Genomic DNA, 57,671 nt, shown 5'->3' on the forward strand with positions numbered 1-57,671 from the left:
GACAGTCCAGTTTGGCACCTCGATGTCGGCTCATCCTATCCTGGGGCTGTATAAGGTCCCAAGGGTCCGGCTGTTCGCCGGTTAAAAGGGTACGCGAGCTGGGTTCAGAACGTCGTGAGACAGTAAACTTTTGACCGTTGCTGTCTTTAAATCTGGCTAATTGCTGGAAACTCTGAGCATGCCATATTACTACTTGACGATTAGTCTCTATATGTTACTATATCGCTTGGAGTGAAAATATATGGACGCAGACAATCAGCAGGAAAGGCCAAGAGAGATAACATCATATATCTCAGGTTTTGTCGACGGAGAAGGTTGCTTTTCAATAACCATTCAAAAAAGCAACAATGTGAAATTAGGAATTCAGGTAATTCCGGAATTCCATGTTTCGCAGCACCAAAACAGGACTGAAGTTCTTAAGGTAATTAAGGAAAAATTAGGCTGTGGATATATTAAGCCTAATGATCCTGGTAATCCAAAAGATCAGACTTCAGTTTATGTGGTGCGTAATATTAATGATCTCCGCGATAAAGTCATACCATTCTTTAAGAAATCTCCGCTCATTTCAATTAAGCAAAAAGATTTCGAGAAATTCACTCGAGTCGTTAGTTTAATGAGGGAAGGCGGGCATTTAAGAAAGAATAGTTTGATTACGATATTAGAAATTGCTTATTCAATGAATTTCAGCGGTAAATATCGTAAACAAAAATTAGTAGATATAATTTCTCACTTGGAATCTTCAGAGACTGTACGCCGGAAGTCCTGTTCGCAAGAATAAGGATTAAGATACAGTCCGAACTGTATAGCGATATACAGAGGTTATCAGAAATGTTAACCCCTTTGTTCAATCGAACAAAGAGTAACAGTTTTGTCGGTCTCTATCTGATGTGGGCGTTAGGATATTTGAAGGGGAGTTCTCTTCAGTACGAGAGGACCTAGAGAAACAGACCTATGGTTTTCCGGTTGTCCTGCCAAGGGCAAAGGCCGGGTAGCTATGTCTGGAAGGGATAAGCGCTGAAAGCATCTAAGTGCCAAGCCCCCCCCAAGACTAAGTATCCCTGAGTCGCAAGACTCTGTAGGCTGGTCGTAGACTACGACCTTGATAGGCGTAAAGTGTAAGACTCGTAAGAGTTTCAGCTAATACGTACTAATCAGCCAATCGGCTTGTCCTTAATTTTTTTTCCGCTTGGGTTATTTGGATAAGTAGTTTTTATGCTCACTAAAATCTGTGTGTAGTTGTTGATGTTTTTTGTTATAAGCTTGGAGTGCCTTTATCGAGGGGGAAACACCCGTTCCCATTCCGAATACGGCCGTTAAGCCCCTCAGAGCCGATGGTAGTGTAGTCGTAAGGCTATGTGAGAGTAGGTCGGTGCTCCTTTAAATAAAAAAAGAGCCAACTATTAATTTAGTTGGCTCTTTTTTTATTTGTCTCGAGCATCGACCTACTCTCACAAAGGGGTGCGGGGGAAAATTTCCCCCGCGCTTGGGGGAGAACAGCGTCTGTTCAATAATTGCGTATAAGCGTTAGGAGGGGGCTTGCCCCCTCCTAAGGAGCGACGAGCTATTTGTAGCGAGGAGCGACTGAGAGTAGGTCGGTGGTGCTTCCCATTACAATCTTTCTTAAAAAATTTTTGTTAGATTATTAAACCCGCTACGTCTATTGTATCAGAAGGCTAAACCTTCATTCGTCCCCCTTGTAGCATAAATGGACAATGCTCCTTTCTGACTCAGAGGACGACGCGGGTTCGAATCCCGCCAAGGGGGTAACGAATAGGGGTGCGGTTAGGTCAGAGAGGCTAACCGCGCCCGTTTTTTTATTGACAATTTATATTTAATTAGTTATACTTTTAATGAGTCAGAGAGGTAGCATTTGTGCTACGAGGAAGGCGTTGAGAAATCAACGCCTTTTTTGTTTGCTATATACTTAAAGGTTTATATAAAAAAGAACAAGAGTCGGGGTTCACTGTCCAACTGCACAGCCCCAGCTCTTGCGTGGAAGGGCGGTTAATCATATACACCTTTATTATACCCGCTTTCCAATTAAAGTATGCACTATGGAATTTTATTTACAAGGGGAGGGGACGCGGCCTGCCGAGGCGCGTTTTGGCAGGGACGTGCGATTTTTCCCAGCGTGAAAAATCGCACTCGATCCTCGGCCTCGCTCTGCCGGGACATTGATTGTGGGCAACCTTGCCCGCTCGGTCTCCGGACGCCCCGCCAAAACGCGCCTCGTCAGTCCGCTCTTTAGTACTATGTTCGGATCGCTTTTAAAGAAAAACTCTTTATTTCTCAAGAATAAAGAGGTATATTTAAGGTAAAATTCATCAGTAATAATTAAGTAATGTGTCATCAGAATTCCGGAGAAATCATGCAATATTTCACAATTATAAGTGGGATAGCAAGTATTCTAGGATTTATTTTGTCTGTTGCAAATATTTTTCCCGCCCAAGCTAGGGTTAGAAATTATATAACGATATTTATAATAGGAAGTTTTATAGGAGGTATCAAAAATATTAGTATTAATTTTTCAGAGAACCCAGTAAGTTCGGGGATACTTCTTTTCTTCATAATGTGCTTAGTAGGTTTGTTTTTTGTTTTATTGGCTGCTCTTTTTAGAAGATAAGGAAAAACGATCTAAATGTTTTGGAGTAGTTGGAAGCGGATTTGGAGTTTTAGTATTTATTGGAATGATTATCCTTTTCGGTATAGGTCTAAGTAAAGTGCCACCCAACGAAGACGTATCCCTAGATGAATTATTAACTATATCTGATATTAATGTAAATAAGGGAAATTTTGATAGAGCAATATTACAGCTTGACTTATTTGCAAGGCGTTGTTCATCTGATGATCCGCGAAAAGAAGCAGCGCTTAAGAAAATAACTGAGCTTAAAAAGCAACAATCCAATAGCATTAGATCAGCGTTGCCTTAATCAAATTTTGAAATGGTGACGTCCCGAAGGGGGGCACGCCTTGGATCCTAAGCTTTAAAAGAGCTTGGGATTTTTGGGTTGTTGAGATATAATTAGTAAAATGGAAAAAAATAAAACTTTTTACCTATCTTTATTTCTCTTAAGTTTCGCTGCAATTTTTATTTCTGGCTGTGTATACTTTACTCATCTTGATGAAGTCAGGTTTATGAAGAATTTAGAAGCCAACCAGAAAGCAATGAAGGCTGAATTGGATAAACAGGAGAATTTATATAACAAGTTAAAAACCGATATTGATAATGGCCGTTTGAATGAGCTAACAGAAAAATCTAAGATTTTGAAGATTTATGGAGAGCCGGTTTTATGCAGGCCGCCTCTAAAACAGGATGGCATCAGAGAAACCTGTATTTACCGTAATCCTACGGGAGGGTTAATCCTGCTCAATTTTGATACTCAGGATAAACTAATTTCTTGGCAGATTCAAAACCCTTAAATAGAAAACCAAGTAAGTCCTGAAAAGAGACAATCTGAAGAATAAAATAAAAGGTGGTTTAGATGTTTTCTCTTGAGAGTATCGGCAAGATGCTTGTGTTTTTTGGTGTCGTTACGATCTTGTTAGGATTACTTTTTATGTTAGCTGGGAAAATTCCCTACTTGGGAAAGCTTCCTGGAGATATTGTCATTCATACAAAGAAGTTTCATTTCTATTTTCCGCTGGCTACCTCTTTAATTATCAGCTTGTTGCTTACTATTATTATAAATATATTTTTTAAACATCGATCTTGAGGTATAATATGTAAGGAAAGATACCCCGCGCTAATTAGCACCTGGCCCTAATAGGAATTGGGCCAGTGTTCGCCTGTGGCGAAGAATTGCGCGGGTGTTGTCTAGGTAGACAAACAAGGAGGTACAAAATGATTCCATGGGGATTGTTTGGTCAGCTCGTGTTGTTGATAATCATTTTTGCTTTTGCTAAGTCGATTGTTAAATGCATCCATGATAATTTTTGTATGAAGTGTAAAAAATAAGCTGGTACTGTTTGCCTTAAATCCCAAGCTCTTTAAACAGGGCTTGGGATTTTGACTAAAATGAGAAATAAAGCCTATATTTTTTGTTTATTGTTTACCTTAACACTAGCCTTTTTTATGCCCGTAGAGGTATTTTCAAATGAAGATAAAGGCGAAAGTAGACTTGAGGCAATTTTGAAGTCTGTTGCCGGACCAAGATTAAACTATCCTAATAATCAGGTAATGGATCTTTCAGGTAAAAAGACCTTAAAATTTCAATGGTCTTTAACTACAGCTAATCTTGTAGAGTTAGATTATATCGAATTTTATCTGTATAAAGGAGAAGTTATTAACGAGAAGAATCTGGTCTTTAAAAAGCGCCTTGAAAATAATGAATATTCGATAGAGATTGATTCTGGCCTGTTTGAAGATGGCGGGGCCTATATTTGGGGTATTAGGCAATTTTTCTTAGGTGGAGAAAAAAGCAATGAAAAGTTTATTTTATTTGAAGTTTACAAAAAGTAAGTGATGAATTTTTAGTTTATTGGTTAAATAAAGGGTTAATTGCCTTTCTTCTCTTGACAACCGAAAAAACCCTGCTATGATTATTTTCATTATTGTTTCTTTTCCGGATTAAATTAACTAAATAATTGAAAGGGGGTGAAAAAATGAAGAAGATACTTTTTATGCTTATTGCTCTTTGTTGCGTAAGTTCTTTAGCTTTTGCCGCAGATGCAACTAATTCTGCTGCTGCAACAACCTCTGATGTAATGATGTTAAAAGGGGATATTATCGACAATATGTGCGCGGGTATGAATAAGGATACTCTGGCGGATTTTGTTAAGACCCATACTAAAGAGTGTGCTCTTAAGCCGGCTTGCATGGAGACCGGATACTCTATTTTTGCAGATGGAAAGCTTAGCAAATTTGACAAAGATTCGAATGCTAAAGTAGCGGAGTTTCTTAATAAAGCTGACAGCAAGTTACAAGTAGCAATTACTGCCAAGCAGGTTGGGGATGAGCTGAGCTTAGTCTCAATCGAAAACCAGAAATAATAATCTATTTTTTAAAGTATTGATAAAGAGGCCTCCTTCTAAGAATTGAAGGGGGCCTCTTTATTTTACGTAGTTATTTAAATCTTAAAAAAAGCTTGGGATATTTTATTTGTGAGGTAAAATATAAGCATGGGCAAGGTTGTGGTGTTTATATTAATGCTGGTCTTATCCTCTACTGCGGCCAGTTTAGCTGGATCGTCGAGTTTTGTTTTAGATAATGGGCCTCAGAATACTCCGCCTGAACCAAGGTTGAAATATCCTATCAATGACACGGTTATTTTATCCGGAAATGAGCCTTTAGAGTTTGGTTGGTGGAATGATTTTGAGCAGACAAACGGGTATATTTTTAAGATTTATAAAGGGTATAATATGTATGCTTCGAATTTAGTTTTTAAAAAAGATTTGCCCTTTAGCGCGTCTTCAATTAAGGTTAAGTCCGGATTATTCGATGCTAATCAAGTATATACCTGGTCTTTAGTTAGAATTGGTTTTGGTGGGTATAAGAGTGATAAAAGTTTTAATTCCTTTAAAGTGATTAAGAAATAATGGGTAAGATTAAGCTGGATTTACATGATATTTTTAGCAATGGCAAGCGGATTGATTCTGAACTCAAGAGGGTAATCGAAGAGGCTGTAAGAAAAAGGATTACCGAGGTCGAGATTATTCCGGGTAAAGGAAGCGGACAACTGAAAAAAAGCGTGTTGCGTTTTCTGGAACAGCCGGAGATTAAGAAATTGTATCACCGTATAGAGAAGGATGATAAGAATTTCGGCCGAATTTTCGTGCATTTTAGGTTCTAAAATAAACATCTTTTTACTGGACAAATCCATAAAATGTGTTAAACTTATGCAGTAGTGAATAAAGGATTAGAAGTTTGTAGGCCGCGAGGTTTAGAAAACTAACCTTCGCGGTTTTTTGTTTCTGCCGTTATTTACTAAAAAATTAAGAGGAGAGGGGGTAGTAAATAATGGCAAAGGGAAAAGTAAAGTGGTTTTCAGACCAAAAAGGTTTTGGGTTTATCACACCTGAATCTGGTAGCGATGTATTCGTTCATCACAGCGCAATCCAGGGTGAGGGTTATAAATCTTTAGCTGAGGGTCAGGATGTTGAGTTTAACATCGAAAAAGGACCTAAAGGTGAGCAGGCTACTAACGTAGTAAAGCTCTAAAACTAAGGTGAGAAATAGCCTGGTTTCTGTAACTAGAGGTCAGGCTATTTTTTTTGAATAATGGGACCGTTTCTATTTTTTAAAGGCAAAATATACAAAAAATAGAAACGGTCCCATTATTCCATCATTTGCTTGACGCGTTCCACATTTAATTATACTTGGGTTTTATTTTAAAAAGTGTATAATATATCTATGAAAAAAAATAAGAGGAAAGAAGTAGCTATAGATTGTCTCAAATGTAAAGACCAATCAGATTGTTGTAGGTTTGGAGCCTGGATTGATTTGGAGGAGGCTAAGAAGATATTGTCGCTGGGGATTAAAGGCGACTTTTTCCATTTGGAGATAGATAAAGAGTTTCCTTCCGGATACAAGGTAGGTACTAGTATTGAAGATGAAAAATGCGTCTTTTTGGATCCTGATGGTTTATGCCGGATCCATAAAGTAGATTATGCTGTTAAGCCGATAACTTGTAAGGAATTTCCTTATGAAGGTGACAAAATTGCTCCTATTGCCGATGTGTTGTGTAGCGTGCATAAAGCTAGAGTGAAAAAGTCAAAAGCTCGTAGGAGAAAATAAACATGGATAATAAAGATAACCCGAAATGGTATTTTAAGAATTGGTCGTTGGTTGTATCTTTTCTCTGTGTTGGCCCATTTATGTTGCCTTTGGTTTGGGTAAATCCTCATCTGAGTAAAAAGGCAAAAATAATTATTACTACGGTAATCCTTATTTTAACCTTTCTGTTAGTTGTAGTTTCTCTTAAATCATTAAAAACGATAAACGATTATTATCAATCATTCTCGATTTAAAATATGCAATATACCCAGGGCACAATCGGAAAAGTTTTTGTTTTGAAATTTGAGAATAATGATATCTTGCTGGATGAGTTGAGTGCGTTTATCAAAAAAGAAAATATCAAATCTGCCACAGTAATGTTCATCGGTGCCCTCAGAAATGGCCAGCTGGTTACCGGGCCGAAGAAACCGGTTATCCCACCGGAGCCTAATAAAGTTAACTTTCAAGATGGTTGGGAGGTTATGGGGATTGGCACGGTTTTTACGAATTTCAATGGGCCGCAAATTCATATCCACTCCAGTATGGGTAAGAAGAATAAAGCCTTAACTGGCTGTATACGTGGCTCCTCAAAAGTATTTCTGGTTATTGAAGCAATAGTTTTTGAGTTAGTAGGGGTAAACGCTACTAAGGATATTGATTCTAAAACCGGGCTTAATCTGTTGAGGATTATTTAATTTTAAAACTCAAGTGAATAATTTTTATGCAGGGTATAATATTAAAAAAAAGGAGATGTATGGAATTTGACGCCGTTAGAAAGGATCTGAAGACGCTTACTTTTGAGACACTGCGTACTGATTGTGATAATTTTTTCGAAGGGGTTATTATCCAGCAGGAACTGGATAAGCTCAATTTGCAACTGAAGAATTTGCTGGGAGAACCGGTATATCCATCAAAAAACAGGCTTACATTTAAAGTAAAAGAGACAGTTGATGGTTTAGGAGGAATTATGCCTGGCCAGACGTTATATTATAAAAATTTAGGAAAAGATGGTATCTTTGCCATGCTTTGGCCCTGGAAAGATGGTCAACGCACCACGGTAAAGGTTATTCTACAATAAAATTATGGGTTTTACATATTTACAGAAAATTCCGACACCGGCGCAGATTGTGCAAGATATGCCTATATCCGCAAAATTAAAAAAAATAAAAGCGGATAGAGACAAAGATATTATAAATGTTTTAAAAGGCAAAGATAACCGGTTGCTTTTGATTATCGGCCCATGTTCGGCTGATGATGAAGAGGCGCTCTCTGAATATGTAGCAGGCCTTGCTCAACTTCAAGACACGGTTAAAGATAAGTTGATTTTAATTCCGCGTATCTATACGAACAAGCCGCGTACAACTGGTCAAGGTTATAAAGGAATGTTACATCAGCCTAAAGCTTCAGAGGGGCCGAATATCTTTCAGGGGATTATCGCTATCCGGCGTATGCATCTGAGAGTTTTAGCCGAATCCGGCTTGACTGCTGCTGATGAGATGCTATATCCGGGAAACTATCCTTATTTAGAGGATGTCTTAAGTTATGTAACTATTGGTGCCCGTTCTGTGGAAAACCAGGAGCATCGCCTCACGGTAAGCGGTTTGGATATTCCCGCAGGTATGAAAAATCCGACTAGCGGCGATTTAAATGTTTTATTAAATTCTGTACAGGCTGCTCAAATTCAACATACTTTTATTTATAACGGTTGGGAGGTTAAGACTAAAGGTAATCCTTTGGCGCATTGTATTTTGCGTGGGGCAATTAACAATCACGGCCAGAGCATTCCTAATTATCATTATGAAGATTTAATTAATTTTGCGCAACTTTATTTAAAACGCAATCTTGCCAATCCTGTGATAATTGTTGATACAAATCATGCTAATTCCGATAAAAAATTCCGTGAACAACCCAGGATTGCCGAAGAGGTAATGAATAGTTTGAATAAGTCTAAAGATTTAAAAAAGATGGTTAAGGGGTTGATGGTGGAAAGTTATCTTAAAGAAGGTTCACAAGAGGTTACGGGAAAGGTATTCGGGCAATCAATTACCGATCCTTGTTTAGGTTGGCCTGATACTAAAGAATTAATTTTAATATTGGCTGGTAAAAATAAATAGGAGTTTTAAATGGGGATAAAATTTGATTTTAATAATTTGTTTAGTTTTAGTGTCAGAGAACATGGCGTAAGCCAGCAGGATATTGATGAGATTATGCCAAGTGCCCAAAAAGCAGCAGCGCACTTAAAGAAAATTATTGCTGATCCGGCTGCAAGAGTAAAATTACAGTTAGAATGGGTAAAATTACCTGAGCAAAAAAATGAAGATATCGATAGGATTAAAAAACTAGCCCGCCAGATTTCTAAGAAATATGAAAATGTACTTTTTTTAGGAATTGGAGGTTCATATCTTGGACTAAAAGCAGCTCAGGATGCATTGTGTGCTCCTTATTATAATGAATTTAAACCTTTAAGAAAAAAATCACCGCGTATTTATTTGGAAGGCAATAATCTTGATCCGGATACTTTAGCTACTATATTGAAGAATCTTAATCCAAAAAAAACATTTGTAGTTGTTATTTCTAAATCGGGTGAGACTACTGAAACCAAAGTAGCTTTTATTTTGGTTGAGGCCTGGCTTAAGAAAGCGGTGGGGACAAAATACGGCAGGCAGGTTTTGGCAATTACCGATCCTGAATCAGGGTCTTTGCGTAAGAGAGTGGAGCTGGAACAAAAAAAAGATGCTTTAAGTTTTCAATCTTTACCGCTTTTAAAAGGGGTCGGAGGCAGGTATTCCGAGTTTAATATGGGCCTCTTGCATTTGGCAATTGTAGGCATAGACATATCGGAGTTATTCTCTGGAGCCAAAGATATGTTCACCAGATGTAGCCAGGAGGATATCTTAAAAAATCCTGCCTACATGTATGCTTTGTTGCATACGGTACTTTATCGCAAAAAAGCAAAATCTCTGGCAATTCTGATGCCGTTTTCTCAGACACTTAAATCTACCGCTGATTGGTATGTGCAGCTTCTAGCAGAAAGCTTAGGCAAGAAATATCACCGTAAAATTGAAGTGGGTAAAGATGGGGTAGAAAACTGGCTAGTCGATAAAGAAAATTTATTTAACCATGGCCGTACGCCAATATCAGCTGCCGGTACCAATGACTTGCATTCGATTCAGCAAAATAATGTTGAGGGTGATAATAATAAGGTAGTTACTTTTATTCGGGTGGAGAAATTTAAAGCAGAGTTAAAAATTCCTGTAAAATTTGACTTTCTATCTGGTAGGAGTTTTAGTGGGCTTATGAAGTTGGCCCAGGAAGCAACGGAGTGGGCCTTAGTTAGCCAGAACCGCCCTAATTGTACGATTATCATGCCTGAAGTTAACGCCTATAACTGGGGTGCTTTGTTATTTTTCTTTGAGTTAGCTACTGCTTTTGAAGGTGAGTTGGAAAACGTAAATGCCTTTGACCAGCCGGGTGTAGAAGGCTATAAAAATTATATGTATTATAAATTAGGCAAACTCGGAATTCCGCAAGTGATTACTGATGAAATTAAGAATAAGCCATTAATTAAAAAATCTGAATATATACTTTGAAAAAAGGGGACGGTTCTATTTTTCTTCTCTTCAATTAAGAAAAATAGAACCGTCCCCTTTATTATTATGTTAAAAATTGGTAAATTAAAACTTGAATCTAATTTAATTTTAGCTCCGATGGCTGGAATTACGGATTTAGCGTATCGGTTACTTTGTCGTAAATTTGGCGCGGAGCTTACTTTTGTAGAAATGATTAATTGTCGGTCAGTTAGTTTTAAGAGCAAAAGAACTAAGCAGATGCTTTCGACTGTGCCTAAAGATAAGCCTTTAGGTCTGCAAATATTAGGATGTGAAGAGCAGTATATTTTAAAATCCTTGGAAATTCTAAGAAATTACAAATTTGATATTTTAGATTTTAACGCAGCATGCCCGGCAAAGAAAGTTGTGCGCAGAGGAGAAGGCTCAGGATTGTTACGCGAGCCTGAAAAATTCGCTAAATTGTTAAAATTAGTGGTGAAGAACTCCTGGCTTCCGGTAAGCGTGAAGATTCGTTTGGGATGGGATAAGAATTCCGTTAATGCCATAGAGATCGCTTTACTTGCCCAGGATTGCGGAGCAGATGCCTTATTTATCCATGGTCGCACCAAAACTCAGGGCTATAGCGGACAAGTAGATTACAAAATAATTGGAGAAGTTAAGAAAGCTTTGTATATACCACTGATTGCCAGTGGAGATGTTTTTTCTGCACTGTTAGCTAAAAAAATGTTGGATGAAACTGGATGCGATGGCCTGGCGATTGCCCGGGGTTCTTTGGGTAACCCTTGGATATTTAAAGAGATAAAAGAATATTTAGAGAATGGTAAAATTATTAATCGGCCCAAGGAAAGCGAGATTGCTAGGGTCATGTTGGAACATTTAGGCTCCTGTGTTGATTTTTACGGAGAAAGAAAGGGAGTGGTAATCTTTCGTAAATTTTACACCTGGTATACCAAGGGTTTAGTTAAGGTGCGCCGTTTAAGAGAGAAATCTTCGCGTGTAAAAACTAAAATAGAGGTGGAAGAAATTATTTCAGAGGCTTTTAAGAAATATATTTGATAATAAAGATAAATTTCTTGCTATTTATTATTAAAAATAGTAGAATTAAAATAGATGTGAGTCTGTGGATAAACGTATCATAACATAGTACCCCGCGCTAATAGCACCTGGCCTTAAAGGAATTGGGTCAGTGTTCGCCTGGTGGCGAAGAATTGTGCGGGTATGCCCTTGTGGGCAAGGAGGTGGTTATGAGCTGTGGATCATGCGGACCAAAGAAACCAAAGAAAAAAGCAAAGAAGAAAAAGAAATAAGTTTTAAGGGGCAGATCGATAATTTTTGATCTGCCCCTTGTTTTCTAGGAGGCCAAATGCCCAGAACAATAACTTTCAAAGACTCACCCCTAACTTTAGTGGGAAGGGTTTTAAAAACCGAAACTTTCGCCCCGAATTTTATGGTTATTTCACAGGATTTAAAAGAGGTTAATTATTCGGATTTTTCAGGTAAAATAAAAATAATCGCTTCATTCCCATCTTTGGATACGCCGGTATGCGATTTACAGGTTAAAGAGTTTAATAAAAGAGCCTCTCAAATATCTTCAGAAGTAGTAATTTTGGGAATCAGTAAAGATTTACCTTTTGCCCAGAAGCGATTTTGTTCAATGAATGAAATCAAAAACGAAATTGTGTTATCTGATTATAAATATTCTTCTTTCGGCATAAATTACGGCTTGCTTATTAAGGAATTAAATCTTTTAGCCAGGTCTGTTTTTATTGTAGATAAAAATGATGCCATTAGATATATTCAAATCGTTGGGGAGTTAACTAATCCTCTTGATTATGAAGATGTCCTGAAGAACTTGGATACTGTAATTAAAAAACCGACACTTCCTTTAAATAAGACGGCTTTACCTTCTAAATGTATTCCTTGTGAAGGTAAAGTTTTGCCATTACCTAAAGATAAAATAGAAGCAATGTTAGCTCAATCCCACGGTTGGGAATTAGTAGACGATAAAAAAATAGTTAAAGAATTTAAATTTGTAGATTTTATCGAAGCAAAATATTTTCTGGATCTTGTATCAGCTATCGCCCAGGACCAGGGGCACCATCCTACACTGACCTTAATTTATAATAAATTAAAAGTTACCCTGACTACGCACGTAGCCGGCGGCCTAACCGAGAATGATTTTATTATGGCGGGTATTATTAATGAGCTGGGGATAGCTTAGTATGAACGATTTTTCTGTGCTTATTGGAGGCAAAGCAGGTTTTGGCATTGATAAATCCGCCACAGTAATAGGGGCAATCTTTAATCAACTTAGTTATCGCACCTATATCTACCGTGATTATCCTTCTCTTATCAGAGGAGGTCATAGCTTTTCCATTGTTCGCCTTTCACAGGAAAGAATCGCCACCCATAAAGAAAAAATAGATTTTATTCTTGCTCTAAATCAGGATACCTTCAACTTTCATAAAAATAGAGCTAATGATAATTGTGTGATTATCTATGATTCAGATACGGTTAAAATAGAGGGAGCGCCAGCCAATGCTCAGCTTCAGGGGATTTCTGTATCAAAGATTATAAAAGAAGAGAATGCAAATGAGATAATGCTAAATAGTTGCATAATCGGCGCGCTTGTAAAAGCCTCCGGAGTAAATTGGCATGTCCTAGATAGTATTTTTAGAAAAGAGTTTACCAAAGAGACCGATCTTAATTTAAAGGTTGCACGCCGTGGTTTTGATGAAGCAAAGGAATTTAAAAAGATAGAACCTTTATCGCAGAATATCCTTCCCTTGTCTACCGGTAATCAAGCAGTAGGCTTGGGTTTAATTAAAGGTGGGCTTAAGGCGTATATATCTTATCCAATGACTCCAACATCTCCTATTTTACATTTTCTGGCAGAAATTGCTCTTGAGCATCACCTAAAGGTTCTTCATCCGGAAAGCGAAATCGGAGTAATCCTTATGGCCTTAGGGTTTTCTTATATGGGAGAGAAAGTTGCCGTAGGCACAAGTGGTGGTGGATTTTGTTTGATGACTGAGGGTTTAAGTTTTGCGGGAATGAGCGAGTTGCCTGTTGTAATTGTCGTCGGCCAGCGGCCGGGACCTTCAACCGGGTTACCTACATATTCTGCGCAAACCGATCTATATTTTGTCTTAAGTGCCGGCCAGGGAGAATTTACGCGTTTTGTTGTCGCTCCTGGAGATACGGAGGAGGCATATTTCTGGTCGGCTACTGCCATGAATATGAGCTGGGAATATCAGGTGCCTTCAATTATACTTACCGATAAAAATTTAGGAGAAGGGCTTTTTAATTTTGATATAAATTCTGTATCTCAAATAAAAGAAGCGGTGTCCTTATCGTGGGATGGAAAATCTCCTTACAAAAGATATCAGGATACAGAAAATGGAGTTTCTCCTTTGGCTTTTGCTCTCGCTAAAGATGCGGTTATTAAAGTTAACAGTTACGAACATGATGAGTATGGTATAACTACTGAAGATCCTAAATTGACTATATCGATGCAGAATAAACGTCTGCGTAAGGAAAAATATTTAGCGCAGGAGCTTGATAAGATCGAAACCGTCAAAGTTTACGGAAATGAAAATTCTGATGTTAGCCTGCTTTGCTGGGGGTCGAATAAAGGGGTTTGTATTGAGGCGGCTAACAACCTGGGTTTAAAAGTTATCCAGCCTTTAGTGTTATCTCCATTTCCAATAAAACAATTCCAAAAAGCTTTGGAAAGAACGAAAAAGTTAATTTCTATAGAGAATAATGCTACGGCTCAGCTGGGGCGCTTGATTAAAACATTCGGCTTTAATGTGGACCAGAATATTCTAAAATATGATGGGCGTCCTTTTTCTTTGGATGAGCTGGAAGAGTTAATAAAAGGAACTATACGATGAGCACTCTAAATTTGGGTACTTATGCTGCGAATACCTGGTGTCCTGGTTGTGGTAATTTCGGGATACTCAATGCCGTAAAGGCGGCCTTGACAGAGCTAAACGCTGAAGGTATACCTATGGAGAATTTTGTCCTGGTGTGTGGTATTGGTTGTCATGGCAAGATTCTTGACTATTTAAATGTGAACAGTTTTTATTCTCTTCATGGCAGAGCAGTTCCGGCAGCAGAAGGTATAAAGCTTGCCAATCCAAATGTTAAGGTGATTATTTTCTCCGGAGATGGAGACTCCTATGGCGAGGGGATTGAGCATTTGATATTTGCCGCCAAGCGTAACATCGATATAACTATGTTAATCCATAATAATCGTGTCTACGGCTTGACTACTGGTCAATATACTCCAACTTCGCCTTTAGGTTTTAAGGGACGCTCTACTCCCGCAGGGACCAAAGAATCTCCTCTTAATCCGCTCGAATTAATGCTTGCCAGTGGAGCAACGTTTTTGGCACGGGCAAGTTCCCGGCATCTTGACTTACTTAAAAATCTTATTAAAAAAGCAATCTTGCATAAAGGTTTTTCTTTGGTAGACATCCTGCAGGTTTGTTTCACTTATTATAATGTGTATGAATATTATGATAAGCGGGTTTATGAAATGAAAGACCATAATCCTGGAGATTTCAATCTTGCTTTAAATAAGATCAAAGAATGGGATTACAATTCTGACAATCCCATTGCCTCTGGCATCTTTTACGAAAAGCAACTCCCTACTTTTGAGGAGAGATTTTTAAAATAGTCGCGTTTGTTATCGTATAGGATAAATTTATGAATGAATATTTAAAAGTTGCTATAGAGCAAGCAAGGGCAGGGTTAAAAGAAGGTGGTATCCCAGTAGGGTCGGTTCTTGTTTATGCTGGTAAAATAATTGGCCGTGGGCATAACCGACGCGTTCAAAAAAATAGCGTAATTTTGCATGCTGAAATGGATGCTTTAGAAAATGCCGGCCGCCTGCCACTAGCTGTATATAAACAATGCATACTATACACGACGCTTTCTCCCTGTGCTATGTGTTCGGGAGCGATAATTCTTTATCAGATCCCGCGCGTGGTTATTGGAGAAAATAAGACATTTATGGGGCAAGAAAAGCTTTTGCAGGCAAGAGGAGTGCAGTTGGAAGTTTTACAGGATGAAACTTGTATTGGACTTATGAGGAGTTTTGTTCAGGGTAATTCGAAGCTTTGGAATGAGGATATTGGCTCAGAATAAAAGCCCAAGACTCTTAAATTACTTGCAATTTTAAAAATAAAGAGGATAATCAATTTTTATACAAAGGAGGGAGTATGGGAAAGAAAAATTTGGTAGTTATTGCAATTGTGTTAATAATTTTAGTTGTTACTATTGGTATTGCCTATCAAAGCTATGGATATGTGAAATTAATGAAAAAACAGGTTGATACATTAAATGGCGTAATTGAGCAAAAGGATGTTGAGATAGCCAAGCTTACTCAAGAAATAGAGGTAAAGGAAGATGAGCTAAGCAGTGTTAAAGCACAACTGGATACCGTAAAAAAAATAACCAGTGAAGCCAATGTACAAATCAATAAAGTTATTGAGCAGCCAGTTGTTCAAGAGTCTCAACCTCTTACTAAATAAAGAATAAAGTAAAACAAAAAAGCCCCGATTGTTTCCGGGGTTTTTTGTAGGTGATAGGCCTAATAGCTTTCGCTATCCTTACTAGCCTCCTGTTATGTGCGTTTCTCTCACCTTCTAAATGAAGTATGCCATATAAATATCTAAATTTCAAGTCCCATCCAAAAATATATTGGGACCGTTTCTATTTTTTTATATTTTTAAAATAGTAAAAAATAGAAACGGTCCCTGATTTTATATAGTATAATAATCTTATGCAAAACACCTCAATTCAATATCTTAAAGGCGTCGGGCCAAAACGCGCCAAAAGCTTTCTTACCCGCGGTATAGAGAGTATTGAGGATCTGTTATATTATTTTCCGCGCCGCTATGAAGACCGTACAAATTTTGCCAGCATTTCTAAGCTTAAAGATGGCCAAATTTATACCATAAAAGCTCAGGTTTTGGCTGCAGGCCAGCATAATTCCTGGCGCAGGCGTTCATTTAGTATTACCGAAGCAGTGCTTGGGGACAATACTGGGAAAATCTCTTGTGTTTGGTTTAATCAGCCATATCTTAAATCGTATCTTTTGCCCGGTGCGTCGATGATTCTTTATGGAAAAGTCCAGCGGTATAATGCCAAGTTGCAGATGAGCAACCCGGAATTTGAATTTATTGACAGTCAGGAAGATTCTTTAAATGCAGGTAGGATTGTTCCGGTTTATACTTTGCCGCAGGGTTTTAGTCAGCGCAGTATGCGCTATTTAATCAAGAGTACCCTTGAGGAGTTTCTGCCGAAAGTTAATGATGCTTTACCTTTTGATTTACGTTCTCGTAACAATTTAATTAATCTGGCAGAGAGTCTGCTAAATATCCATTTCCCGAAAGATCTGGATTTGCAGAAGCAGGCGCACAGGCGTTTAAGTTTCGAAGAGTTTTTTATTTTCCAGCTACCGCTTGTTTTAAGAAAGCTAAGCCGTAAAGAGAAAAAAGGCATCCCTCACATTGTCGAAGGTAAATTGAACGAAGATTTTATTTTTAATCTGCCTTTTAAGTTGACCAGTGCTCAAGCTAAGGCCTTGACGGAAATAAAAGCGGATATGGCAGTATCCCAAGCCATGCAACGGCTCCTGCAAGGAGACGTAGGGTCAGGCAAAACTGTAGTGGCTACTTTAGCTTGTTTAATTGCCATTCAAAGCGGTTATCAGGCAGCATTTATGGCGCCCACAGAGATACTGGCTCGCCAGCATTATGAAAAAATATCTTTGCAGCTAGCCAAGTTAAATTTTTCCGGCCGAAATTTAAAGGTAGGTTTATTAGTTGGGCAGGATAAGCAGAAGGAAAAAATATATCGGGATTTAAAAGAGGGAAGGATTGATTTGATTATTGGCACACATGCCTTGCTGCAGGAAGAATTAATTTTTAAGAATTTGAGTTTCATAGTTATTGATGAGCAGCACAAATTTGGCGTAGGCCAAAGAGCGCTTTTGCCTAAGAAAGGAAATAATCCAGATGTTTTGATTATGACCGCAACCCCGATTCCGCGCACTCTGGCGATTACTCTTTATGGTGATTTGGATATTTCTGTAATTAATGAACTTCCTGCCGGCAGAATCCCGATCAAAACAATGCATTTTGAGCAGAAAAACATTCAAAAAGCTTACGCTATTGTTAAGGAGGAGCTAAAATACGGCCGACAGGCTTATGTAATATATCCGGTAATTGAAGAATCCTATGCTTTGGATATTGCCGGAGCCAAGAAAATGTTTGCAGAACTTAAATCAAAAGAATTTAAAGATTTCAAACTCGGGCTAATCCATGGCCAACTAAAAACAAAAGAGCAGGATGAAATCATGCTTAAGTTTAAAAATAGGGAGCTGGATCTTTTGGTCTCAACCACTATTTTAGAAGTAGGTATTGACATTGCCAATGCTACCTGTATGATTATTGATTTTGCGGAACGTTTTGGCTTAAGCCAACTGCATCAGTTGCGTGGTAGAATAGGTAGAGGAAAGTTACAGTCATTTTGTATGTTAATTTCCGACGCCCAAAGCCAGGAGGCAGCTGCCCGCATGCAAGCAATGGTAGCTTCAGGGGATGGTTTTCGTATTTCAGAAGAGGATTTAAAGATTAGGGGGCCAGGTGAATTTTTTGGCAGTAGGCAACATGGCTTGGCTGAGTTAAAGATTGCTAATCCCCTGACGCAAATGCAGCTGCTTAAAGCGGCCAGAGACGAAGCTATTGCTTTACTTAAACAAGATTCTCGGTTAGAGGATCGTTCGCACCAATTATTAAAGGCAAAGCTTCTTCAGAGATTCCCGGAGTATGAGAAACTGATGTTAGTGGGGTAATTATCATGCGCATAACTACAGGAAAATACCGAAATTTTAAGATATACATGCCTAGAGGTATTCGGCCTACCCAGGATAAAGTACGTAAGGCGGTATTTGATATACTGGGGGATATCAGTGGTTTGACATTTTTAGAGCTTTATGCCGGTTCGGGGGCGGTCGGCTTGGAGGCACTTTCCCGCGGTATCAGCGCTTTAACCATGGTTGAGAGTAATCGAGATTCCATATTAGCCATAAAAAAGAATCTTGCGTTGCTTAGGGTTCCTGATTGTAATCTGTATCATTTGGAGGCAGAAAAAGGGGTTAAGCTTTTGGCTCGGGATAAAAAATTCTTTGATATAATATTCATTGATCCGCCGTACCACCTGGATATGGCAAAAAAAATCTTGCAAACGCTTGAAGGTTATGATATATTAGCGCCTCATGGTTTAATAGTTGCGCAGCATTTTAAGTCGGAATTATTGCCAATAGAAAATTCAATTTTTAGTTTAATTAAAGAAGCCAAGTATGGAGATACCTGGCTTTCAATTTTCAGGAAGAAAGAATAAATGTGCCAAACTGCTTTATATCCAGGGACATTTGATCCGGTAACTAATGGCCATATTGATTTGATTTGCCGGGCGCATGAAATTTTCCATGATGTAATTATTGCCGTGGCGCATAATCCGCATAAGAAACCGGTTTTTAGCGTTGAGGAGAGAATGTCAATGCTTAAAAAAGCTACTGCGGGTATGGACGGGGTAACGGTTACGCATTTTGATGGCTTAGTTGTTGATTTTGCGCATAAAATGAAGGTTAAGGTTTTGGTGCGCGGGTTACGCATGCTATCAGATTTTGAATATGAATTTCAGATGGCGTTAACTAACCGTAAACTTGCCAGCGATATTGAGACTATTTTTCTCATGCCGCATGAATCTTATAGTTATCTTTCCGCTAAATTAATCAAGGAAGCAGTTACCTTGGGAGCGGATTTATCTGATTTTGTACCGGATTTTGTGGCGGAGGCCTTGCAAAAAAAGTTACATAGAAAAAAGTGAAGATAACTGTTAATCAGGTTCCTCAAGAGGGCCTGTATTTAGAAGAGAAGATTAAGCCGGCGGAATTGGATCTTGAAACAGAACTAATAAAATTTCGCTCAGATTTACTGGTAAAAACGCATATTTATCGTATCACTAATGCGCTTACGGTTGAGTTAAATATAGAAGCGATTATGTGCGCAAATTGTTCACGCTGTCTGGATGAGTTTGAATGGGAATTTAAAAAAGATGTGCAATTAAATTTCCCCTTAGATATTAGTACTGCTTTTATTGATTTGGATCCAGACATAAGAGAAGAGGTAATTTTAGATTACCCCATAAAGCCTTTATGTAAAATAGATTGTAAAGGGCTTTGTGTAAAATGCGGTAAAAACAAAAACGAAGGAGGATGTAACTGTGGCTTTACCTAAACGAAAGCATTCAGCAGCGCGCGGCAGAAAACGCCGTACGCATTGGAAGATCAAAGCAACCACCTTGGCAGCTTGTCCACAATGCAAGGAATTAAAACTTGCGCACCGGGCTTGCTTGGTTTGTGGATATTACGATGGCCGCCAGGTTATTGAGATTAAAGTCAAAGAGAAGAAGAAAAAGAAATAATCAAATAAGTGTTGCAATAGGGACTGTCCCCGGAGGGGACTGTCCCTATTGTTAATAAGGCAACCAAAAGTATGCTTTAATAGCAGGAGTTAAAGAATGAAAATAGTCGTTGACGCAATGGGCGGAGATTTTGCCCCTGGTGTAGTTATCGATGGCAGTTTAGACGCAATAAAAGAGTATGATGCCGAGGTTATTTTAATTGGCGATCAGCCAAAAATTGAAGCTCTCCTAAAAAAAGCTAAATATACCGGTAACAAAATTAGTGTATTGCATGCCTCTGAGGCGATTGAGATGTGTGAACCTGCAGCTAATAGTGTTCGGCGTAAAAGAAATTCATCTATTGTTTTAGGTTTAAACTTAGTTAAAGAAGGTAAAGCCGATGCATTTTTTAGCGCGGGTAATACCGGAGCAGTTGTTTGTGCAGCTACTTTAGAATTAAGGCTTTTACCGGGAATTGAGCGTCCGGGAATTGGTATCGTTACTCCTACTTTAAAAGGAGTGTCTTTTATCATTGATGTTGGAGCAAATATTGATCCTAAGCCCACGCAGTTACTGCAATATGGATTTATGGCCGATGCTTACTGCAAAAATATCCTAAATAAAGCCAACCCTAGCGTAGGGTTATTAAACATCGGAGAAGAAGAGAAGAAGGGTACGGAATTTATCCGTGAGGCTTATGAGTTGTTGGAAAAGAGTAAATTAAATTTTATCGGCAATGTCGAAGGCAAAGATCTCTTTAAAGGTAAATGCGATATTATCATCTGCGACGGTTTTGTGGGTAATGTGGCTTTGAAGGTTTCAGAAAGTGCTGCAGAAGCAATGCAGACATTTTTAAAGCGCCATCTTTTAAGCAATATTTGGGGAAAGATTGGTTTAATTTTTATGATGCCTAACCTTAAGCGTTTTAAGAAGGAGCTTGATTACGCTGAATATGGTGGAGCGCTTTTGTTGGGGGTTAACGGCGTGGTAATTATTGGACATGGCCGTTCCAATAAAAGAGCGATCAAAAATGCCATCAGGGTAGCTAAAGAAGAAGTCGAGCGTCAGGTTAACAGCAAAATTCTGGAAGCAATAAAATGACAGCACAAGCTGTCATCCCCGCGGAAGCGGAAATCTAGCAATAGGAGTATATCTTGAAAAAAGTAGGGATTATTGGTGTAGGTGAATACCTGCCAGAAAAAATACTCACCAATGCCGATCTTGAAAAAATGGTGGATACTTCAGATGAGTGGATTACTACGCGCACTGGTATAAGAGAAAGGCATATGGCCGCCCCTGGCCAGGCTGCTTCGGATTTAGCTTTTAAAGCTGCTCAAAGAGCATTAGAAAATGCTAAACTTAAAGCCGAAGATTTAGATTTGATTATTGTTGCAACAATAACCCCAGATATGCCTTTTCCCTCAGTAGCTTCAATTATTCAAGATAGGCTTGGTGCCAAAAAAGCAGTATGTTTTGATATTTCAGCAGCTTGCGCGGGCTTTGTTTACGGGCTATCTGTGGCTGAGAAATTTATTGCAGCTTCTGCTTATAAAAATGCTTTGGTAGTCGGTACCGAAGTTTTATCTTCTATTACTGATTGGCAGGATCGTAATACCTGTGTATTATTTGGTGATGGTTCAGGAGCAGTAGTGTTATCAGAGGTAAAAAAGGGTGGAATTATTTCTACATACTTAGGATGTGATGGATCAAAAGCTGGTATATTGAATCTACCTGCCGGCGGCTCACGTAATCCGGCGACTGCCGAGACAGTCAGGAACCGCCAGCATTTTTTAAAGATGCAGGGTAATGAGTTATTTAAAATAGCAGTTAATACCATGACTGATGCGGCCGAAACTGTTTTAAAACAGGCCGGTATGACCTTTACTGATGTTGATTTGATTATTCCGCATCAGGCAAACGCGCGCATTATTATGGCTGTGGCAAAAAAATTAGGTATTCCTACGGACAGGGTTTATCTTAATATCGAGCGTTGTGGTAATATGTCCAGCGCCTCCACAGTTACTGCGCTTTGTGAAGCGGTGCAAGAAGGAAAAGTTAAGAAAGGTGATATCATTCTCCTTGATGCGTTTGGAGCGGGCCTTGTTTGGGGTGCCTGTATCATCGAATGGTAGATAAATATTGCAGTGGGGACTGTCCACACTTAGCTAGATACGTATTGATCGCTAAATATGCCAAAAACATTCGGTTATCTTTTTTCCGGCCAAGGTAGTCAATATGTGGGAATGGGAAAAGATCTGTATGATTCTTTTCCTCAGGCAAAAGATATCTTTGAAAAAGCAAATAAAGTTTTAGGATTTTCTATAAGCGATCTTTGTTTTAACGGCCCTTTGGATGAACTGACTGAGACCAATAATTGCCAGCCGGCGATTGTTACCATGACTATTGCCTGTTGGCAGGTCTATAAAGCCAAGCAGCCGCAGATAGACGGATTTATGGCAGGTTTGAGTTTGGGTGAGTATTCAGCTTTAGTTGCTGCGGGCGCACTTAATTTTACTGATGCGGTTTATCTAGTCAGGCAGAGAGGCCAGTTCATGGAAGAAGAGGCGCTTAAGCATCCGGGAAAGATGCTTTCGATAATCGGCCTGGATTTAGCTAAAGTTAAAGAAATCTGCGCTGAAGTTAAAGCAGAGGTAGCTAATATTAATTGTCCTGGGCAAACGGTTATTTCCGGAATTTCTGAGGCAATTGAAAAGGCGCAAATTCTAGCCAAGGAAAAGGGATCAAAGCTGGCGGTTATTCTGGATGTTAGTGGAGCATTTCATTCCTCTTTTATGCAAGAGGCTTCGGTAAAATTAGCTAAAGAGCTTGAGAAAATAAAAATAAGTACTCCTGAGTTTCCTATAATTAGCAATGTTACCGGTAAGGCCGTTTTAACCCCTGAAGAGATTAAGCAGAATTTGATCCATCAGGTTTCTGCCAGTGTGCTTTGGGATGATTCGATGAGACTGATTTTATCAAAAGGGGTGAGTAGTTTTATCGAGTTTGGCCCGGGTAAAGTGTTAAAAGGATTAATGCGCCGTATTGATAGTAATGCGCAGGTTATGAATATAGAGAAAAAGGAAGATTTGCTTAAGTCGTAAGCTATAAGCCATAAGTCTTAAGCTAAAAATTTACAGCTTATAACTTAATACTTATAGCTTATGTTTTAAAAGGAGAATAACATGCGTCTAAAAGATAAAGTGGCTTTAATAACTGGTGGAGCAAGGGGAATAGGCCAGGCAATCGCCATGACTTTTGCCAGAGAAGGCGCCGATATTGTGGTAGCGGATGTTAACCTCGAAATAACTCAGAAAACGGCTCTTGAAATTGAAGGTTTAGGCCGTAAAGCCTTGGCTTTACAGATGGATGTAACTAATTATGATGTGGTTGAAGAAGGTATAAACAAAATTCTTGACAAAATGGGAAAGGTTGATATATTAGTTAACAACGCTGGAATTACTAAGGACAATCTTTTACTTAGGATGTCTCCGGCGGATTGGGATGCGGTAATTAATGTTAATTTAAAGGGTACTTTTAACTGTATTAAAGCCGTATCTAGGCCTATGATTAAACAGCGAAGCGGCCGGATTATCAGTATCGCTTCGATTATTGGTTTGATGGGCAATCCGGGTCAGGCAAATTACGCTGCTTCAAAAGCCGGAATAATCGCTCTTACAAAAACAGTAGCTAAGGAATTAGCCAGCCGTAATATTAATGCTAATGCAGTAGCTCCGGGATTTATTCAGACGGAGATGACCGCGAAGCTTCCTGAAGATATAAAAAAGAAGATGTTGGAGGCAATTCCGTTAGCTAAGTTAGGTACGCCACAAGACGTAGCGAATGTTTGTTTATTTTTGGCATCTGATGAATCTAGTTATATAACTGGACAGGTAATTACGATTGATGGCGGTATGGTCATGGCGTAAAGCCTCGTAGTGGATTATTCCACTTGTCTACGCCACTTTACGTGGCAAGAGCATATAACCCAAGGAGGAAAAAGAATGGCATCACAAGAGAAAGTAAAATCAATTATAGCAGAACAGTTAGGTGTAAAACCGGAGGAAGTAACTCCTGAGGCATCATTTGTTGATGATTTAGGTGCGGATTCTCTGGATACCGTAGAGTTAGTTATGGCTTTAGAAGAGGAGTTTGGTATTGAGATTCCTGATGAGGACGCGGAGAAAATCACTACTGTTGGCGATGCCATCAAGTATATTGATGAGAAAAGCGCCAAATAATATAGCTAGACAACAATAAATAAATAATTTACCCCGCATTTTTTATTCTGGCGGGGTAAATTTATATTGGTATAAATATGAAAAAGAGAGTAGTAGTTACAGGATTAGGTGTTATTTCCCCTGTAGGTAATGATGTCTTGAGCTTTTGGGGGTCATTAAAGAGTGGTCTAGGCGGAGTCGGTCCAATTACCAGCTTTGATGCAACAGCTTTTGATTCGCGAATCGCCGCAGAAGTAAAAAATTTTGATCCAACTCATTATGGAATTTCTGTTAAGGATACCAAAAGAACGGCAAGATTTGTACAGTTTGCCGTAGCTGCCGCAAAACAAGCGATCGAATCCAGCGGCCTTGTTTTAGATAAGGAAGACCGGGATCGTATAGGCGTAATTATTGGTTCTGGAATCGGCAGCTTGCATACAATAGAAGAAGAGCATAAAGTTTTTCTAAACAAAGGCCCATCCAGGTTATCTCCATTTTTGATTCCTATGCTTATTGTAAATGAAGCAAGCGGCTTGGTTGCCATTATGCACGGATTAAAAGGCCCGAATTCATGTGTTGCTACAGCCTGCGCTTCTGGTTCTCACGCTATAGGAGAGGCATATCGTACCATACTTTATGGCGATGCTGATATTATGATCACTGGAGGCACGGAGAGCTGTATTGTTCCTACTGCGGTGGGTGGTTTTTGCGCCTTAAGGGCTCTTTCTACTAGAAATGATGAGCCCAAAAAAGCCAGCCGGCCTTTTGATTTGGATCGTGATGGTTTTGTTATGGCTGAAGGTAGTGGTTTAGTGGTTTTAGAAAACTTAGAGCATGCTCAGAAAAGAGGCGCTAATATAATCGCCGAGATTGTGGGTTTTGGTATGACATGCGATGCGTATCATATAACTGCGCCCGATCCTGATGGCCAGGGTGCAGCTAGCGCAATGACTATAGCTTTAAAAGACGCGAAAATGAAACCCGAAGATATAGTTTATATAAATGCCCATGGTACTTCTACTAAGCTTAATGATAAAATTGAAACTTTGTCTATGAAAAAGGCATTTGGCCAATATTGCAAGAAAGTAATGGTTTCTTCGACCAAATCTATGACCGGGCATCTTTTGGGTGCTGCCGGCGGGGTGGAATTTTTAGTTTGTTGCCTGGCAATCAAAGATGGTGTCATTCCTCCCACCATTAATTATGAACATCCTGATCCGGAGTGTGACTTGGATTATGTGCCTAACACAGCACGAAAAGCCAATGTAACTGCCTGCATGTCTAATTCTTTAGGATTCGGCGGGCATAACGCCTCCCTGATCGTCAAGAAGTTTAAAGCATAAAATCAGGGGACGGTTCTCTTTTTTAAATTTTGAAAAAGAGAACCGTCCCCTTGCTTTTAAAATGCCATATACTATCGCAGAAAAAATATTATTAGCGCATTGTAAACAGAAGGCGCTCAAGCCGGGGGAGTTTATCGAGGCTAGCGTTGATGTTGCCCTGGCCAACGATATTACCGCTCCTCTTGCAATTTCCGAATTCAAAAAATCCGGTTTCAAAAAAGTATTCAATAAAAATAAAATTGTTTTAGTTCCTGATCATTTTGCCCCTGCTAAAGATTTAAAAAGCGCCAATCAGTGTAAAATTCTAGCGAATTTTGCCAAAGAGCAGGGAATCAAAAATTATTTTGAGATTGGTTCTATGGGTATTGAGCATGCGTTTTTACCAGAAAAAGGAATTGTTCTGCCCGGAGACCTGGTAATTGGCGCAGATTCTCATACTTGTACTTATGGAGCGTTAGGTGCATATGCCACCGGGATGGGCTCGACGGATCTAGCCCGCGCTTATATTGATGGTAAATGTTGGTTAAAGGTTCCTGCTACCCATAAATACATATTTAAGGGTAAGTTGAATAAATGGGTGGGGGGGAAAGATTTAATCCTTTATACCATTGGCAAGATCGGCGTGGATGGGGCATTATATAAAGTAATGGAGTTTTCTGGTCCGGTGATTAAAAAATTAAGTATGGATAATCGTTTTTCCATGTGCAACATGGCAATTGAGGCAGGCGCGCGCGCCGGGTTAATTGAGCCAGATGCTATTACCAAAAAATTTGTATCCGGGTTTAAACGTAAATCCAAATTCTATTATTCAGATCCTGATGCTGTTTATGAAAAAACATACGAATGGGATGTTACGGATTTAGAGCCATTGGTTGCTTGTCCGCATTTACCCAGCAATGTTAAGCCGGCTAGGCAGTTAAAAAATATAAAAGTTGATCAGGTAGTTATCGGCTCATGCACTAATGGCAGAATTTCGGATTTACGTATTGCAGCTTCTTTACTTAAGGGTAAAAAAGTAGCCAAAGGAGTAAAATTAATTGTTTTTCCGGCAACGCAAAAAATTTATCTGGAGGCGGTAAAAGAAGGGCTGGCGGAGATCTTTGTTAAGGCTGGCGGCGTTTTTTCGACGCCTACTTGTGGGCCATGCCTGGGCGGCCATATGGGTATTTTAACTGATGGCGAGGTGGCTATTGCTACAACCAACAGAAATTTTTTAGGTAGGATGGGTAGCCCTAAATCTTTTGTATATTTGTCTAATCCGGCGGTAGCTGCAGCCTCGGCTGTTACCGGTAAAATCACGCATCCGGATGAAATAGTCATTGCGAGGAGTTAAACGTTTATCGTCATTCTGAGGGAGCGAAGCGACCGAAGAATCTAGATCCTTCGCCCGGAGCCTGCACTGAGCGAAGCGAATGTGGGCTCAGGATGACGGAACCAAAAGGTAAAAAATGATTATTAAAGGTAAAGTCCATAAATTTAGTGATGATATTAATACTGATGATATCATTGCAGCTAAATACCTGGTTTCTACTGACGCGCAGGAATTAGGTAAGCATTGTATGGAAACCATTAGCCCTGAATTTTCTCAAAAGGTAAGTCCTGGTGACATAATTATTGCCGGAAATAACTTCGGTTGCGGTTCAAGCCGGGAACACGCGCCTTTGGCAATTAAAGGGTGCGGAGTTTCCGCGGTGATTGCTAAGAGTTTTGCGGCCATATTTTTCAGAAACGCCATTAATATCGGCCTGCCTTTTCTGGAATCTGCAGATGTCGATAAGATTAACGACGGTGATGTAATTGAAATAGATTTATCTACGGGTATAATTAATAATATAACACAGGATAAAAACTATAAGACGCAGGCCTTCCCGGATTTCTTGCAACAGATTGTCGCCAGTGGCGGCTTAATTAATTATATTAAAAAACATAAGCAATAAGCCGTAAGCTTATAGCTTAAAACTTAGAGCTTAAGGCTTATGCGGATTTAGAGTTTAAATAGACAGGGAGATAGAAAATGTATAAGATAGCAGTAATACCAGGTGATGGGACGGGGCCAGAAGTAGTTTCTGAAGGGCTAAAAGTCTTGCAAGCGGCTTCTAAAAAGTTTAATTTTAAGTATGAGACAAAGTCTTTTGATTTTAGCGGGCAAAGGTACTTAAAAACGGGAAAACTGGTTGATGACAGCGATATTGAAGAATTAAAAAAATACAACGCAATCTATCTTGGCGCGGTGGGCGACCCGAATGTAAAACCCGGTATTATTGAGACGGGTGTGTTGCTTAAGTTAAGGTTTGCTCTTGATCAATATATCAACCTGCGTCCGGTCAAGCTCTATAATTCCGCCTATTGTCCTCTTAAGGATAAGAAGCCGGAGGATATTGATTTTGTAGTTGTGCGCGAGAATTCTGAAGGCCTCTATAAAGGCATGGGGGAGTTTCAGGACAAAGGAACTGCTGATGAAGTGGCTATTCAGATTTCTTACAATACTCGCAAAGGTGTTGAGCGATGTATCCGCTATGCTTTTGAATATACGCGTAAGCGTAATAAAAGAAAAAAACTCACCCTCTGCGGTAAAACCAATGTTTTGACCTATGCCTGGGATCTCTGGCAGCGAATATTCAATGAAGTAGCTAAAGAATATCCTGATGTAACTACTGATTATGCCCATGTTGATGCAACGACGATGTGGTTTGTGAAGAATCCTGAATGGTTTGATGTGATTGTTACGGATAATATGTTCGGTGATATTATTACGGATTTAGGGGCAATGATTCAGGGTGGAATGGGAATTGCTGCCGGAGGCAATATTAATCCGCAGGGGGTTTCTATGTTTGAACCAATCGGCGGAAGCGCTCCGAAATATACAGGTCAAAATGTAATTAATCCTTTAGCTGCGATTTGTGCTGTAGGTATGATGCTTGAGAATTTAGGTGAAGATAAAGCGGGCAAAGCAATTGAGAATACGGTAATTAACTTGGTGGGACATGATTTAAAATCATTAGCCGCAGGGAAAATGGGATATTCTACTACTGAGGTTGGAGATTTAGTAGTAAAAAAATTATAAGGGTTGTAAATAAAGGGGACGGTTCTATTTTTTACTATTTTTTAAATATAAAAATAGAACCGTCCCCTAGTTTCAAAAGGAGAATCTCGATGAAAAAATATAATGTTGTGGTAATCGGAGCAGGGGTAGTCGGGATTGAGATACTGCGGGTCCTAAAGCAGCGTAATTTTCCTATTGATACTTTAAAGGTTTTTGCCCGTTCCGCTCGCGATATTAATGTTGATGGAGTTGTTTATTCAGTTGAGTCGATTACTCCTGATGGTTTTAACGGGATAGATATTGCCTTATTTGCAGGAACAGAAGGAGAGAAGGGCGCTGCGGTTACTTATGCGGCGGAAGCGGTAAAAAGAGGCGCCGTGGTTATTGATAATGGGGCGGATTTTCGTATGGACCCTAAAGTGCCTCTAGTTGTTCCGGAGGTTAATGCTGCCGATGTTAAAAAACATAAAGGAATTATTGCTAATCCTAATTGTTCGACAATTCAAATGGTGGTAGCTCTAAATCCTATTCATAAAAAAGTAGGGATTAAAAAAATTATTGTTACTACCTTGCAGGCTTCAAGCGGAGCCGGTAAAGGAGCGGTTGAACAATTAAATGAAGAGACGAATTTAATTGTTCAGGGTGGCTGTGAGAATATTAACGTTCAGGCGCAAAAGAAAGCTATGCCACAACAGTTAGCGTACAATTGTTTTCCGCATATCGGTAGTTTTGTGGAAGGCGATTATACTAATGAAGAGTGGAAATTGATTAATGAAACACATAAGATTATGCATGCGCCAAAGATTAAGATTTCCGCAACCACGGTACGGGTTGCGGTTAGAACCGGGCATTCAGAATCTGTATACATTGAAACTGCTAAGCCTATAACCCCTGAGCAGGCTAAAAAAATCCTTGCCCGTTCCCCGGGAGTTGTGGTTATGGATGATCCTAAGAATCATTTATATCCCATGCCTAAGGATGTCGAGGGAAAGGATGAAACATTTGTCGGGCGTATTCGCCAGGATGTCTTTAATAAAAAAGGTTTATGGCTGTGGGTAGTGGCGGATAATCTACGTAAAGGCGCTGCCACAAATGCTGTCCAAATTGCCGAATGCATAATTTCAAGCTCCAAATAGAGTATGACGGCAGCCGTTATTACGGATGGCAGGAGCAGAATGGAAAGAACGCCAGTTACCAGGTAAACAAGACTATTCAATATTCCCTAGAGAAAGTCCTCAAGCAAATCCTCCAGGAAGATGTTAAGCTTATTGTTGCTGGCCGTACAGATTCAGGCGTGCATGCGCTTGCTCAAGTAGCAAATTTTAAAAGTTCAACTAAAATGCCTCTTGATAGATTGCGCTGGGCTCTAAATTGCCTTCTACCTGAAGATATAAAGGTAACGCGGATTCAGTATGTAGACTTGGATTTCAACAGCCGATTTTGCGCTAAATCTAAAATTTACCGTTATACGGTTTTAAATCGGAAATATTCTTCACCTCTTTCGGCAGGAAAGGTATATTTTTTCCATTATCCTCTGGATGTGAGATTGATGCGTAGCGAAGCAAATGTTCTTCTTGGTAGGCATAATTTTAAATCTTTTCAGGCAACTGAATTAAGACAGAGAAACCCTATACGCACAATTAAGAGTATCAAGATTGCTAAAGATAAGGATTTTTTATATATTGATATTGAGGCAGATAGTTTTTTGTATAATATGGTTAGAAACATTGCAGGTACTCTGCTAGAGATAGGTAGAGGGCGGTTCTCTGAAGGGAGTATGAGTAAAATATTGAAATCACGTAAACGTAGTTGTGCTGGGCCAACATTGCCGGCAAAGGGATTGTGTTTAGTTAGAGTAAAATATTAATAAAAATTATTTGACTTTATTTATTATTCTGCTATAATCATTTTTCTATGAAAAAGACATATATTGCTAAACCAGAAGACATTAAAATGAAGTGGTATATTGCCGATGCCAAGGGCCAGACGCTTGGAAGATTAGCAGCCAGGATTGCCACTATCTTAAGAGGTAAGCACAAGCCGATTTTTACTCCTCATTTAGATACCGGTGATGGTGTGATTGTGATTAATGCTGCTTTGATTAAGGTGACCGGACGTAAACTTAAACAGAAAGTTTACCGTAGGTACTCAGGTTACCCCGGCGGCCAGCGTGAAGTAACATTAGAGGTGCTTTTAGCTAAGAAACCTACCACAGTTATGCATTTAGCTGTTGAGAGGATGCTTCCCCATGGACCATTGGGAAGGGACTTGATTAAAAAATTAAGAGTTTTTGCTGATGATAAACATAATTTAACAGGCGTAAAACCGGTTGTTTTGGAGGCTAAAAAATAAATGAGTGATTCTGTTAAATATATTGCTTTAGGTAGGCGTAAGGAATCAACTGCCAGAGTACGTATGGAGCCAGGAACAGGCTTGATTACGGTTAATGGCAGGTCTTTTGAGAAATATTTCTTACGTGAGACAGATAGGATTATTGTCTTGCAACCTTTGGCACTTACTGAGACTAAGGCTAAATTTGATGTTGCAGCTAGGCTTAGTGGAGGCGGAATGACCGGCCAAGCAGGTGCTTTACGCTTAGGTATTGCCCGAGCGCTTTTAAATGCAGATGAAAGTTTTAAGGCTATTTTTCGCAAAAACGGATATTTAACACGCGATCCGCGCATGAAGGAACGCAAGAAATACGGACAGAAAGGCGCACGTAAACGCTTCCAGTGGACAAAGAGATAAATGCAGATTTAAGACTAAGATTTAAGAACTAACAAAAAAGATCCCGCTGATGAAGCGGGATTTTTTTTGTTTTTTTGTTTTCGAAACAGTTTTCAATAAAAAGTGACAGCTTTAAATCAATCAGCTATTGGAACATTGGTCGAACGTAAAACGCGCTTAACCCTATTGGTTAAGCTAATTAAAAAAGATGCCCTTACCGTGCGAGAAGCTTTTAGCGCAAAATTTAACAATCTACCTAAACATCTTAAGAAATCGCTGACGTATGACCAGGGCCAAGAAATGGCAGAGCATCAACAATTTACCCAAGAAACAAGCATATTAGTTTATTTTGCTCATCCTCACTCTCCTTGGGAGCGAGGAACCAGCGAAAATACAAACATGTTAGTTCGAGACTTTTTTCCCAAAGGGACGGATTTTTCAAAGATCTCAGAAAACAAGCTTCAAGAAGTTCAAAATATGCTTAATGACAGGCCTCGAAAAGTTTTAGACTGGTATACACCAAATGAGGCCTTTAGTAAATCTGTTGCGCTAGAAACTAGAATGTAAGCAGTCACCTTTATTCGGGCTGAATTTTACGTTCCGTCGAGAAAAAACCTTGACGGGAGTTTGATTTTATTCTAATATAATAGAAAATAAGCCTATTGCTGGTACTTATGGAGATAAAATGGTTATTAATGTTGGAATAATCGGAGCAACCGGGCATACCGGAGAAATTTTAATTGAACTTTTACTTTGCCACCCCAATGTTAGGATTACACATCTTTACAATAGTGGGAAAAACGGCCAAAGTGTTTGTATTATTTCCGATGTTTTTCCGAAATTTAAGAAGAGGTTAGATTTGGTTTGTGGCAAGCCGGATTTTAATCAGATAAAAAATGATTGCGATCTGGTCTTTTTGGCTCTGCCGCATACAGTATCTATGAAATTTGCGCCTAAACTATTGAAGCTGGGCAAGAAAGTTATCGACTTAAGTGCTGATTATAGAATAAAGAATCCGTCGGTATATGAGAAAGCTTATAAAGTAACGCATCTGGATAAGGCTAATCTCAAAGAAGCAATTTATGGTCTGCCTGAATTAAACCGGGCTAAGATTAAAACTGCTAGGCTCTTGGCAAATCCGGGATGTTATCCAACTTCTGCAATCCTTGGGCTTGCTCCATTATTGGCAGTATGCTTCGTGGATACAGATTCAATTATTATTGATGCTAAGTCCGGAGTAAGCGGTGCAGGAAAAAAGGTAGAAAAAGAATATTTATTTTCCGAGATTCAGGGAGATTTTCGGGCCTATAAAGTTAATGTGCATCAGCATTCACCAGAAATAAACCAGAGCCTTTCTAAGATATCCGGAAAAAAGATCGAAGCGGTATTTGTGCCGCATTTATTGCCTATTGAGCGGGGAATTCTTTCAACGATTTACCTTAAGAAAGTTCAGGGTGCTAAGCTTAAGGTAAAGAATATAGTAGAATTATATAAGAAATTTTATAAGAATGAACCTTTTATTCGCATCAAGCCGGATGGTGTTTTTCCTAGAATCAAGGACGTGGTAAAGACCAATTTCTGTGATATTGGGGTAAAAGATTTTGGCTCAACCATCATTGTTATTTGTGCTATCGACAATTTATTAAAAGGCGCATCAGCTCAGGCTGTACAAAATATGAATATCATGTATAAGCTGCCAGAAACAGCAGGATTATTATGAAAAAGATTTCAAAAGCAATTCTGCCGGCAGGTTTTAAGGCAAACGGAATCTCCTGTGGATTAAAGAAATCAGGCAAGTCTGATCTAGCCTTGATCTATTCAGCACTTCCCGCTGTAGCTAGCGCAAAATTTACAACTAACAGTATTATTGCTGCCCCTTTAATAATCTGCAAAAAATATCTAAAATCAGCAAAAAAAATTCAGGCTGTTTTGATTAATAGTGGTAATGCCAATTGTTTTACCGGTAAAGTGGGAATTAAAGATGCTCAAGCTTCTTGTGAATTTGTTGCGAGGAAATTAAAAATCGCAGAAACGAGCGTTCTGGTTAATTCTACGGGAATTATTGGTAAGAGATTAAATATAGGAAAAATTAAACGGGGTATTCCTGAACTAGTTAGTGGATTATCTGTTTCTGGGATACATAAAGCAGAACTTGCGATTATGACCACGGATACTTTCGCTAAAGAAATAAGCTTGAATTTGCATATTGGAAGTAAGTTGGTGCATATCTGTGCTATAGCCAAGGGTGCGGGTATGATTGCTCCGAATATGGCGACTATGCTTTGTTTTATTATGACTGATGCCGCAATTAGTAAGCAGGTCCTAGATAAAGCACTGGGTAGGGCCGTAGAAAAAACATTTAACTGTATTTCTGTTGATGGATGCATGAGCACTAATGATATGGTTTTAGTTTTAGCTAATGGGGCTGCTGGGAATAGAAGTATTTCCAGAGGCAAGGACCTGCAAGACTTTTCTAAGGCCCTGGAGTTTATTTGCCTGAAGCTGGCCAAGATGATAGTTTTGGATGCTGAAGGCGCTACTAAATTTATTCAGATTGATGTCTGTCAGGCAAAAAATTGGCAGGAAGCAAAAAGGGCAGCTTTGAGTATTGCAAACTCCGCGCTTTTTAAAACTACTGTTTTTGGCCAGAATCCTAATTTCGGCAGGGTAGCTGCGGCAGTTGGAGCAAGTGGGGCCGGAATTAAAGAAGGACAGTTAAAAATAAAATTAGGTTCATTAAAAACAAAGTTTGTAAGATTACAGGTGAGTTTATCCAGTGGCAAAGCCAGTTGTACGGTTTTTACCTCTGATCTTAGCCCTGAATATATAAAAATAAACGCCGCATATAACTAATCATTCGGCGCTAATAGGTGCCCGGCGTAAAAGGTATGCGCCGGCATGCGCTTGTGCGCTAATTGCGCCGGTGTTGTGTTCATGCACAAGAAAGGTATTATGGAAGACGCTATCAGAAAAGCAGATGTTTTAATCGAAGCATTGCCTTACATAAAGAGGTTCCACAAAAAAGTAATTGTTATCAAATATGGCGGAAGTATTCTAGGAGATGAAAAAATCCGCACTGGTGTCCTGGAGGATATTGTTTTTTTGAATTTTATGGGTTTGCGCCCCATCCTTGTACATGGAGGAGGTCCGAATATCAGTGACCGGATGCGTGCCACCGGTAAGAAAACCGAGTTTGTTGAGGGGATGAGGGTTACCGATGAGGAAACGTTAAAATTAGTGGAAGAAGAATTATTGGTTTTAAATAAATTGATCGTAAAAGAGCTCAATGAGTTGGGGGTGAAGGCTGTGGGCTTAAATGGTAAGGATGATGATTTGATTCAGGTTGAAAAAAAGAAAACTAAAGTAGATATTGGTTTAGTTGGCCAAATTAAAGGTGTTAACGTGCAACTGTTGAATGAGGAGCTCAAAAAAGACAAAATTGCCGTAATTCTGCCTATGGGGCATGGAAAAGACAAGAAAACCTATAATGTTAATGCGGATGAGGTTGCTGCTAGCATTGCTTCAGATATGCAGGCAGAAAAATTTGTTTTGTTGACTAATGTTAAAGGGATTATGCGCAATGCCGATGACCCGCATTCTTTTATCTCTACTTTAACGGTTGATGAAGTAAACGGATTAATTGACAATAAGATTATTCAGCAAGGAATGATTCCTAAAGTTACTGCTTGCGTAGAAGCATTAAAAGGCGGGGTGAAGAAGACTCATATTATCGATGCGCGTACGCCGCATGCTTTGCTTTTAGAGATTTTTACTGACCAGGGTATCGGAACTGAGATAATAAGATAAGCGTTAAAAGAGCGTAAGCTTTAAGTTGTAAGTGATAAGTTTGCAACTTTTTTAAAGTCTATATTACAAAATGAAAATCGAAGAGATATTTCAAACATATGAAGATAATATAATGCCTACCTATAACAAGGTGCCGCTTATATTTGTTAAGGGGAAAGGTTCCAAGCTTTGGGATATTCATGGGAAGCTGTATCTGGATTTTTTTCCGGGTTGGGGAGTAGGTAATTTAGGGCACTGCCATCCTAAAGTTATGCAGGGAGTTAGGGATCAAATCAGTAAATTGATATTTATACCGAATAATTACTATCATCCTTTTCAGGCAAAGTTGGCTAAAGAATTAATTTTTCAGAGTTTTCCAGGTAAAGTATTCTTCGCAAACTCCGGAGCAGAGGCAAATGAAGGGGCGATTAAATTAGCCAGAAAATTCGGACAGGGAAGATATGAAATAATTACTTTTGAGAATGCTTTTCATGGCAGGACATTGGCTGCTTTAGCTGCTACCGGCCAGAAGAAATACCAGAATGGTTTTGAGCCTATGCCGGAAGGCTTTAAGCAGGTTAAGTTTAATGATATAAAGGCAGTTAAACAGGCACTGACAGATAAAACTTGTGCTATTATGCTTGAGCTTATCCAGGGTGAGGGTGGGATAAATGTTGCTGAGAAAGATTTTGTTTTATCACTTAGGAAAATATGCGATGAAAAAAAATTACTTTTGATTATCGATGAGGTGCAAACCGGCGTAGGCAGGACAGGTAAGATGTTCTGCTATCAGAATTATGGTGTAACTCCTGATGTAATGACTTTAGCCAAAGCTTTAGGTGGAGGTTTGCCTATCGGAGTAATGATAGCCAAGAAAGAGCCGGCTGATTTACTAGTTTCTGGTATGCATGCTTCTACCTTTGGAGGAGGCCCGGTAATTTGTAGGGCAGCCTTAGGGGTTTTTAAAGCTATGCAGGAGGATAAGATTCTGAAGAATTGCCAGAATATGGGCAAGTATATTTTAGAAAGATTGAACTTATTAAAAATGAAGTATCTAGTGATTAAGAAAATAAAAGGTATGGGATTAATGCTGGGTATGGAATTAGATATGGACGGTAAACAGATTGTAGATAAATGCATAGAGAAGGGGTTATTGATTAATTGCACCCATGGTAAGGTTCTAAGATTGATGCCGGCGTTGAATATAACAAAAAAAGAGATAGACAAAGCGTTAGAAATTTTAGAAAGAGTTTTAGCGGATGTTTAGTTAGCATTAACTCGCGCATAACTCAAAAAGGATTAAAATGAAAAAAGACCTGCTTTCAATCAGAGATTTAACGGGCGAGCAGATTGATTCTATTTTTAAACTTTCCAGCCTGCTTAAAAAGAATAAGAAGAAATTTAGTAAGGTTTTATTTGGTAAAACCTTAGTTTTGATTTTTCAGAAACCATCTAATAGGACAAGAGTTTCTTTTGAAGTGGGTATGTATCAGTTGGGAGGAAATTCCTTATACTTGTCGCCAAGTGAAATTAATATCGGAGTAAGAGAAAGTGTAAAGGATGTTGCTAAAACCATCTCTCGCTATGTCAATGGGATTGTTCTAAGAACTTTTGAGCACAAAAATTGTTTAGATATGGCGCTTGCGGCGACGGTTCCGGTTATAAATGGGTTATCGGATTTCTCTCATCCATGTCAGGGTTTGGCCGACGTTTTTACGATCAAGGAAAAATTAAAAAGCTTAAAAAATATTACTTTAGCTTATATTGGCGATGGTAATAATGTTTGTAACTCTTTGCTTTTTGCAGCCAGTAAATGCGGGATGAATATTACAATTGGTGCGCCAAATGGCTATTTTCCAAGTGAGCAGGTAGTTGAGTGTTCAAAGGAGATTGCGCAGGAGACAGGCAGTAAAATAAAGGTTACGCAGGATCCGGTTGAGGCGGTAAAAGGTGCGCAAGTTGTTTATACCGATGTTTGGGCCAGTATGGGGCAGGAGGAAGAGGTTGCCAAAAGAAAAATTATCTTTAAGGATTTTCAAATTAATGCTAAACTTTTATCCTTTGCTGCGCCGGGAGCTTTAGTGATGCATTGTTTACCTGCGCATAGAGGCGAAGAGATAACTGATGAGGTTATGGATAGTAAGAATTCGATTGTCTTTGATCAGGCTGAAAATAGAATGCACGTACAGAAGGCAATATTAATTAAGCTTTTAAAAGGAGCTAAATCTAAATAAGACTTAAGCCGTAAGCTATAAGCCGTAAGTTTTAAGCTTATAACTTACAGCTTACAACTTATTTTAGGTTTAGAATTTAAGACAGCAATGAAGAAAATAGTATTGGCTTATTCGGGTGGTTTAGATACCTCTTGTATTGTTAGATGGTTGAAAGAAAGAAGCTATGAGGTAGTGTGTTTTGTTGCAGATCTCGGTCAGGGTTTAGGCCAGGGAGAAGATTTTGAAGTAATTGAAAAACGGGCGCTGGCCGCAGGTGCATCTAAAGTTTATATTCGTGATCTTCAAGAGGAATTTATTCATGATTTTATAATTCCAGCTTTAAAGGCTAATGCAGTTTATGAAGGTAAATATCTTTTGGCTACGGCTTTAGGCCGGCCATTGATTGCCAAATATCTGGTTCAGATTGCGCATAAAGAAAAAGCAAGCGCAATTGCTCATGGTTGCACAGGTAAAGGCAATGATCAGGTAAGGCTTGAGGTTGCAGTAGGCATATTGGATTCGAAGCTAGAGATTATTGCACCGGTAAGAGAGTGGGAATTCAAATCGCGGGATGAAGAGATTGAATATGCCTTAAAATATAATATTCCGATCGATGTAACTAAAAAGAAGCCTTATAGCATTGATAGAAATCTTTGGGGAATAAGTATTGAAGCCGGTGTCTTGGAGAATCTCGAGCAGGAGCCTCCGGAAGACGCCTATATGATTACTAAGAGCCCGACGCATAACGCAAGCTATCCTAGGTATATTGGGATAACTTTTGCAAAGGGAGTACCCGTAAAGATTGATGGGAAAATTTTTAAAGCCAAAAACTTGATTACTTATCTTAATGAAGTAGGAGGGCAGTTCGGAGTAGGCAGAAGCGATATGGTTGAGAATAGGTTGGTAGGGATTAAATCCCGGGAGATTTATGAGGCGCCTGCTGCTACTATTCTTTATACCGCGCATAAAGAATTAGAGGCTTTAGTTTTAGATAGAGAGCTGGCACATTTTAAAGAAATGATTAGCCTTAAATATGCCGATTTGGTTTATTATGGGCTGTGGTTTTCTGCTCTAAAAGATGCATTGGATGGTTTTGTGGATAAGACGCAAAAGTTAGTAAGCGGTACGATTAAATTAAAATTGTCTAAAGGTTCTTGTGTTGTAGTGGGGCGAAAATCAAATAATTCACTATATAAGAAAGAATTAAGTACATACGGTAAAGAAGATAAATTTGACCAAAAGTTAGCCGAAGGTTTTATTAAACTTTGGGGCATGCCTTATAAGAGGTAATGAAAGTTTTTTCCGTCATCCTGAGCCCGGAGGGCGAAGGATCTAGATTCTTCGTCACCCGCCACTGAATCAATGGCGGGTTCCTCAGAATGACGAAATTATAAAGAGAGGATACAGGGGGGGATAAGAATGTCCAAGAAACTTTGGGGAACAAGGTTTGGCAAGAAAACCAACATACTTACTGATAAGTTTACTTCATCGATAGCATTTGATAAAAGATTAGCCAAGTATGATATCTTAGGCAGTATTGCCCATGCCAAAATGCTGGGTAAGCAAAAAATTATTCCCCTAAAAGATAGTCAGCAGATTGTTAGGGGCCTGAATGTGTTACTTAAAGACGTAATCAGCGGTAAATTTAAATTTGATCCAGATGCCGAGGATATTCATTCGAATATTCAGGAGTTATTAGTTAAGAAAGTTGGTGATTCGGCGCATAAATTACATACTGCCCGTTCTCGCAATGACCAGATTGCTCTGGATATAAAGATGTATTTAAAAAGCGAAGTTGATGATCTGGTTGAGTATATTAGGGAGTTGCAGAAATCCATATTGAAACTTGCTGAATCGAATTCGTTCGTGGTAATTCCCGGATATACGCATCTACAGGTTGCCCAGCCAGTATTATTGGGTCACCATTTATTATGCTATATCGAAGGGCTAGAAAGAGATAAAGACAGGATTTTGGATGCTAAGAAAAGAATAGATGTAATGCCTTTGGGAGCTTGTGCGTTTTCCGGAACAGGCTTGCCTATTGACCGGGAGTTTGTTAGAAAAGAACTTGGGTTTAGTACTATAACTGCCAATAGTATTGATAGCGTTAGCGACAGGGATTTTATCCTTGAGGTGCTTGCCCAACTTACGATACTTTCTGTTCATTTATCACGCATTGCCGAGGATTTGATACTCTGGAGTACGAAAGAATTTAATTTTATCGATATCGATTTTTCTTTCTGTACTGGATCCAGTATCATGCCGCATAAAAAGAATCCGGATATTCTGGAGCTAATCCGGGGCTCGGTCGGTAAAATTCACGGAGATCTTTCCAGTGTCATGATTTTGATGAAGGGGCTGCCTTCATCTTATAACCGGGATTTACAGATGGATAAACCTCCGCTTTTTGATGCTGTGGATACGGTTAAAGATATCTTAGAGATTCTTGCAGTGCTTTTCCAAAATATTGTAATCGAGAAAGAGGCGATTGCTTGCAAGGTGCAGGATGAATCTTTATTTTCCGTTGATATCGTCGAATACCTGATTGCTAAGGGTATCTCCTATAGAAAATCGCATGATATCGTTGGGCTAATGGTTAGGGATTGCCTGGATAAAGGCAAAAAAATATCAAGTTTATCTAATAGTGAATTGAAGAAATATTCAGAAAAGTTAGCTCCTGATGTCAGAAATATCCTGAATGCCTGGGATTCGGTAAACCGAAAAACTTCCTTTGGTAGTACGAATCCTAAGTTGGTAGCTAAGCAGTTATATAAATGGGAAAAAGAATTTACCAAGAATAGATAAAAAATAATATGCACGATTTTAAATATAAGGGAAATAATTTTTATTGCGAGAATGTAAGAGTTGAGGAATTGGCTGGCCGTTTCGGTACGCCTCTTTATGTTTATAGCTATAAAACTCTTACGGATCACTATAAAAAACTAAAATCCGCATTTGCCAGAATTAATCCGCTTATCTGTTATTCTGTAAAAGCAAATTCAAATCTATCGATATTAAAAGCCTTAGTAGCAAAGGGTGCCGGTTTGGATATTGTTTCAGGAGGCGAGCTTTTTCGTGCTCTTAAAGTTGGGTGTCCTGCGCAAAGAATAGTTTATGCTTCTGTGGGTAAAACCGATAATGAAATTACTGCGGCTTTATCAAAAGGTATTTTATTTTTTAATGTCGAATCACTTGCCGAGCTAGAGAATATTAACCGCATATCGGGCAGGCTTAAAAAAAATACCCGCGTGGCTATTCGCATTAATCCTGACGTAGAGGCTAAAACTCATAAATATGTTACTACGGGAAAAATTACGAATAAATTCGGGATTGATTTAGGCAGCGCTTACTCGATTCTGCTAATGCGCTCTAAATTTAAAAATTTAAATATTTGCGGTTTGCATATTCATATTGGATCACAGATTACCGATAGCGCTCCATTTGAGGCCGCGATCAAAAAAATATCGGATTTTATTCTGCGCCTGGAGCATAAAGGAATCTGCCTAGAATATTTAAATATCGGTGGAGGTATGGGTATTATTTATGACCGTGAAACTCCGCAAACTGCCCAGATCTACGCTGGGAAAATCATTCCGCTTTTAGAGAAAACCGGGCTTAAAATAATTATGGAACCGGGAAGGTTTATTGTTGGCAATGCCGGAATTCTGGTTACAAAAATTTTATATATTAAGCATACTCCGAAAAAGAAATTTATCATCGTAGATGCTGGAATGAATGATTTGATTCGTCCTGCGCTGTACTCTGCGTATCATAATATTCTGGCTTTGCATAAAAATTTAAAAACTGAGAAAGCTGATGTGGTCGGCCCCATTTGTGAAAGCGGTGATTTTTTAGCCAAAGAACGGCTTGTTCCAAAAGTTAAAGAAGGGAATTATTTAGTAGTGATGGGGGCGGGGGCATATGGTTTCAGTATGTCCAGTAATTATAACTCACGTTTGCGTCCTGCAGAGATTATGGTAAATGGGAATAATGTATCTATAATTTGTAAAAGAGAGAATTTTGAGGATTTAGTTCGAAATGAAAAAACTTAATTTTACCAAGATGGTTGGTTCAGGGAATGATTTTGTTGTGATTAATGATAGTCGCCTGGGGAATTTATCTGTATTAGCTAGGAGATTGTGTGATAGAAAATTTGGTATCGGAGCTGATGGCCTGCTTATATTGGGGAAATCTAAAAAAGCTAACATCAGTATGAGAATATTTAATGCTGATGGATCAGAAGCGCAGATGTGTGGTAATGGAGCTCGCTGCGCTGTTTTATTTAGTGGTAAGAAAAAACTTAAACTCGATACTGGCGCCGGAATAATAAATGGTCAAGTTTATGGGGATTGTGTAAAGATTCAGATTACTGACCCCAAAAATATAAAATTAGATATTCCTATAAAAGTAAATGGTAGGTTAATAAGAGTAAATTTTATTGATACTGGTGTTCCGCATGTGGTAGTTTTTGTAAACGGTATCGATTGTATTAATGTGAACCATATTGGTTGGATTATTCGAAATCATATAAAATTTTCCCCTAAAGGCACAAATGTAAATTTTGTAGAAGTAAAGGGTAATAATCTTATTCAGATTCGTACCTATGAGAGGGGAGTAGAGGGTGAGACTCTGGCTTGTGGCACAGGAAGTACTGCTTGCGCTTTAATTTTTGCTTTAAAAAATAATCTGGATGATTTAGTTAAGGTTAAGACGCAGGGTAGCGAGATTCTGAAGGTTCATTTTCAGAGAACTGTTTGTAAATTTAGCGATGTTTGGTTGGAAGGCAGCGCAAAAATAGTCTACAAAGGAGAATATTATGTTTAAGGGCTCAATCGTAGCCATAGTCACGCCGTTTTCCGCCAAAGGCGGATCCGCCTCCGGAGGGAAAAATCTAAAGGTGGATGAAAAGAAATTGCGTGAGCTTATTGATTTTCAGATTAAAAACGGTACCAGCGGTATCGTGCCTTGCGGGACTACCGGTGAAAGTGCAACTTTAAATTTTGATGAACATGAGTCCGTAATTCAGATTACTATTGACCAGGTTAAAAAAAGAGTCCCAGTAATCGCCGGAACCGGTTCAAATTCTACTGAAGAAGCAATTATGCTTACTAAACAAGCAGCTAGTTCCGGCGCTAGCGCTTCTTTACAGGTTAGCCCATATTATAACCGTCCTACACAAAAAGGTTTATATGAACATTTTAAAGCAATTGCTCAGTCGGTAAAAATTCCGATCATCCTTTATAATATTGCAGGACGCACTGGAGTAAACATTGAGCCGGAAACAATTGCAAAATTAGCCAATGATTGTAAAAATATTGTGGCGGTAAAAGAGGCATCTGCAAGTCTTGACCAGATGTCGCGGATAAAGCAGCTCTGCCCAAAAGATTTTGATTTGATTTCAGGGGATGACGGTTTAACATTACCGGTGTTAAGTATTGGAGGCACCGGAATAATTTCCGTAGTTGCCAATATTGTCCCAAAAGATGTTGCGGATTTAGTTTCTGCTTTTGAAAAAGGGGATATTAAAGCATCCAGGAAATTACATTATAAGTTATTACCTTTAATTAAAGCGGTATTTCTAGAGACTAATCCTATACCGATTAAAACAGCAATGGGTTTATTGGGGATGTGCCAATCGGATTTGCGTCTTCCGATGTGTAGCATGTCGGAGAGTAATTTGGAGAAGCTTAAAAAAGCTTTAAGGGATTATGGTCTTTTAAAATAAAAAACATGGGACCGTTTCTATTTTTCTAAATTTATAAAAATAGAAACGGTCCCAAGATTCTCGTTTTTGGAGGAATGATGATAAAAATAGGGATTGCAGGAGCCTGTGGAAAAATGGGCAGGCGTATTTTTGAGCTTGCCGGATTTGATAAGGATCTGGAGGTGGCTTTTCTTCTTGAGAAAAAAGGTACTTCTTTGATTGGTAGAGATATGGGAAAATTAAAAGTTTCATCTAATCCGGATGGTTTATTCCTGGTTGATGCATTGATCGACTTTACTTTGCCTGAAGCAACTGATGAACATTTAGATTATGTTGCTAGATATAAAAAAGCACTTGTTTTGGGAACTACAGGATTAACTGATACCCAAAAAAATAAGATAGAAGAGGTTTCTAAGGTTGTTCCGATAGTTTTTTCACCGAATATGTCAATCGGCGTAAATGTCTTGTTTTCATTTCTCCCTGAAATAGCTAAAAAATTGGGCCCGGATTATAGCGTAGAGATTGTGGAAGCACATCATAAAGCTAAAAAAGATGCGCCTAGCGGTACGGCAAAGAAGTTAGCCGAGGTTATCACTCAAGTTACTAAAAAAGATATTCCCATGCATTCCATTCGTTTAGGTGATATCTTTGGAGATCATACGGTTATCTTTTGCGGTATTTCTGAGCGTATAGAGATAAAGCATCAGGCGCATTCACGCGATTTGTTTGCTGTCGGGGCACTAAAAGCAGTCAAATGGATTATCGGTAAACCTGCAGGATTATATTCTATGCAGGATGTTTTAAAATAAAAAACAAGGGACCGTTTCTATTTTTTAAATTTAAAAAATAGAAACGGTCCCGGGATTTCCGGGATTTCGACATCGAGGAGTGTTCAATGTTTAAAGTTTCAAATAAACTAAATTTTCTTCCACCTTATTTGTTTTTAGAGATTGATAAAGCCAAGCGTCAGGCGCGCGCCGAAGGCAGGGATATCATTGACCTAGGAATAGGTGATCCTGACCAGCCGACTCCAAAATTCATTATTGAAGCTCTAAATCTGGCTGCGCAGGATTCGGCCAACCATCGTTATGCTTTAGATCAAGGTATGCCGGTATTACGCAGCGCAATCGCAGGTTGGTATAAGCGTAGGTTTAATGTTGATTTAAATCCGGATACAGAAGTTTTACCACTGATTGGTTCAAAAGAGGGTATTGCGCATTTTCCTTTAGCTTTTCTAAATCAAGGGGACGTTTCCCTTGTTCCTGATCCGTGCTACCCTCCGTATAAAGGCGGAACAATTCTGGCAGGAGGTAGGCCTTATCTTTTACCGTTGTTGGCATCAAATTCATTTCTTCCCGATTTAAGCAAAATTTCATTTTTTACTCGTAAAAAAGCAAAAATAATATTTGTTAATTATCCGAATAATCCAACTGGCGGTTGTGCAAGTGATGATTTTTATAAGCAACTTATCGAATTTTCCGTCAAAAATAAAATCATAATTATTTCGGATTTAGCTTATTCGGAAATGGCTTATGATGGATATAAACCGCCTAGCTTACTAGAGTTTTCAGGAGCAAAAGAAACTGTGATCGAGTTTCATTCTTTGTCAAAAACTTATAATATGACTGGTTGGCGCATCGGATGGGCATGTGGCAATTCTGCTTTAGTTGGCGCATTAGCAAAGGTAAAATCCAATATCGATTCGGGAATATTTTCCGCTATCCAACTTGCTGGAGTTAGAGCTTTAGAAGGGCCACAGGATTATTTAAAATCAATGTGTGCGCTCTATCAGCAGAGAAGGGATATTTTAGTCGAAGGACTTAATTCTTTAGGTTGGCAGGTAATGAAACCAAAAGCGACATTTTATGTTTGGATTAAAGTTCCGCCGCAGGAGAGTTCCATAAGTTTTGCTGGACGACTCTTAAAAGATGTTAATATTGTGGTGACTCCAGGAACAGGGTTTGGTAAATATGGGGAAGGTTATATTCGTATGGCTTTAACTGTTTCTGTTGAGAGGGTTAAAGAGGCTTTAGAGCGCATAAAGAAGATTACTTAATGGTTATTTGTTATATTGGTGTTGGAACAAATTTGGGCTCTCGTATGAAGAATATAAAATTGGCAATTAAAAAGATTGGCGCTCTTAAAGATACCCGAATAACTAAAATATCAAGATTTTTTGAATTTGCTTCTGTTGGAGGCCCGGCTGGCCAGAGTAATTATTATAATGCCGCATTAAAAATCCAGACTAAATTTTCCCCTATAAATTTATTAAAAAAATTAAAAGAAATTGAAAATGAGCTAGGTCGTACTCGAGGCGTGCGTTTTGGCCCCAGAGTGATTGATTTAGATGTTTTGCTTTATGGGGATAAGTTTATAGAAAGTAAAAGATTAACTGTCCCGCATCCGCGTATGTTTAAGCGTGATTTTGTAATTAAACCGTTAAAAGAGGTTTTATGAGGGTTATAACTGATCCGCAGAAATTAAATAATGAAATTAAGAAAACCAAGCGTAGCGGTAGGACAGTTGGTTTTGTTCCCACAATGGGGGCTTTACATCTTGGGCATTTAAGCCTTATTAAACAGGCAGCCAAGGATAATGATTTTATTATAGTGAGTATATTTGTTAATCCTACTCAATTTGGTCCGAATGAGGATTTAAAAAAATATCCTCATCCACTTAAGAATGACCTTCAATTATGTTCTAAGGCAGGAGTGAATTTAGTTTTTCTGCCGAATGCTAAAATTATGTATCCAGAAGGTTTTTCTACTTTTGTTAATGTCGAGGGATTAAGCAGTGTTCTTTGTGGAGCATCTAGGCCCGGGCATTTTCGAGGGGTTACCACCGTTGTAGCTAAGTTGCTCAATATTGTTGAGCCAGACCTGCTTTACCTGGGGCAGAAAGACGCCCAGCAGGCAGCTATTATCGGCAGAATGGTTAAAGATTTAAACTTTCCAGTTAAGGTAAAAGTTATGCCTATTGTGCGCGAGCCTGATGGCTTAGCGGTCAGTTCTCGCAATCACTATTTAAGTAAAGATCAAAGAATATACGCCAAAGTTTTATTTAAGTCTTTATCCTTGGCAAAGTCTTTAATTGATAATGGCCAGCGTGATTGCGTAAGGTTAGTCAGTAGGATGAGGCAGCTTATTGACAAGAAGAAACAGGTAAAAATTGATTATATTGCGATAGTTGATCCAATAAATCTTAAACCGCTTAAGCGAATTTTCGGGAATTGTTTAGTTGTTTTAGCCGTATATATAGGCAAGACAAGGTTGATAGATAATCTAGTCATTCTGAGGGAGTCCGCCACTAAACCAATGGCGGACGCCCGAAGAATCTAGAAACCAGATCCTTCGTCCACCTGCGGCGGACTCAGGATGACAGAGAGATAATGAAAAAATTAAAAATCGGTATTGTAGGATGCGGAGCAATCGGCAGCTCTTTGGCAAAAGAGGTAGTTATTAATTTGCGCAGCTGTGCTTATTTAGCAGCTATTTATGATATAAAGCCTGAAAAGGCCCAGGTTCTTTCTAGGAAATTGGTAAAAAATGCTAAATTGTGCGTTTCCAATCTTGATACCCTTATTAAAAAATCGGATTTGGTGATTGAGGCTTCTAGTGCAAAGGCATCTTGGGAGATAGCGCGTAAATCTTTACTAAACGGATGTAAAGTCATGATTATGAGTGTAGGAGGCGTAGTTGAGCATTCAGATGAATTGTTTGCTTTAGCCCGAAAATATGAAACTCAGGTATATTTTCCCAGTGGAGCCATCTCTGGTGTCGATGCTTTAAAGGCTGCTAATATTGCAGGAGTAAAAAGTGTTGTTTTGACTACACGTAAACATCCCGATGCATTTAAGGGAGTAGAATATGTCACAAATAATTTTAAACTTTTGGGCCTAAAAAAAGATAAGGTTCTATTTTCAGGAACTGCAGCGCAGGCAGTGAAATATTTTCCGCAAAATATTAATGTTGCCGCGGTTTTAGGTTTAGCTGCTATCGGCATGCGCAAAACGAAGGTACGTATAATTGCCAGCCCCTTTGTTAGAAGGAATATTCATGAAGTTTTAATTGAATCTAAGGCTGCAAAGATTTTTACGCGTACCGAGAATGTTTTGCATCCGCAGAATCCCAAGACTTCTTATTTAGCGGTATTATCGGCTATCGCGGCTTTAAGACAAATTTTACAACCGGTGAAGATAGGCACTTAAAAAACAAGGGACCGTTTCTATTTTTTACTATTTTTAAAAATTAAAAAATAGAAACGGTCCCTAGATTTTCACATAGAAAGGGGGTGAGTACAAAGATGGCAGAAAAAGTCGTTAAAGTAGGGGTTAAGAGGGAAAAAGGTTATCTCTATTATATTGACAAGCAGGGTGATGTTTCTTGCGCCAAGATGAAAAGGGGTACTAAAAAAGGCGGTAGCCCTAAGAAGGTAACCAAGTGTGGTATTAAAAGAAAAGTAGGTTACCTTTATTTCTTGGACAAGCAGGGTGATGTTTCTTGCGCCAAGATGAAAAGAGGCGGGAAGAAGAAAAAGAAGTAATTTATTAGTAAAAAATGGGGACGGTTTTGTTTTTTTACTGTTTAAGTTTAAAAAAACAGAACCGTCCCCTAGATTTTTAATTTCCTATGGAAAACAAATTTATAATTATCCGCGGGGCAAAAGAGCATAATTTAAAAAATATCAACTTAGAGCTGCCGCGTAATAAACTGATTGTTATAACCGGTTTATCCGGTTCAGGAAAATCAAGCCTTGCTTTTGATACAATTTATGCCGAAGGCCAGCGCCGGTTTGTAGAAAGCCTCTCTAGTTATGCACGCCAATTCTTAGAGCAATTGCAGAAACCGGATGTAGATTTTATTTCAGGATTGTCTCCTGCAATTGCTATTGAACAGCGCTCTGCTGGTGGTAATCCCCGCTCAACCGTTGCTACCCAAACTGAGATCTATGATTATTTAAGGTTATTATTTGCAAGGATTGGTAAAGTTCATTGCTATAAGTGCGGTGCTTTAATTCAGAGCCAAAGCGCCCAGGAGATAGTTGAAGCAGTTATGAACTTACTGTTGAATTGCGATATCCAAATTCTTGCACCTTTAATTCAAGGGAAAAAAGGCCAATACAAAGATATCTTTTTACAGATTCAAAAGTCCGGATTTATGCGGGCAAGAGTGGATGGTAAAATTTACGAAGTCAGCGACAAGATTAAATTAGCTAAATATAAAATTCATAGTATTGAAGTAGTGGTGGATCGTTTAAATATTAAAAACGATGTCCGTAGAAGGCTCACGGATTCTATTGAAACTGCTTTAAAGATTGGAAAAGGTACAGTTATCATTGTAAAGAATGCATCAAAAGATCTGGTCTTTAGTGAGCAATATGCCTGCTTGAAATGCGGGATAAGCTATCCTGAAATTTCCCCTCGTAATTTTTCATTTAACTCTCCTTATGGAGCTTGTCCTGAATGTAATGGCCTTGGTAATAAACTAAAATTTGATCCGGATTTAATCATTCCGGATAAAAAGAAGAGTATTAATGCAGGGGCTCTTGAACCATGGAAACGCGGAGGTAGAGGCTATATCCTTTATTACCGTTGGCTTATTCGAGAATTAAGTGACCGTCTTAAGTTTGATTTGGATACTCCTTTTAATAAGTTGTCCAAGCATATTCAGAAAGTTGTCCTTTATGGAACGCAGGAAGTTATAGGTAGTAAGCCTTTTGAAGGAGTTATCCCGCATCTTGAAAGGTTATTTCATCAGACCGATAGCGATTATTTAAAAGAAGAAATTAGTAAATTTATGTCTACTCTGCCTTGTCCGGCGTGTAAAGGAGCAAGGCTTAAACCTGAGAGCTTAGCTGTATTGATTAACCAGAAAAATATCTGGCAACTTAGCAAAATGCCCATAAAAGAGGCGATAAATTTCTTTTCTTCTCTTGAATTATCGGAAAAGGAAAAATTAGTAAGCTATCAGGCATTAAAGGAGATAACTCAAAAATTAAAATTCTGCGTAGATGTCGGTTTAGATTACTTGACTTTAGACCGTAAAAGTTCGACTTTATCCGGTGGAGAGGCTCAGAGGATTCGCTTGGCTACCCAGGTAGGCAGCGGTTTGGTCGGGGTTTTGTATGTTTTGGATGAACCTAGTATTGGTTTGCACCAGCGAGATAATGAAAAACTACTTTCAACCTTAAAAGCATTACGGGATTTGGGAAATACCCTGGTGGTTGTTGAGCATGACCAAGCCACAATCCTTACTGCAGACCATATTGTGGATCTGGGGCCTGGCGCAGGAAGGCATGGGGGAAAGGTTATTTTTTCCGGTAATAGGGAAGAGCTTCTAAAAGATAAGGAATCTTTGACTGCGAAATATTTACGTAGAGAACTTTTAATTCAGACGCCTCTAGAAAGGCGGAATTGGCGTAAATGTAAATATATTGAAATAAAGGGAGCAGCTGAGCATAATCTTAAAAATATTGATTTACGTTTTCCTTTGGGTACCTTTATTTGTGTAACCGGAGTATCGGGTTCGGGTAAATCTACATTAATTAGCGATATACTTTATCCGGCATTGGCGCAAAGGATCTATAGATCGAAGGATAAGCCAGGTTTATTTAAATCCATAAGCGGTATCCAGCAGATCGATCAGGTAATTGTAGTCGATCAATCGCCTATTGGTAGGACACCACGGTCAAACCCGGTTACTTACACCGGAGTTTTTAGCCATATAAGAGACTTATTTGCTCAGCTTCCGGAAGCCAAAATACGCGGGTATAAACCCGGAAGATTTTCATTTAACGTTAAAGGAGGCCGCTGTGAAGCTTGCGCTGGTGACGGCATAAAGAAAATTGAGATGCATTTTCTTCCCGATGTGTATGTTAAATGTGATTTGTGTAAAGGGTTAAGATTTAATAATGCCACTTTAGAAGTAAAATACAAAGGCAGATCTATCGCAGATTGTTTGGAGATGACCGTAGAGGATGCTCTGGAATTGTTTGCCAATATCCCTAAGATAAAAAATACCCTGGGGTATTTATCCGATGTTGGTTTAGGTTATCTACAGTTAGGCCAAAGCGCTACTACTTTATCCGGAGGGGAAGCCCAGAGGATTAAGCTTTCTTCACAACTGTCAAAGCGTTCAACGGGCAAGACGCTCTACCTTTTAGATGAGCCTACTACCGGATTACATTTTGCGGATGTGGCCAGGTTAATATCGGTTTTAGAGAGATTGGTTGAACGTGGTAATACAGTGATTGTAGTTGAGCATAATTTAGAGGTAATTAAATGTGCAGATTTTATTATTGACCTTGGCCCTGAAGGCGGAGATAGGGGAGGAGAGGTCGTTGCCGCTTGTAGCCCGGGAGAACTTGTGGAAATAGAGAATTCATATACCGCTAAATTCCTTAAAGAAGTTTTAATGAATAAATGAAGAAAATAATTGTAAAGTGTCAGTTATTAGGAAAATTTTTCAATTTGTCATTCCTGCCCTCGATTAACACATTCGAGGGTAGGCTCCAGCGGGAATCTATAAAGAGATCCCCGATAAAGGCACTCGGGGATGACGGCGCATCCCCGTTCACTGGCTGGTTGCGAATAATTATTTATCTATTTATTTTTATTTTGTTTTTTAACGCCGTCAGCTTTGCTTATGAGGGCTCCAAGGAAACTGAATTGCTTTTTATGGCAAAAAAAGCTTATGAAGATGGGTTTTATGAAGTGAGCCTCGGTATGCTGGAAAGATTTCGGAATGATTTTAGTGGTTCAACTCAATTAAAACAGGCTCGCCTTTTAAGCGGACAATGTTATTTTCAGCAGGGCAGATATTTGGAGGCATTGAATATTTTTGAAGAATTACTCAATGATCCACAATGCGCCTCTTTTAAGGATGCTATTTATTTTTGGATGGCGGAGGTGCATTTTAAAGGCAATAATTTTGATAATGCTGCCTTGCTTTATCATAAACTAATAAATGAGTTTCCTCTTTCATCGTATACGGCTTCAGCCTACTATTCATTAGGTTGGTCGCTTTCCCAAACGGGAAAATATGACCAGGCACTGCAGGTTTTTATGAGTTTACTAGAGAAATTTCCAACTGAGCCACAGAGTAAAGATGCTGCTTTTAAATTAATTGAGTGTTTGTATAACCTTAAAAAATATGCAGAATTAGAGAATAAGGTGAAGTCTGTCCTTAGGCTTTACAATAATGATAGATTGCGGCTGCCCTACCTATATTTTTATTTGGCAGAGTCGCAATTTTACTTGGATAATTTCAATGAAGCAGTTAAGAACTACCTTAAATCAGTGCAGGCTTTTAAAGAGCAGAAGGCGCAGGTATTGGCAAAGTTAGGGCTTGGTTGGTCGTATCTTAAGCTTGCTAAATATAAAGAAGCCGAAGAGGTATTTGGGGATATTAAATATGGTAGTCTGGATAAAAAAAGCCTTGATATTTTTATATTGGGCCAGGCAGTATTAATGAATCAGACTAATCGCGTTTATGAGGCTAAGAAACTTTATGAACAGCTTATTAATATAAGCAGCGATCCTTTGATGTGTATGCAGGCTTATTTAGGTAAAGCGGATGCGCTCTATAACCTAGCGGAATATAATCATGCCGCGGATGTTTATAAAGAAGGATTGGATAAGATTGACAGCTCTGTGGTGCCAGATGAGTTAACGAGTAGATTGCGGTATAATTTAGCTTTAGCTTATATAAAAGGAGGGCAGTTTTCTTCAGGTATAGGCATATTTGATGATCTTATGGAAAAAAGTAAAGACCAGGCTGTTAATATCAAGATGCTTTTTCAGGTGGGCGACGCTTATAAGGATGAGGGTGAATTAGTAAAAGCCGAAGAAACCTATACGAAGATTCTAAAAAAATACCCTACTGTAGCTTATGCAGATTATGCGCAATATCAAATTGGAGCTTTAAAGTTAAAAAGAGGCGATTATGATGGAGCAGTTATGATTTTTGAGTCCTTTTTAAAAAATTATCCTCAATCGAATTTTCTGGCGGATACGTTTTATTCGTTAGGTACAGCTTATTTTCAAAAAGCAGATTACAAAAATAGTCTCGAAATCTTTTCTAAGTTTCAGGGACAGTTCAAAGACAACGCTTTAGCCTCCCAAGCCTTATATATGCTTGGAAATTCGCTCCTTAATTTAGGAAAAATCAATGAGGCGCTTTCTATTTTTAAAGATACACTTAAGTTAGCTTCGCAGGATATTGAATTACGCCAGAAGGCTGAATATGAAATTGCCGATTGTTATTATAAGCTAGGGCAGGTAAATGAAGCCCTCAAGAGTTTTAAACTTTTACGTACTAAGTATCCGGATTCAAAACTTCTTCCTGATATTATGTGGTGGCTTGGCCAGTATTATTATCGTTGTGGTGATTTAGTTCTTGCGCAGAGATACTTCAATTCTTTAATAAAAGATTTTTCAGATAGCCGACTAGTTGCGGATGTGTTTTATGCTATGGGCCTGATTTTTACTGCTGAGAATAAATTTGAACAGGCAGCTGAAAGTTTTAAAAAAGTACTTGAATTAGGTAGCGTTGATTTGAGAGCTCAAGCTCAAGTAGCATTAGCAAAGGCATATTATAAGCTCCAGGATTATGAAAAAGCAAAGCTATATTACAGTAAAAGCCTTGAGGAGACAGATGTTTTGGATGCAGCTGATATTCACTTTAATTTAGCTGAAGTATTTGAAAGTAATTTAGAGTTTGATGCGGCTATCCAGCAATATATCCTGGCTGCTGATTTAGACAAACAAGATATGCATTCATCTGTATTGGCACTTTTGCGCGCAGCTAAACTTTATGAAGATAAAGAGGATTTTAAAGAGGCATTGAAGATATACAAAAGAGTCATTCAGAAGAATACGGAAGAAGCAAAATTTGCTCAGGAGAGGATTGATTGGATAAATTCAAATCAGTAGGTCCCGCTGCGTAACATGTGCCAAAATTCTCTTCGATAATTTTGGCACACTCCGCGGGACTAATTCGCGCATTGACTTACTCACACTTACGTGTTCGTAAGTCAAGCGCTCATTAAAAAATAGTTGACTTATTACTGATTGTTTATAGAATAAACAATTAAGGGAGGCAATATGATTATTGAAATCGGTATAGTTGCTGGTGAGATTTGGCATTACCTGGACCAAAAGGGAGAGGTTAGTTTAACTGAGCTGAGCAAGAATATTGATCGTACAAAAGAGAATATTTTAATGAGTTTAGGCTGGCTTGCTCGGGAAGGACATGTCATTTTAGTGAAAACAAATAATGACTACCGGATTTCTTTAAGGAAAGATGTCTAATTCTATAGGGATAAGTCTTCCTATACCTTTTCAGAAGGAGCCTAATTGTACTAAAAAAGGGATAATTCTTTTAATCGTTCTAGGGGTAATTCTTTTGGTGGTGACCCTAACTACTGTTATCTTAAGAATTATCTCTAACCAGTCACGTTTAACCCATCATCAGGTGAGCCGTATTCAAGCCCAATATGCTGTTAAGGCAGGAGTGATTTATGCTTTGGATAAACTACGCAGGAATGATGACGTAGGATGGCCTGCTAGCGGAGAATATATAAAGACTATGTGTAAAACTGGTTGTGATATTAATGAGCCAGATCTGCCTAAATCAATTCAGCGAGTAGATATTACTGTATATAACACTGGGACAGGAATTTCTGGCACAAGGAAGATAAGCGCCAAAGCCACCTATACTTACTCACCTTAGCAGTTTATTTAATAAGATATTATAATCTAAGTAAGTTTATTATAATGGCGTATGCAAAGGCATACTCCATTATTCGTCGCTGTTAACTAATGCAAGTAAGTATAAGTAAGTATATATAAAAAAATACTTGACAAGATAAGTGGATTATGTTTTAATTAAAACCATAGTACTTTATAGTTAAGCTACTGTGTATGCCTGATAGAGAGGAAAACTGGTATTCATGTCAAGACTGATAGATATTGATGAATTAGCAGATTATTTAAAATTAAAGAAACAAACTATCTATAATTGGCTTAATCAGCGTAAGATCTCAGGGATTAAGGTGGGAGGTGTCTGGAGATTTGACCGTAAGGATATTGATAATTGGCTAAGGTCTAAGAAACGTGAGAGTACTTCGGGAGATGGACAATGAATTCTTTAGGTATATATTTTGGAATTAAAGATATCTGCCTGGTAGAAACCAGCGGAAAAAAGATTGTAAATAACATCCGCCTGCCGCATCCTAATTTAGCGATGGCAGAATTAGAAGAAAAAGTCCCATCGGATATAAAACTAATGGCTATGCTCAAAGATGCTTTTCGGACTTACCATGTAAGTGCCGAAGAAGCTTTCTTTTGCCTTTCCGGGCAGGATTTAGTTATTCGTACTTTTGAAATTCCGCTTCTTCCTCAGAGCGAATTAAAAGGGGCGGTTAATTTTGAGGCAAAGAAATATATACCTTTCAAACTTGAGGAACTGGATTATGATTTTCAGGTTCTGTTTAACAAGAAAGATAAAACAAGCTTAGTGCTTTTTGTCGGCATCAAGAAGGAAATTTTGGCAAATTATGTTTCTATTGCCAAGCAGCTTAACCTTAAAGTTAGTATGCTTGAGTACTCGGCTTTTAGTATTTTACGGTTTTTAAAGCTATCCGGCCTAAAAGAAACAGGCATAGTTGCAATTCTTTGTTTTGATTTAAATAACGAAGATGAGTCAAATTTCACTGTTTTTGAAAACGGTTTTTCTTTATTTAGCCGTGATTTTGTTCTAACTGGAGAGCCTGCGGGATTTGAGCAAACTGTTGAAGCGGATTCTATTGCTAAGCAGGAGAAATTAAAAAATGAAATCCGTGTTTCTCTTGATTACTATAACCGTAAATTTCCGGGAAAAAATATTAAGACTATTTTTGTTATCTCAGATAAGAATAGCTCTACAGAGGTAAATTCTTTTTTTACGGAATCTGCTATACCGGTAAAGTTTGTAGAAACTCAAAAAGTTTTTGGTAAAGACGTTGAGTATTCTTCGATACTTGCTAAAAGTTTTTCTGCTGCTTTATTTAGGTCTGTGCCTCTTAAAACAAAAATTAATTTGATTGGAGCTAGGCTTAAAGCAACTAAGGAAGCTGCAGAGGGATGGAAAACAGCTGGTTTATTAGAGGGTATAAAACTTGACTTAAAATTTATTATTTTAGGTATTTTTTTGTGCGCGGCTGTTTTTGGGTATGGATTAATGCGTAAGAAGCCTATTCAGGAAAAATTGGCTGAAATTAGGAGCCAGCGCATAAAAATCAGCTTTATGCCTGCTGATGACAGTTTTGATAGCTTAACCGCGTTAAGTGGAAAATATAGAAAAAAAATCATTACCTTAGGAAACTTAATAAAAAATCAAAAGTATGTTACTTACCCGCTTGATGCGATCCCGGCAGCTTTACCTAAAGGGGTATGGTTAGATAGTTTCAGTTTTAACCAAAAAAAGGACCTTACGGCAGAGCTTACGCTTAGTGGAAAGGTTTATCTTGATAATACTGACCAGGAATTTGATTCGGTAAACATTTTTCTTACAAACTTGAAAAAAGAACCTTTGTTTTCCAAATATTTTAAAGAAATTTCAATAAGTTCTATTGATCAAAAACTGATAAATAATAAAACCGTAACGGTATTTAAGATAATTTGCCGTAGTCTTCCGGAGAAAAAATAGAATGGCAAAATCAGGAGTATTGGAAAAAAATAAAAATAAGATTTTGAATTTAGGCGTAGTTCTTTTGGCATTATTTATCGCCTTTCAGATTTATAGGTCTGGTGATGAAAAGGCTAATTCCTTGGTTCAGGAGAAAGATAATGAAGTTAAGAAAAATATGCTTATGGAAGAGATATCGGGACTGGAAAAGAAAATGGATGGATATAAGAAGGTTTTTGTAAAAAAAGATATAGGTTCAGTTATGGATTCAATTTCAGCCATAGCTAAGAATTGTTCGGTGAAGGTTGTTTCTATAAAGCCTAGCTCTGAAGAGTCGTTTGCCTCCTACATAAAGACATCATTTTTGTTGACGATTTCTGCCCCTAATTATCATTCCTTAGGTGATTTTATCAGTCAAGTTGAGAGTTATAAGGATATTTATATAGTTGATGAAGTAAGTGTAGCTTTAGCGGAATCTAATCGACCAGAAGAAGTTGTTACTGAAAATTTAAACGTTAATTTGAAAATCAGCACTATCGCTTACTTATAAATAATGAAAAGAACTCTTAGTTTTATGTTATTTTTAACTATTTTATCTGGCGGAATAAATTTAGCTGGTTTTGTTTTGGCTCAAGAAGGTGCTTCGGATGTGATAACTGAACGTCCGCAAATCAAATATAAATCTGGAAAACTTCGTGACCCGTTTTCTACATACTTAGTTAAAGAAGAGAAAAAAGAGGTGTCTTTACAGCCAGGAGAGGGTCAGTTAATTGCGCCTACTATTGATCTTAATTCTTTGAAAGTACAAGGAATAATCTGGGGAGGGAAGATGCCTCAGGCCATTATTAATGGTGAGGTTTTATCTGTAGGTGATGTTGTAAATGGGGCTAAGATCCTTAGTATAGATAAAAAAGGAATTAATTTAGATTTTTCTGGTGAGGTTATTAATCTATCTGCTTCTGGTCAAAATCCTGAAGCCAGGCAAAACGAAAAATAATGTTCTTTTTTAATGTCATAAAGTTATCTTAAGGAGGATCAAATGAAGAAAGTATTTTTAATGATGGTCGGTGTCATTTTTTTAATGTTTGTTTTTTTTAACATGCGGTTAAACGCACAAGCAGAACCGGATATTTCCTCAAGTGAGGTTACGATCTCCATGGATTTTAAAGACGCCAGCCTCAAGGATATCCTAAAAGTATTTTCTATGCAGTCAGGGCTGAATTTTATTGCTTCTGAAGCGGTGCAGGATAGAAAGGTTACTCTTTATCTTGATAAGGTACCGTTGAGCCAGGCAATGGATAAAATTTTTAGCGCAAATAATCTTTCCTATGATTTGGATAATAAGTCCAGTATTATTGTAGTTAAAGAATGGGGTAAAATGGGAACGGAAACAGTGACAAAAGTATTTTATTTGAAAAATGCCACTGTATCAATCTCATCATTAAAATCTGAATTATCCAAAGATGTGCTCAAACCTGGATCATCTGAAACCTCAAGTTCTCAGGCTGTTTCCAATACTAAATGGAAAGAAGAAAGTGAAGGTGGTATTACTACTGCCATTAAAAAGTTACTTTCTCCTAATGGTTCTTTGATAGAAGATTTTCGCACTAATAGCCTTATTGTTACTGATACCCCCATGAAAATTAAGGTAATTAACCAGGTTATCGCGTCTTTAGATGTATCAATACCTCAAGTTATGCTTGAGGTAGAAATGCTTGATGTGAGCAAGAATGCAGTTGATAAAATAGGCTTTGAGTTTGGCGATACTCCCTTTACTGCTATTCTTACAGGGGCTACAGCTGCCAGTGGTTTTCCTTACCATAGTTGGGGAAAATTTACAAATGGAGCTTATGGTACTTTGTCCATTAATCCGGACGCCAATACTTATCAGATGCAGCTTGATTATATTAAAACATTAACTGATACGAAATATTTAGCGCGGCCCAAACTTCTTACATTAAATAATGAGACTGCAGAAATTTTTATTACTAAAGACGAGATAGTAGGCAGGACAGATACGACAGTGTTTAGCACGGGAGGTTCGCCTACTACTACCAGTGAATATAAAAGATCTACTGATTTGGAGCTTACTAAAGAAGGAACCGGTATTTTTCTTAGGGTGACTCCACAGATAAATTTGGATACGGGTGAGATTACTATGGTTGTAAATCCAAAATCAAGTGTCTCCAGCATAAGTTCATTAAGTAGCGCA

The 57,671-nt window shown here is 38.5% G+C and carries 65 protein-coding genes, 1 tRNA gene, 2 rRNA genes and 1 pseudogene (1 of these 69 running past the window's edge); all 69 read left to right on the forward strand.

Translation table 11 applies throughout. The annotated features are described in order from the left end of the window. A 23S ribosomal RNA gene (locus PHC29_04695) occupies positions 1-1,172 on the forward strand; the annotation flags it as partial. A gap of 89 nt (positions 1,173-1,261) precedes the next feature. Continuing rightward, positions 1,262-1,378, forward strand: a 5S ribosomal RNA gene (gene rrf, locus PHC29_04700). Positions 1,379-1,690: 312 nt separating this feature from the next. Then, positions 1,691-1,764 (forward strand) — tRNA-Val (locus tag PHC29_04705). An 827-nt stretch (positions 1,765-2,591) separates the two neighbouring features. Continuing rightward, positions 2,592-2,930, forward strand: coding sequence for a hypothetical protein (locus PHC29_04710; GenBank protein ID MDD5108791.1), 339 nt, complete (start codon positions 2,592-2,594; stop codon positions 2,928-2,930). Positions 2,931-3,030: 100 nt separating this feature from the next. Continuing rightward, the gene (locus PHC29_04715) at positions 3,031-3,420 is read left to right on the forward strand and encodes a hypothetical protein (protein ID MDD5108792.1); all 390 of its coding nucleotides are present in this window, start codon (positions 3,031-3,033) and stop codon (positions 3,418-3,420) included. Between the two features lie 62 nt (positions 3,421-3,482). After that, positions 3,483-3,713 carry a DUF2905 domain-containing protein gene (locus tag PHC29_04720; GenBank protein MDD5108793.1) on the forward strand — a complete coding sequence of 77 codons (231 nt, stop codon included), beginning with the start codon at positions 3,483-3,485 and terminating at the stop codon, positions 3,711-3,713. 302 nt (positions 3,714-4,015) lie between these two features. Further along, positions 4,016-4,459, forward strand: a complete 444-nt coding sequence (locus tag PHC29_04725) for a hypothetical protein (protein MDD5108794.1) — start codon at positions 4,016-4,018, stop codon at positions 4,457-4,459. Positions 4,460-4,602: 143 nt separating this feature from the next. Then, positions 4,603-4,989 (forward strand): hypothetical protein, encoded by a 387-nt coding sequence (locus PHC29_04730; protein MDD5108795.1) that lies wholly within the window; start codon positions 4,603-4,605, stop codon positions 4,987-4,989. A 129-nt stretch (positions 4,990-5,118) separates the two neighbouring features. Further along, a complete protein-coding gene (locus PHC29_04735; protein ID MDD5108796.1) occupies positions 5,119-5,535 on the forward strand; it encodes a hypothetical protein in 417 nt (138 codons plus the stop codon). Next, on the forward strand, positions 5,535-5,789 hold the full coding sequence (locus PHC29_04740; protein ID MDD5108797.1) for a Smr/MutS family protein: 255 nt from the start codon (positions 5,535-5,537) through the stop codon (positions 5,787-5,789). The genes PHC29_04735 and PHC29_04740 overlap by 1 nt, the downstream gene beginning before the upstream one ends. Positions 5,790-5,956: 167 nt before the next feature. Then, positions 5,957-6,157 (forward strand): cold-shock protein, encoded by a 201-nt coding sequence (locus PHC29_04745; protein ID MDD5108798.1) that lies wholly within the window; start codon positions 5,957-5,959, stop codon positions 6,155-6,157. 192 nt (positions 6,158-6,349) lie between these two features. Then, on the forward strand, positions 6,350-6,733 hold the full coding sequence (locus PHC29_04750; protein MDD5108799.1) for a YkgJ family cysteine cluster protein: 384 nt from the start codon (positions 6,350-6,352) through the stop codon (positions 6,731-6,733). 2 nt (positions 6,734-6,735) lie between these two features. Continuing rightward, positions 6,736-6,966: a hypothetical protein gene (locus PHC29_04755; protein ID MDD5108800.1), complete on the forward strand. Its 231-nt coding sequence runs from the start codon at positions 6,736-6,738 to the stop codon at positions 6,964-6,966. A gap of 3 nt (positions 6,967-6,969) precedes the next feature. Beyond that, positions 6,970-7,407 (forward strand): DUF296 domain-containing protein, encoded by a 438-nt coding sequence (locus PHC29_04760; protein ID MDD5108801.1) that lies wholly within the window; start codon positions 6,970-6,972, stop codon positions 7,405-7,407. A 59-nt stretch (positions 7,408-7,466) separates the two neighbouring features. Next, a complete protein-coding gene (locus tag PHC29_04765; protein MDD5108802.1) occupies positions 7,467-7,790 on the forward strand; it encodes a hypothetical protein in 324 nt (107 codons plus the stop codon). A 4-nt stretch (positions 7,791-7,794) separates the two neighbouring features. Next, a complete protein-coding gene (locus PHC29_04770; protein MDD5108803.1) occupies positions 7,795-8,826 on the forward strand; it encodes a 3-deoxy-7-phosphoheptulonate synthase in 1,032 nt (343 codons plus the stop codon). Positions 8,827-8,835: 9 nt separating this feature from the next. Continuing rightward, positions 8,836-10,302, forward strand: a complete 1,467-nt coding sequence (locus PHC29_04775) for a hypothetical protein (GenBank protein ID MDD5108804.1) — start codon at positions 8,836-8,838, stop codon at positions 10,300-10,302. Positions 10,303-10,368: 66 nt separating this feature from the next. Further along, positions 10,369-11,337: a tRNA dihydrouridine synthase DusB gene (dusB, locus tag PHC29_04780; protein MDD5108805.1), complete on the forward strand. Its 969-nt coding sequence runs from the start codon at positions 10,369-10,371 to the stop codon at positions 11,335-11,337. 130 nt (positions 11,338-11,467) lie between these two features. Then, positions 11,468-11,617 carry a hypothetical protein gene (locus PHC29_04785; protein MDD5108806.1) on the forward strand — a complete coding sequence of 50 codons (150 nt, stop codon included), beginning with the start codon at positions 11,468-11,470 and terminating at the stop codon, positions 11,615-11,617. A 27-nt stretch (positions 11,618-11,644) separates the two neighbouring features. Further along, positions 11,645-12,151 (forward strand): annotated as a pseudogene (tpx, locus tag PHC29_04790) (thiol peroxidase). Between the two features lie 66 nt (positions 12,152-12,217). After that, positions 12,218-12,502 (forward strand): 4a-hydroxytetrahydrobiopterin dehydratase, encoded by a 285-nt coding sequence (locus tag PHC29_04795; protein MDD5108807.1) that lies wholly within the window; start codon positions 12,218-12,220, stop codon positions 12,500-12,502. Between the two features lies 1 nt (position 12,503). Beyond that, complete coding sequence (locus tag PHC29_04800; protein ID MDD5108808.1) at positions 12,504-14,177, forward strand: 2-oxoacid:acceptor oxidoreductase subunit alpha; 1,674 nt, start codon at positions 12,504-12,506, stop codon at positions 14,175-14,177. Further along, positions 14,174-14,965: a thiamine pyrophosphate-dependent enzyme gene (locus tag PHC29_04805; protein MDD5108809.1), complete on the forward strand. Its 792-nt coding sequence runs from the start codon at positions 14,174-14,176 to the stop codon at positions 14,963-14,965. The genes PHC29_04800 and PHC29_04805 overlap by 4 nt, the downstream gene beginning before the upstream one ends. 29 nt (positions 14,966-14,994) lie before the next feature. Continuing rightward, the gene (locus PHC29_04810) at positions 14,995-15,435 is read left to right on the forward strand and encodes a nucleoside deaminase (GenBank protein ID MDD5108810.1); all 441 of its coding nucleotides are present in this window, start codon (positions 14,995-14,997) and stop codon (positions 15,433-15,435) included. Between the two features lie 74 nt (positions 15,436-15,509). Beyond that, a complete protein-coding gene (locus PHC29_04815; protein ID MDD5108811.1) occupies positions 15,510-15,821 on the forward strand; it encodes a hypothetical protein in 312 nt (103 codons plus the stop codon). A gap of 251 nt (positions 15,822-16,072) precedes the next feature. Next, positions 16,073-18,148 carry an ATP-dependent DNA helicase RecG gene (recG, locus tag PHC29_04820; GenBank protein MDD5108812.1) on the forward strand — a complete coding sequence of 692 codons (2,076 nt, stop codon included), beginning with the start codon at positions 16,073-16,075 and terminating at the stop codon, positions 18,146-18,148. 5 nt (positions 18,149-18,153) lie between these two features. Then, positions 18,154-18,696 (forward strand): 16S rRNA (guanine(966)-N(2))-methyltransferase RsmD, encoded by a 543-nt coding sequence (rsmD, locus tag PHC29_04825; GenBank protein ID MDD5108813.1) that lies wholly within the window; start codon positions 18,154-18,156, stop codon positions 18,694-18,696. Further along, positions 18,697-19,185, forward strand: coding sequence for a pantetheine-phosphate adenylyltransferase (gene coaD, locus PHC29_04830; protein ID MDD5108814.1), 489 nt, complete (start codon positions 18,697-18,699; stop codon positions 19,183-19,185). After that, entirely contained in the window at positions 19,182-19,595 is a 414-nt protein-coding gene (locus PHC29_04835; protein MDD5108815.1) for a DUF177 domain-containing protein, read from the forward strand. Before coaD ends, PHC29_04835 begins: the two co-directional genes overlap by 4 nt. Beyond that, the gene (rpmF, locus tag PHC29_04840) at positions 19,582-19,782 is read left to right on the forward strand and encodes a 50S ribosomal protein L32 (GenBank protein MDD5108816.1); all 201 of its coding nucleotides are present in this window, start codon (positions 19,582-19,584) and stop codon (positions 19,780-19,782) included. The genes PHC29_04835 and rpmF overlap by 14 nt, the downstream gene beginning before the upstream one ends. Positions 19,783-19,878: 96 nt before the next feature. Further along, positions 19,879-20,862: a phosphate acyltransferase PlsX gene (plsX, locus tag PHC29_04845; protein MDD5108817.1), complete on the forward strand. Its 984-nt coding sequence runs from the start codon at positions 19,879-19,881 to the stop codon at positions 20,860-20,862. A gap of 53 nt (positions 20,863-20,915) precedes the next feature. Further along, entirely contained in the window at positions 20,916-21,893 is a 978-nt protein-coding gene (locus PHC29_04850) for a ketoacyl-ACP synthase III (GenBank protein ID MDD5108818.1), read from the forward strand. Positions 21,894-21,950: 57 nt separating this feature from the next. After that, positions 21,951-22,862, forward strand: a complete 912-nt coding sequence (fabD, locus tag PHC29_04855; protein ID MDD5108819.1) for an ACP S-malonyltransferase — start codon at positions 21,951-21,953, stop codon at positions 22,860-22,862. Positions 22,863-22,943: 81 nt separating this feature from the next. Next, positions 22,944-23,687 (forward strand): 3-oxoacyl-[acyl-carrier-protein] reductase, encoded by a 744-nt coding sequence (gene fabG / locus PHC29_04860; GenBank protein ID MDD5108820.1) that lies wholly within the window; start codon positions 22,944-22,946, stop codon positions 23,685-23,687. A 75-nt stretch (positions 23,688-23,762) separates the two neighbouring features. Continuing rightward, entirely contained in the window at positions 23,763-23,999 is a 237-nt protein-coding gene (acpP, locus tag PHC29_04865) for an acyl carrier protein (GenBank protein MDD5108821.1), read from the forward strand. A 77-nt stretch (positions 24,000-24,076) separates the two neighbouring features. Next, positions 24,077-25,321: a beta-ketoacyl-ACP synthase II gene (gene fabF, locus PHC29_04870; GenBank protein MDD5108822.1), complete on the forward strand. Its 1,245-nt coding sequence runs from the start codon at positions 24,077-24,079 to the stop codon at positions 25,319-25,321. 61 nt (positions 25,322-25,382) lie between these two features. Beyond that, positions 25,383-26,654: a 3-isopropylmalate dehydratase large subunit gene (gene leuC, locus PHC29_04875; protein MDD5108823.1), complete on the forward strand. Its 1,272-nt coding sequence runs from the start codon at positions 25,383-25,385 to the stop codon at positions 26,652-26,654. A gap of 115 nt (positions 26,655-26,769) precedes the next feature. Next, positions 26,770-27,258 (forward strand): 3-isopropylmalate dehydratase small subunit, encoded by a 489-nt coding sequence (locus PHC29_04880; protein ID MDD5108824.1) that lies wholly within the window; start codon positions 26,770-26,772, stop codon positions 27,256-27,258. A gap of 77 nt (positions 27,259-27,335) precedes the next feature. Next, entirely contained in the window at positions 27,336-28,385 is a 1,050-nt protein-coding gene (locus PHC29_04885) for a 3-isopropylmalate dehydrogenase (protein MDD5108825.1), read from the forward strand. Between the two features lie 89 nt (positions 28,386-28,474). Beyond that, positions 28,475-29,500: an aspartate-semialdehyde dehydrogenase gene (locus PHC29_04890; protein MDD5108826.1), complete on the forward strand. Its 1,026-nt coding sequence runs from the start codon at positions 28,475-28,477 to the stop codon at positions 29,498-29,500. Continuing rightward, on the forward strand, positions 29,476-30,231 hold the full coding sequence (gene truA, locus PHC29_04895; GenBank protein ID MDD5108827.1) for a tRNA pseudouridine(38-40) synthase TruA: 756 nt from the start codon (positions 29,476-29,478) through the stop codon (positions 30,229-30,231). The genes PHC29_04890 and truA overlap by 25 nt, the downstream gene beginning before the upstream one ends. 47 nt (positions 30,232-30,278) lie before the next feature. Continuing rightward, entirely contained in the window at positions 30,279-30,716 is a 438-nt protein-coding gene (gene rplM / locus PHC29_04900; protein MDD5108828.1) for a 50S ribosomal protein L13, read from the forward strand. Continuing rightward, positions 30,717-31,112, forward strand: a complete 396-nt coding sequence (gene rpsI, locus PHC29_04905) for a 30S ribosomal protein S9 (protein ID MDD5108829.1) — start codon at positions 30,717-30,719, stop codon at positions 31,110-31,112. A gap of 102 nt (positions 31,113-31,214) precedes the next feature. After that, entirely contained in the window at positions 31,215-31,658 is a 444-nt protein-coding gene (locus PHC29_04910; GenBank protein MDD5108830.1) for an IS30 family transposase, read from the forward strand. Positions 31,659-31,776: 118 nt separating this feature from the next. Next, positions 31,777-32,811 carry an N-acetyl-gamma-glutamyl-phosphate reductase gene (gene argC / locus PHC29_04915; protein MDD5108831.1) on the forward strand — a complete coding sequence of 345 codons (1,035 nt, stop codon included), beginning with the start codon at positions 31,777-31,779 and terminating at the stop codon, positions 32,809-32,811. Then, positions 32,808-33,944 (forward strand): bifunctional glutamate N-acetyltransferase/amino-acid acetyltransferase ArgJ, encoded by a 1,137-nt coding sequence (gene argJ, locus PHC29_04920; protein ID MDD5108832.1) that lies wholly within the window; start codon positions 32,808-32,810, stop codon positions 33,942-33,944. The genes argC and argJ overlap by 4 nt, the downstream gene beginning before the upstream one ends. 81 nt (positions 33,945-34,025) lie before the next feature. Beyond that, positions 34,026-34,898: an acetylglutamate kinase gene (gene argB, locus PHC29_04925; protein MDD5108833.1), complete on the forward strand. Its 873-nt coding sequence runs from the start codon at positions 34,026-34,028 to the stop codon at positions 34,896-34,898. Positions 34,899-34,968: 70 nt separating this feature from the next. Next, positions 34,969-36,144, forward strand: coding sequence for an aspartate aminotransferase family protein (locus PHC29_04930; GenBank protein MDD5108834.1), 1,176 nt, complete (start codon positions 34,969-34,971; stop codon positions 36,142-36,144). A gap of 37 nt (positions 36,145-36,181) precedes the next feature. Then, positions 36,182-37,111: an ornithine carbamoyltransferase gene (gene argF, locus PHC29_04935; GenBank protein MDD5108835.1), complete on the forward strand. Its 930-nt coding sequence runs from the start codon at positions 36,182-36,184 to the stop codon at positions 37,109-37,111. Between the two features lie 87 nt (positions 37,112-37,198). Next, positions 37,199-38,380 (forward strand): argininosuccinate synthase, encoded by a 1,182-nt coding sequence (locus tag PHC29_04940; GenBank protein MDD5108836.1) that lies wholly within the window; start codon positions 37,199-37,201, stop codon positions 38,378-38,380. A gap of 129 nt (positions 38,381-38,509) precedes the next feature. Further along, the gene (gene argH, locus PHC29_04945; protein MDD5108837.1) at positions 38,510-39,895 is read left to right on the forward strand and encodes an argininosuccinate lyase; all 1,386 of its coding nucleotides are present in this window, start codon (positions 38,510-38,512) and stop codon (positions 39,893-39,895) included. An 8-nt stretch (positions 39,896-39,903) separates the two neighbouring features. After that, complete coding sequence (lysA, locus tag PHC29_04950; GenBank protein MDD5108838.1) at positions 39,904-41,142, forward strand: diaminopimelate decarboxylase; 1,239 nt, start codon at positions 39,904-39,906, stop codon at positions 41,140-41,142. Continuing rightward, a complete protein-coding gene (gene dapF / locus PHC29_04955) occupies positions 41,129-41,914 on the forward strand; it encodes a diaminopimelate epimerase (GenBank protein ID MDD5108839.1) in 786 nt (261 codons plus the stop codon). Before lysA ends, dapF begins: the two co-directional genes overlap by 14 nt. Continuing rightward, entirely contained in the window at positions 41,907-42,815 is a 909-nt protein-coding gene (gene dapA / locus PHC29_04960; GenBank protein ID MDD5108840.1) for a 4-hydroxy-tetrahydrodipicolinate synthase, read from the forward strand. Before dapF ends, dapA begins: the two co-directional genes overlap by 8 nt. A 74-nt stretch (positions 42,816-42,889) precedes the next feature. Next, positions 42,890-43,603: a 4-hydroxy-tetrahydrodipicolinate reductase gene (gene dapB / locus PHC29_04965; GenBank protein MDD5108841.1), complete on the forward strand. Its 714-nt coding sequence runs from the start codon at positions 42,890-42,892 to the stop codon at positions 43,601-43,603. Positions 43,604-43,689: 86 nt separating this feature from the next. Continuing rightward, positions 43,690-44,850 (forward strand): LL-diaminopimelate aminotransferase, encoded by a 1,161-nt coding sequence (locus tag PHC29_04970; protein MDD5108842.1) that lies wholly within the window; start codon positions 43,690-43,692, stop codon positions 44,848-44,850. Further along, positions 44,850-45,251, forward strand: a complete 402-nt coding sequence (folK, locus tag PHC29_04975; protein MDD5108843.1) for a 2-amino-4-hydroxy-6-hydroxymethyldihydropteridine diphosphokinase — start codon at positions 44,850-44,852, stop codon at positions 45,249-45,251. Before PHC29_04970 ends, folK begins: the two co-directional genes overlap by 1 nt. Continuing rightward, entirely contained in the window at positions 45,248-46,132 is an 885-nt protein-coding gene (gene panC / locus PHC29_04980; protein ID MDD5108844.1) for a pantoate--beta-alanine ligase, read from the forward strand. Before folK ends, panC begins: the two co-directional genes overlap by 4 nt. Positions 46,133-46,182: 50 nt before the next feature. After that, on the forward strand, positions 46,183-47,001 hold the full coding sequence (locus PHC29_04985) for an aspartate dehydrogenase (GenBank protein ID MDD5108845.1): 819 nt from the start codon (positions 46,183-46,185) through the stop codon (positions 46,999-47,001). Between the two features lie 95 nt (positions 47,002-47,096). Next, entirely contained in the window at positions 47,097-47,336 is a 240-nt protein-coding gene (locus tag PHC29_04990) for a hypothetical protein (protein ID MDD5108846.1), read from the forward strand. A gap of 86 nt (positions 47,337-47,422) precedes the next feature. Then, on the forward strand, positions 47,423-50,218 hold the full coding sequence (gene uvrA / locus PHC29_04995; GenBank protein ID MDD5108847.1) for an excinuclease ABC subunit UvrA: 2,796 nt from the start codon (positions 47,423-47,425) through the stop codon (positions 50,216-50,218). A gap of 251 nt (positions 50,219-50,469) precedes the next feature. Continuing rightward, positions 50,470-52,725 carry a tetratricopeptide repeat protein gene (locus PHC29_05000; protein ID MDD5108848.1) on the forward strand — a complete coding sequence of 752 codons (2,256 nt, stop codon included), beginning with the start codon at positions 50,470-50,472 and terminating at the stop codon, positions 52,723-52,725. Positions 52,726-52,896: 171 nt separating this feature from the next. Beyond that, positions 52,897-53,103: a winged helix-turn-helix domain-containing protein gene (locus tag PHC29_05005; GenBank protein ID MDD5108849.1), complete on the forward strand. Its 207-nt coding sequence runs from the start codon at positions 52,897-52,899 to the stop codon at positions 53,101-53,103. After that, complete coding sequence (locus tag PHC29_05010; protein MDD5108850.1) at positions 53,096-53,524, forward strand: hypothetical protein; 429 nt, start codon at positions 53,096-53,098, stop codon at positions 53,522-53,524. Before PHC29_05005 ends, PHC29_05010 begins: the two co-directional genes overlap by 8 nt. Positions 53,525-53,744: 220 nt before the next feature. Next, the gene (locus tag PHC29_05015; GenBank protein ID MDD5108851.1) at positions 53,745-53,936 is read left to right on the forward strand and encodes a helix-turn-helix domain-containing protein; all 192 of its coding nucleotides are present in this window, start codon (positions 53,745-53,747) and stop codon (positions 53,934-53,936) included. After that, entirely contained in the window at positions 53,933-55,480 is a 1,548-nt protein-coding gene (pilM, locus tag PHC29_05020; GenBank protein ID MDD5108852.1) for a pilus assembly protein PilM, read from the forward strand. The genes PHC29_05015 and pilM overlap by 4 nt, the downstream gene beginning before the upstream one ends. Position 55,481: 1 nt before the next feature. Then, the gene (pilO, locus tag PHC29_05025; GenBank protein MDD5108853.1) at positions 55,482-56,009 is read left to right on the forward strand and encodes a type 4a pilus biogenesis protein PilO; all 528 of its coding nucleotides are present in this window, start codon (positions 55,482-55,484) and stop codon (positions 56,007-56,009) included. Between the two features lie 3 nt (positions 56,010-56,012). Next, entirely contained in the window at positions 56,013-56,456 is a 444-nt protein-coding gene (locus PHC29_05030) for a hypothetical protein (protein MDD5108854.1), read from the forward strand. Between the two features lie 42 nt (positions 56,457-56,498). Beyond that, on the forward strand, positions 56,499-57,671 hold the 5' portion of the coding sequence (locus PHC29_05035; protein MDD5108855.1) for a secretin N-terminal domain-containing protein. 363 nt of this gene lie beyond the right edge of the window; 1,173 of the gene's 1,536 nt are visible here — the first part of the coding sequence; its start codon is at positions 56,499-56,501; its stop codon lies off the right edge, out of view.

It is taken from the genome of Candidatus Omnitrophota bacterium (assembly GCA_028712255.1).
In the GTDB taxonomy this organism is placed as follows: domain Bacteria; phylum Omnitrophota; class Gorgyraeia; order Gygaellales; family Profunditerraquicolaceae; genus UBA6249.

Coding starts and splice junctions, on each gene's coding strand:
- PHC29_04880 (MDD5108824.1), top strand. CDS start 26,770: ATGATTATTAAAGGTAAAGTCCATAAATTTAGTGATGATATTAATACT.
- lysA (MDD5108838.1), top strand. CDS start 39,904: ATGCACGATTTTAAATATAAGGGAAATAATTTTTATTGCGAGAATGTA.
- PHC29_04760 (MDD5108801.1), top strand. CDS start 6,970: ATGCAATATACCCAGGGCACAATCGGAAAAGTTTTTGTTTTGAAATTT.
- PHC29_04755 (MDD5108800.1), top strand. CDS start 6,736: ATGGATAATAAAGATAACCCGAAATGGTATTTTAAGAATTGGTCGTTG.
- PHC29_04745 (MDD5108798.1), top strand. CDS start 5,957: ATGGCAAAGGGAAAAGTAAAGTGGTTTTCAGACCAAAAAGGTTTTGGG.
- dapF (MDD5108839.1), top strand. CDS start 41,129: ATGAAAAAACTTAATTTTACCAAGATGGTTGGTTCAGGGAATGATTTT.
- PHC29_04770 (MDD5108803.1), top strand. CDS start 7,795: ATGGGTTTTACATATTTACAGAAAATTCCGACACCGGCGCAGATTGTG.
- PHC29_05015 (MDD5108851.1), top strand. CDS start 53,745: ATGTCAAGACTGATAGATATTGATGAATTAGCAGATTATTTAAAATTA.
- PHC29_04805 (MDD5108809.1), top strand. CDS start 14,174: ATGAGCACTCTAAATTTGGGTACTTATGCTGCGAATACCTGGTGTCCT.
- PHC29_04815 (MDD5108811.1), top strand. CDS start 15,510: ATGGGAAAGAAAAATTTGGTAGTTATTGCAATTGTGTTAATAATTTTA.
- plsX (MDD5108817.1), top strand. CDS start 19,879: ATGAAAATAGTCGTTGACGCAATGGGCGGAGATTTTGCCCCTGGTGTA.
- argH (MDD5108837.1), top strand. CDS start 38,510: ATGTCCAAGAAACTTTGGGGAACAAGGTTTGGCAAGAAAACCAACATA.
- PHC29_04765 (MDD5108802.1), top strand. CDS start 7,467: ATGGAATTTGACGCCGTTAGAAAGGATCTGAAGACGCTTACTTTTGAG.
- leuC (MDD5108823.1), top strand. CDS start 25,383: ATGCCATATACTATCGCAGAAAAAATATTATTAGCGCATTGTAAACAG.
- dapB (MDD5108841.1), top strand. CDS start 42,890: ATGATGATAAAAATAGGGATTGCAGGAGCCTGTGGAAAAATGGGCAGG.
- dapA (MDD5108840.1), top strand. CDS start 41,907: ATGTTTAAGGGCTCAATCGTAGCCATAGTCACGCCGTTTTCCGCCAAA.
- rplM (MDD5108828.1), top strand. CDS start 30,279: ATGAAAAAGACATATATTGCTAAACCAGAAGACATTAAAATGAAGTGG.
- PHC29_04725 (MDD5108794.1), top strand. CDS start 4,016: ATGAGAAATAAAGCCTATATTTTTTGTTTATTGTTTACCTTAACACTA.
- rpsI (MDD5108829.1), top strand. CDS start 30,717: ATGAGTGATTCTGTTAAATATATTGCTTTAGGTAGGCGTAAGGAATCA.
- PHC29_04735 (MDD5108796.1), top strand. CDS start 5,119: ATGGGCAAGGTTGTGGTGTTTATATTAATGCTGGTCTTATCCTCTACT.
- PHC29_04940 (MDD5108836.1), top strand. CDS start 37,199: ATGAAGAAAATAGTATTGGCTTATTCGGGTGGTTTAGATACCTCTTGT.
- PHC29_04930 (MDD5108834.1), top strand. CDS start 34,969: ATGAAAATCGAAGAGATATTTCAAACATATGAAGATAATATAATGCCT.
- argB (MDD5108833.1), top strand. CDS start 34,026: ATGCACAAGAAAGGTATTATGGAAGACGCTATCAGAAAAGCAGATGTT.
- fabD (MDD5108819.1), top strand. CDS start 21,951: ATGCCAAAAACATTCGGTTATCTTTTTTCCGGCCAAGGTAGTCAATAT.
- PHC29_04890 (MDD5108826.1), top strand. CDS start 28,475: ATGAAAAAATATAATGTTGTGGTAATCGGAGCAGGGGTAGTCGGGATT.
- dusB (MDD5108805.1), top strand. CDS start 10,369: ATGTTAAAAATTGGTAAATTAAAACTTGAATCTAATTTAATTTTAGCT.
- pilO (MDD5108853.1), top strand. CDS start 55,482: ATGGCAAAATCAGGAGTATTGGAAAAAAATAAAAATAAGATTTTGAAT.
- coaD (MDD5108814.1), top strand. CDS start 18,697: ATGTGCCAAACTGCTTTATATCCAGGGACATTTGATCCGGTAACTAAT.
- PHC29_04730 (MDD5108795.1), top strand. CDS start 4,603: ATGAAGAAGATACTTTTTATGCTTATTGCTCTTTGTTGCGTAAGTTCT.
- PHC29_04990 (MDD5108846.1), top strand. CDS start 47,097: ATGGCAGAAAAAGTCGTTAAAGTAGGGGTTAAGAGGGAAAAAGGTTAT.
- uvrA (MDD5108847.1), top strand. CDS start 47,423: ATGGAAAACAAATTTATAATTATCCGCGGGGCAAAAGAGCATAATTTA.
- truA (MDD5108827.1), top strand. CDS start 29,476: ATGCATAATTTCAAGCTCCAAATAGAGTATGACGGCAGCCGTTATTAC.
- PHC29_04740 (MDD5108797.1), top strand. CDS start 5,535: ATGGGTAAGATTAAGCTGGATTTACATGATATTTTTAGCAATGGCAAG.
- argF (MDD5108835.1), top strand. CDS start 36,182: ATGAAAAAAGACCTGCTTTCAATCAGAGATTTAACGGGCGAGCAGATT.
- recG (MDD5108812.1), top strand. CDS start 16,073: ATGCAAAACACCTCAATTCAATATCTTAAAGGCGTCGGGCCAAAACGC.
- PHC29_04985 (MDD5108845.1), top strand. CDS start 46,183: ATGAAAAAATTAAAAATCGGTATTGTAGGATGCGGAGCAATCGGCAGC.
- panC (MDD5108844.1), top strand. CDS start 45,248: ATGAGGGTTATAACTGATCCGCAGAAATTAAATAATGAAATTAAGAAA.
- fabF (MDD5108822.1), top strand. CDS start 24,077: ATGAAAAAGAGAGTAGTAGTTACAGGATTAGGTGTTATTTCCCCTGTA.
- acpP (MDD5108821.1), top strand. CDS start 23,763: ATGGCATCACAAGAGAAAGTAAAATCAATTATAGCAGAACAGTTAGGT.
- pilM (MDD5108852.1), top strand. CDS start 53,933: ATGAATTCTTTAGGTATATATTTTGGAATTAAAGATATCTGCCTGGTA.
- PHC29_05030 (MDD5108854.1), top strand. CDS start 56,013: ATGAAAAGAACTCTTAGTTTTATGTTATTTTTAACTATTTTATCTGGC.
- PHC29_04720 (MDD5108793.1), top strand. CDS start 3,483: ATGTTTTCTCTTGAGAGTATCGGCAAGATGCTTGTGTTTTTTGGTGTC.
- rsmD (MDD5108813.1), top strand. CDS start 18,154: ATGCGCATAACTACAGGAAAATACCGAAATTTTAAGATATACATGCCT.
- PHC29_05000 (MDD5108848.1), top strand. CDS start 50,470: ATGGCAAAAAAAGCTTATGAAGATGGGTTTTATGAAGTGAGCCTCGGT.
- PHC29_04970 (MDD5108842.1), top strand. CDS start 43,690: ATGTTTAAAGTTTCAAATAAACTAAATTTTCTTCCACCTTATTTGTTT.
- folK (MDD5108843.1), top strand. CDS start 44,850: ATGGTTATTTGTTATATTGGTGTTGGAACAAATTTGGGCTCTCGTATG.
- PHC29_04750 (MDD5108799.1), top strand. CDS start 6,350: ATGAAAAAAAATAAGAGGAAAGAAGTAGCTATAGATTGTCTCAAATGT.
- PHC29_04885 (MDD5108825.1), top strand. CDS start 27,336: ATGTATAAGATAGCAGTAATACCAGGTGATGGGACGGGGCCAGAAGTA.
- PHC29_04715 (MDD5108792.1), top strand. CDS start 3,031: ATGGAAAAAAATAAAACTTTTTACCTATCTTTATTTCTCTTAAGTTTC.
- PHC29_05005 (MDD5108849.1), top strand. CDS start 52,897: ATGATTATTGAAATCGGTATAGTTGCTGGTGAGATTTGGCATTACCTG.
- fabG (MDD5108820.1), top strand. CDS start 22,944: ATGCGTCTAAAAGATAAAGTGGCTTTAATAACTGGTGGAGCAAGGGGA.
- PHC29_04775 (MDD5108804.1), top strand. CDS start 8,836: ATGGGGATAAAATTTGATTTTAATAATTTGTTTAGTTTTAGTGTCAGA.
- PHC29_04810 (MDD5108810.1), top strand. CDS start 14,995: ATGAATGAATATTTAAAAGTTGCTATAGAGCAAGCAAGGGCAGGGTTA.
- PHC29_04800 (MDD5108808.1), top strand. CDS start 12,504: ATGAACGATTTTTCTGTGCTTATTGGAGGCAAAGCAGGTTTTGGCATT.
- argJ (MDD5108832.1), top strand. CDS start 32,808: ATGAAAAAGATTTCAAAAGCAATTCTGCCGGCAGGTTTTAAGGCAAAC.
- PHC29_05010 (MDD5108850.1), top strand. CDS start 53,096: ATGTCTAATTCTATAGGGATAAGTCTTCCTATACCTTTTCAGAAGGAG.
- argC (MDD5108831.1), top strand. CDS start 31,777: ATGGTTATTAATGTTGGAATAATCGGAGCAACCGGGCATACCGGAGAA.